Source organism: Pseudomonas sp. RIT-562, assembly GCF_026241895.1.
Lineage (GTDB): Bacteria > Pseudomonadota > Gammaproteobacteria > Pseudomonadales > Pseudomonadaceae > Aquipseudomonas > Aquipseudomonas mandelii_F.
The window spans coordinates 114,916-167,649 of sequence record NZ_JAPJIV010000014.1; the positions used below are offsets into that span (position 1 = coordinate 114,916).

Below are 52,734 nucleotides of genomic sequence, written 5' to 3' on the forward strand. Positions count from 1 at the left end.
CCGAACGCTCGCGGGCCAACACCTTTCTGATCCTCGGCAACCCGGTGACCATGCTGTGGATGTCGGTGGTTTCCGGCTATCTGGTGCAGCACTACAGCTGGCGCTGGATGTTCATTATCGAAGGTCTGCCGGCGGTGCTCTGGGCATTTATCTGGTGGAAATTGGCCGATGATCGTCCGGCCCAAGCGACATGGCTCAGCGATCAGGAGAAACAGGATCTGGAAAGCGCCCTGGCCGCCGAACAGGTCGGCATCAAGGCGGTGAAAAACTACGCCGAAGCCTTCCGCTCGCCGAAAGTGATCATCCTGGCCCTGCAGTTTTTCTGCTGGAGCATCGGCGTCTACGGCTTCGTGCTGTGGCTGCCATCGATCCTCAAGGCCGGCGCGCAGATGGACATGGTCGAAGCCGGTTGGCTGTCGGCGCTGCCTTATCTGGCGGCGGTGATCGGCATGCTGCTGGTGTCCTGGGGCTCGGACAAACTGCAAAAACGCAAGCGCTTCGTCTGGCCGCCACTGCTGATCGCCTCGTTCGCGTTCTACGGTTCCTACGCGTTGGGTGCCGAACACTTCTGGTGGTCCTACTCCTTGCTGGTAATTGCCGGCGCCTGCATGTACGCGCCGTACGGGCCGTTCTTCGCGATCATTCCGGAAATCCTCCCGGCCAACGTCGCCGGTGGCGCCATGGCGCTGATCAACAGCATGGGCGCCCTTGGTTCGTTCGGCGGCTCCTACCTGGTCGGTTACCTGAACAGTTCCACCGGTTCGCCCGGCGCGTCTTACTTGTTGATGAGCGGCGCGCTGATGCTCTCGGTGGTGTTGACGATTTTCCTCAAGCCCGGTGCCAGTGATCGGGAGCGCCCCACAGTCGCTGTGACCCGCACCGCCGCACATTCCTGATTGAGATGACGACATGAAAAAGCACATTGTTCTGTACAAGAAACTCTCGCCATCGCTAATGGCTCGTTTGCATGAGCAAGCGGAAGTGACGCTGATCGAAAGCCTCGATACCGAAGGCCTGGCCCAACTGCGCGATGCCCTGCCCCGCGCCCACGGCTTGCTCGGTGCCAGCCTGAAGCTGGATGCCGAACTGCTCGATCTGGCGCCCGACCTGGAAGCCATCGCCAGCGTCTCGGTGGGCGTCGACAACTACGACATCGACTACCTGACCGAGCGGCGCATCCTGCTCAGCAACACGCCGGACGTGCTCACCGAAACCACCGCCGATACCGGTTTTGCGTTGATTCTCGCGACTGCCCGACGCGTGGTGGAACTGGCGAACATGGTTCGCGCAGGCGAATGGCAACGTAACCTCGTCCCCGCGCATTTCGGCACCGACGTGCACGGCAAAACCCTGGGCATCATCGGCATGGGCCGCATCGGCGAGGCGCTCGCCCAGCGCGGACACTGCGGTTTCGGCATGCCGGTGATCTACCACAGCCACTCACCAAAACTGGCGGTAGAACAGCGTTTCGATGCGCAATACCGCAGCCTGAACGAGCTGTTGCAGCAGGCGGATTTCATCTGCCTGACCTTGCCATTGACCGCTGAAACCGAGCGACTGATCGGCGCCGAGGAATTCGCCCTGATGCGCCCGCAAAGCATCTTCATCAACATCTCCCGGGGCAAGGTGGTGGATGAAGCGGCGCTGATCGAGGCGCTGCGTACGGGGCAGATTCGCGCAGCGGGGCTGGATGTGTTTGAACGGGAGCCGTTGAACCACGACTCGCCGTTGTTGCAGATGGATAACGTGGTGGCGACACCGCACATGGGCTCGGCGACCCATGAGACTCGGGAGGCGATGGCGGCCTGTGCTGTCGATAATTTGCTGGCGGCGCTGACTGGAGAGCGGCCGGCCAACTTGGTGAATACACGGGCCTGGAGGGGCTGAAGATCAATAAATCGGCAGCCCTGACCAGGTTTTCCGCGCGTCACTGGCGATCAAGAGCAAATCCCGCCTTCCTTGATGGGCGGGTTTGCCGGAGCCCGCGGCACACGTTACTTTTGCGATAACAACTCAAGCAGCGTCGGAAACTTGACTAAAGGCAATGGCAGAATCAAATAGCCTTCAAACTTGCCAAATGGCCCACCGTCCACCACAGCGAAAATGAGCACGAATTGGTCAGTGGCGGTTGGCGCCATACGGTACAGGCCGCTGGCATCTATCGAACCCGGCCCTTTCAAAGGCAGGTTCCATTCGGCGGGCATCACTTTTTTATTGACGATGGCCTCCAGCTGAACCTCTCCTTTGGCAATATCCATATTTACGATGTTGATCGTAAGTCCAGGTTCTTGCATCAATGCCAGAACATGGACCGAGCGTTTGTCACCTGTCGGGGTACTGACCTCTATCTCGTCGAGGACATAGGTCTTTTCCTCCACCGGCCCTCCGTGATGATACGTGTGATCGCCCTCAGGTTTCTCACTCGGCCGCACTGTGCCGCTCTCGCCCGGCACTGGATTCTTGATCTCCCATTTCAACGTACCCGCATCCAGATGGCCCGCCGACAATTCGACAGTCGCGCCAATCTTGCAAGTCTGGATCAAAGGGTTGACGGTCAATTTATTGGCCACCACGGTCACCAATGCCGAACTGGAGTAACCCCCGCTGGGTGCACTGGCCGTAACCCGCACACGGGTGTAGCGGCCCTCGAACATTGTGGCTTCGGGCGCGACGTACTTGCCAGTATCTGGGTTAATCGTCCCTGGAAGACTGGTGCTGGTCACCAGGTTATCCACGCTCCACTTCACGCCAGGCACGGGAGGCTCGGTGGTGAACGTAAACTCTTCGCCGTGCAATAACAGCGGCTCCATCTGTTTGATGGCGAACGAAGTATGGGTGGGGTTGATTCGACCGAAAAAACCGATATCGGTAGGCGCATAGACTTCATTGCCCTGTATTGCCTGGCCAAAATTCAACTTGATGGTTTGCTCGATAAAATCGCGGATCAAAATATCAGCGCTGAATGCGGCCTTGAACGCGTCCTTTAAACGTCCACCGACGCCCTCTACCAAATAGCTTTTTTCTACGCGGTCGGTTATGTAACTTATAATAAATGAACTCCATCCCTCTCCCACTTCCACAGGGGACAAATCCACAAACCTAGCTGCACCCTTGCATTCAATAGACATTTGGCGCAGTGATACTTCGCCACCCGCACCCTCTACTACCTCATACTGTGCGCTCAGCTCAATGGTAGCGTGCAGCGTCGGTGAAATATCCGGAGCTCCCCCAACCTGGACTCAATACGGACAGATGACTTTGTGATTCGACCGATGTCGTCCAACGGATCGATAGCTTCCCAGCATCCAGCTCAACTGTGAAAACATTCGGATGCGTAGCCAAAAATTGAAACTGATCAATCTTTAAATCAACCTCGATCATCATATCGCTAAACCGTACCACCACGACTTCATCTACCGCTGGCGCGTGGAGCACACCTGACTTCGGTGTCGCCGACAAGAACTTTCCACTTTCGTCAAATAAATAATCGAAGTCATCGGTCTGAGAAATTTCGAAAAAATTTGCTACCTCAGCTATTAGCACGCTTGCCGCTACCCGGTTCTGATCAAACAGCACGGTTGCCGAGTAGTCCTTGCTCGCGTCATCAGGAATCAGATATTTATATCCACCCCCAGGGTAATTCCCGCCATTTCGAGCCATCATGCGAACCAGGGCAAGAATGGCGCCCTCTTGATCTGTCGCGCAGGCTTTGCGCGCTTGGGTTCGCAGCTCAAAGGACTGCGGGCGCATCAGCTTATTGGCTCCTGGCTGTATCCTGCCCAAGGTGTAGGTGCGCTCTTCAGCGGGCAAGGCCTTGAACAAGTCCTTGAAATAATCGCCGCCCAAGCGTTGCGCTTGGGCTGTCTGGCTGAAGGTCAGGTGGAAGTTATCGCTTTTGCTCAGGTCCAGCATGACGCGTCCATCTGCTTCTACGTCACCTGGCACTTGATTGAGCAGCAAGTCCAGGTACAACCTTGGACCTTGCAAGGGATCTATCTCTTCCACTCTATCGGCCTTCCAACCACCGCCCTCTTTTTTCAGTGAGAACTGGCGCCCCCCCATGATCGCCATGGTAAGCACTGCCTTGGAGTCATTCAGATCTGCGCTGCCAAAAGACAGTCGTGGAACATCCAGCACAAAATCATGGATGTATTCCATATGTTGATTTTCAACAATCGGAACTTCGCCCGTGACCCGAAAATAACTTCCAGTGCCGAAGCGCTGTATATACTCCTGAATAATCAATAGATTGGCCTTGCGTCGATCAAACGCGACTACAAGCCCCCAATTTAACAGGCGCGTATCTTCTTTCATCCACGCCAATAGACTGGATAAAGAGTTATCTGCCACGTTGCACACCTCACAGTAGTATTTATACACCTGTTAGCCATCAGGCCGCGTTGATAGGGTTTTACGCCTTGATCGACAGTTTGCCTACTATCAGAACTGATAGGGTCATCCGTACGGTTGTACAGGTACGGTGAGGGTTCCATTAAGGTTTATGCACAGTCGGTCATCCGCGAGTCTGAGGATTTTTTATTGGAGGTTGATGATATTTTTCAATAGGTTATGACGATTCGGACTGTCACCTGTCATTTGTGACAGGTTCCATGATTTTGTAATCGCGTTATAAATGGTTCGAACCTGAAAATCCCCAGCGCGCTCCGTTGCGGAGCAGGCGTTTCTTCACGCCCCAGTGATCATTGATGATAAATGGGAGACACCGATATGTACCCTGCCCATCCCACCCCGGTCAGCTCATCACCCGCCGCAGTTAACCGTGCGCCTCAGGAGCACCAACTCCCCTCGGCGATAACCCTGACTACCAGGGAAAAAGAGGTGCTGCAGTGGAGTGCCGCGGGTAAATCCTCTTGGGAAATCGGGCGGATTTTCAACTGCACCGAAGCGGGTGTGAATTACCACTTCAGTAATATTCGTCGCAAATTCGGTGTGAGTTCGCGCGGGGCGGCTGTGCTCAAGGCGCTGGCACTAGGTTTGATCAACCTTCCTTGAGATGTGTGGGCGAACCCACTGCCATGGATGTTGGAACTCATCCACGGCAGTGAGCAAATTGCTACAGCCTTTTGCCATCCCTAGCTCTTATATCTTTCATCTTCTGCTCGGCCAGTTTGGCGTTCTGCAGTCGTTGGGCCCTCTTTTCGGCATGGACGTCAGCCCTAGGGGCTTTGGCAGGGGTTTTTTTCATTGGCGCCTTCGGAACGCTCGTCTTGGGTGCTCGAACTTCATCGATCGTTTCATACACGTGATTTTCTATAGAGGCCCTCCTGGAAGCTTCAACGTCATCGAGAGAATCGAAACCCTTGAGTGCGCTTCTTACCGAGCCGGTGGTCGATGGTGCCTTTGAGCCAAACAATGCACTATCGAACGAATCGAGCGAATCACGCGCCCGCTGGTGACCCATCGAACTCCAGCTACTCCCTGGATCCGACGTACCCTGGGACGCCTGTGTACTCAATTTAAGGCGCTGACCATGGTACTTGGGTAGAGGTCTGAACCCAGCCTTGTGGTACTCGGGAACATAGCTTGACTTCATATGCCCCCCCATCTTTGGTGCGGGCTTGGTACGTGAAAATACCTTTGTGATTCTTGTAGCAAGCTTTGATATCCAACCAAAACCGTAGATTGTTCCCGTTGGATCCACGTAGTCGGCCGGGTTACCTACGATGCATTCGGGCGGACGGCAACCATCACCACCCACGACAGCGTCAGTACGCAAACAGTAGGCATTGAACTGACATACGACGAGTTTGATCGTGAAACCCTGCGCGCCTTTGACCTCAATGGGGTCAAGCAGACATTGAGCCAGGTGTACAACGATGTCGATGGCCTGAAACAGCGGACTTTAAAGGAGGGGGGCACCGTACTGCGTGACGAATTATATGATTATGACAAGCGCGGGCGACTGATCACCTACGAGTGCACCGGCACCCAACTACCGGTTGATCCCTATGGCAAGCCTATCCGTAAACAGATGTTCTCGTTCGATGCCCGGGACAACCTGACTATCGTAATGACGACATTCGGCACGGGCAGCAACCGGGCACGGTATTTCTACGACAACGTGGACAAGACGCAACTGAGCAAGGTCACTAACAATCATGCGGACTATCCGCCGCAGATTGATCTGCTGTACAACCCGGACGGTCACCTTATCCTCGACGAAGAACAGCGCACCCTCGAATACGACCCCCTCGGCCGGTTGATTGAAGTGAGAGGTGGGCCTGGTGGATCGACCCTGTCCTATGACTACACGGCGCTGAACGAGCTTGCCAGCCAGGATGACGGTGGGAAGAACGAGCACCGTTTTTACCAGGATGGCAACGTGGCGAACTTGATCAAGGGCAACGAAAGCAGCACTTTTTTTCGTGGTGATGGAGTCGTGCTCGCCGAGCACCAGGAAGGTGCTGACCCAAAGTCCCTGATGCTGGCCAGTGATCACAAGGACAGTGTCCTGTGTGAGCTGAGACAGTCTGGGCGCAAGGACATCGCCTATTCGGCATATGGGCATCGGGAGGATGAATCGTCGGTGAGCAGCGCTTTGGGCTTTAACGGTGAATTGTTGGAGAAGCGAACCGGTTACTATTTTCTAGGCAATGGTCATCGAGCTTATAGCCCGAGTTTGATGAGATTTTACAGTCCGGATGTTTTTAGTCCGTTCGAGGAAGGGGGAGTGAACGCGTATGCGTATTGTGGAGGGAAATGTCGAGGCAGTCGTGCCCAACTGTGTCTTGGTCAAGCGGCCCTGGCCGTCATACTCATAACCCTGCGTCTGACGCAGAACATCGGTGTACCCAAGCAAGCGTCCGAGCCGGCTGTACTGATAGTCCATGGTGTATTCGCCGTCAACCACGACTCGTTTCTCGCTCTTCAGCTCACCGGTGCTGTAGTAGGTGCGCGATAGCGCCAGCCCCTGCTCCTCGCAAAAAAGCAGGCGCGCATTTTTGCCATCGTATGTGTAGCGGGCATCGTCGAATTCACCTTGAACCCCGACGCGGGGCAGGCGACGCAAGATAGGCTCTTTGCCCAATTGAGGCTGGTAGTCGTACTCGATGACCTCCCCGCTGGGGGTGGTGACCGTGTTGGGTTCGCTTTGGCCCGGCTTAAACGTGAACACCTGCTTGCGCCCACCAGTGTCCGATTCGAACATGCGACCCAGCCCGTCGAACGTCTGGGTTCCAAGGACGATATTGTCGACGCTGATAACGGTTGGCAAGTCGTTATGCCCGAGCAGGCTCATCATTTCACTCAATAGAGCAGCGCCCGCCGTTCGCCTGCGATCAAACAGCACTGTTGCTGAATAATCCTTCCCGGCATCATCCGGAATCAAGTATTTGTAGTTACTCCCCGGAAAATTCCCGCCATTACGAGACATAGTACGAATCAAGGCAAGAATGGCACCTTCTTCATCATTTGCGAATGCTTTACGCAACTCGTACCAGACCGGCATTTTGTCATTGGGACCCTGGCTGCGGATCGTGTCCCAGTCGAGCCCGATCTCGATCGTTTCGCCCACGGTGTCGCTGGCGACATCAATGACATAGGGAGCGCCGATGGGTGTTCCGTTCCAGACCACTTGATAGGAATCACCGTCCGCCAGCGGTGCGACGAGTTCTATTTTTGCGTTGATTTCCTTGTCTTCATCGGTATCGATCAGCTCGTTAGCTGTGCCTGACTCGCCGACAATATCGACCCCTTTCAACTGATCGTTACCAGGTTCCGGATCGGGCAGCGGATTCACTGGCCCCGCGGCAGACAGGTTGACTTTGACTGTCCCAACTTCTGAGTCATAAGGTTCTACGCCGCGCAAGACCTGGTAGGTCAATGGGTGATCCACTACCCCTACGGTCGCACTACCATAGGCTGCCCAAATCCTGTCCCAGGATATGAAAATGTTGAGGCCGCTGGAAGGATTGCCCCCGACAGGCGTGCCGGGCGTAATCTCTTGATCTTTCCACTTCACAACCACCGTGTCAGTAGACTTGCCGTTGGTAACTTGGGGCACATTGACCAGTACCCCGCCATCAACAATATCGGAGCGCAGCAATTCACCGCCGGTGGCATCTGCCGCCGTGGGTGGGGCTAGAGGTATGAGCGGCAACGCTCCGAGCGCCACGGACATCAGTTCATACATAGACAACGCGCTGATATTGCCGGCCTTGTCGATGAGGACATAGCCGCCACAGCACAGCCCGTCACCTGCGTTGATGAACTTGTCTTTGGGAATTCGTACCGTCCCGCCTGGGGCAATTGGCTGCGGACCGATCAGGTCAATATCGGCAGGGTCCTCGGGTAGCTCTCCTTTCAACCAGCCAAAAGCGACATTAACGTCGAGGAGCTCGCCATTCCATAACGGAATCGTTGCTTCAAGATAATCATTCCCGGCAAACGATGCATCAGTGATGGGAGGCGTGACGGTAAACGCCATTTTTGCCGGAGGAAGCGCGCCATTGGGCGGGGTCTTGTCAATTTGAATGCGAACCCGATTCGAGTGGTCTGAGACTCCCCCCGCGTTTTCGTGTTCATACCTGAGGTCAAAGGGACCTTCATTGACCGTATCCAGGAAAAACGTTGAGGGAATAGTGAAGTCCAAAGGTACCCAGCCCCCCCCACCGGTAACGGTATGCTCTTGGAGATTCGTCCACTCCTGACTACCTCCACGCGCAACTTGTAATCTGAAAAATTCGTCCACCCCACCGGGAATCGTCGCGTCCCAAGTGGCAATCGTCGTCTTCTGATCTTCATTGAGCTTTGCTCTGGGGATCAACCCTACCGGATCCCCAGTCATCACAAAATGAGCGACGACCGGGTCCTGTACCGCCAGGGGCGCTGCAGCGTCAGATGCGGATTCGCGTGAAGCCAGCTTCTGCTGTTTTTTATCTGAACCAGCCATGTTATCTCTCTCCGTTTTCGCAACGTGCAACCATGGAACACCCCATGGCTTCCAGAATTGAAAAGCAGATCAATGACTACCGGGCACCACCGCCTGCATCCCGCCGTTCTGCGTTGAGGCAAAGTAAGCACTGTTTTCACAAATCGCGAAACTGTCAGAGTTGACAGGTGGGGATCTATACAGGATGGGTGTCGGGGAGGAATTCTGGTGAATGGCGCTGCGTGGCAGGGCTGAAAAACTTGGCGCGTGTGAATCAGTCTTCGCGAGCGAGCCCGCTCCCATAATGGATCGATGTCGTACAGCGATCATGTGCCTGACAATCGTCCAACTGAGGGAGTGAGCTTGCTCGCCATAGGGCCAGTACAAGTAACGCAAAACCTTCAGGCCCGCCGCGCCTCCAGCAAATCTGCCGCGCACAGCGCAATGCGTCGGCAGGCATCCGCGAGTTTGCTTTGGTCCACTACCAACCCCAGTCGAATATGCCCTGCGGCGCTTGGCCCGAATGCCTCCCCGGCCAGCACGGAGACGCCATAGCCCTCCAACAACCGTTCGGCGAAGTGCTGAGCAGACATCCCGGTCTTGCGGACGTCGACCATCACGAACATCCCGCCATCCGGCCGAATCGCCCGGATGCCAGGGCAGTGATTTAAACGGGCGCACACCAGGTCGCGACGCTGGCGATATTCCTCGCGCATCATCGCCACTTCCGGTAGATCTTCATCCAGCGCCAACTGCGCGGCGATCTGAATGAAATCCGGAATGCCGAACAGCATGCACAACGACAAGTGCACCAGGTGCTCGGCCAAGGACTTCGGCCCGATCACCCAGCCCACTCGCCAGCCACTCATGGCGTGGGATTTGGACAGGCTGTTGATCGTCGCGGTGCGTTCGGCCATGCCCGGCAAACCCGCCGGGCTGATGTGTTCGCCCTCGTACAACAGGTCGCTGTAGACCTCGTCGCTGATCAGCCACAGGTCGTGACGGACACACAGCGATGCCAGTTGTTGCCAGATCGCCAACGACAGACTGGCGCCGGATGGGTTGTTGGGGCTGTTGAGCAAAACGGCGCGGGTCTTCGAAGTGATCAAGGCCGCGACATCCGCGGGGTCGACCCGAAAGCCGTTCTCTGGGCGCACCGTCACCGGTATCACCTTGGCCCCGCAGGCACCAATCACGCCTTCATAAGTGACATACATCGGCTCGGCGACGATCACTTCATCGCCCGGGTCCAGCAGGCACTGCGCGACCGAATACACCGCGCATTGCGCGCCGGGCATCACGATCACATTGTCGGCATCCACCGCCTGGCCACTGCGTTGTCGGTGCCGACGGGCGATGCTAGCGCGCAGGCCTCTGCTGCCGCGCACTTCGGAATAGTGAGTGTCGCCAGCGAGCAAACTGGCGATAGCCGCCTGAACGATCGGTTGCGGCGTGTCGAAATCCGGGTCGCCGATCGACAGCAGCAATACATCGACACCCTGTTCGCGCAACTCCAACGCCCGATCGTGAATCTGCCAGGCCGCCGCTCCGTCACCGGCGATTCGATGGGTCAAGGCCGAATAGCGCATGTAGTTCTCCTGTCGCGCGTGTACTCCCAGCCTCAACCCTATCTGAAATCCTGAAACGCGCCAGCATCGCGTTGAAATCACGCCTCGAACTTGATCTGGGTTAAAAGAGATCGCAGCCTCGTTTCTTTCGACAGCAACAGATAACTTCGATCTTCGGAGTACCAGCCTCTGCGCAATGTTGTAAATATTGATCGCCCGGGCGATATTCAGCACAAAACCACGTATCCTCCGCCCCCCCCCGTTTTACGTTCAACCTCGCGAGGACAGCTTGTCAAAAGGTATCGCTTTATCGGTGTCAGCCTCGGTGCTGTTTGCCGTCATGTATTACTACACTTCGCTGCTCAAGCCTCTGAGCGGCGTGGAGATTTTCGGCTGGCGCATGCTGTTGACCGTGCCCTGCATGACCCTGTTCATGCTGGTGTCCGGGGAATGGCGACGGGTGCTCGACCTGCTGCGCAGGGTTGGTGCGCAACCGAAGCTGATCGGCGGCCTGGTACTGTCATCGGCGCTACTGGGCGTACAGCTCTGGCTGTTCATGTGGGCGCCGCTCAATGGCTACAGCCTCGATGTGTCCCTGGGCTACTTCCTGTTGCCGCTGGCCATGGTCCTGACAGGGCGCATTGCCTACGGTGAACGGCTGTCATACCTGCAAAAAGTCGCGGTGTTCTTCGCAAGCGTAGGCGTGGTCAACGAGCTGTATCAAGTCGGCGGATTTTCCTGGGCGACCCTGGTGGTGGTCGTGGGCTACCCGCTGTATTTCGTACTGCGTAAATGGCTGAAGACCGACAACCTTGGTGGGCTGTGGCTGGACATGACCCTGATGCTGCCGCTCGCGTATTGGTTCGTGCAGGGTGGCGAACAGGGTTTCGGGGTCTTCGATCTTTACCCGGCCTTGGCTTGGCTGATTCCCCTGCTGGGCTTGATCAGCGCTTCGGCGCTGGTGGTCTATATCATCGCCAGCCGCTTGCTGCCGTTCAGTCTGTTCGGGTTATTGAGCTACGTCGAGCCGGTGCTGTTGCTGGGGGTGGCGTTGTTGCTGGGGGAAAGTATCAAGCCCGGTGAATGGCTGACTTATATTCCGATCTGGATGGCGGTAGTGGTGTTGGTGTTTGAGGGGTTCAAGCATTTGATGCGGCATCGCAGACCTTAAGCGCACACAAAACAAATGTGGGAGCGGGCTTGCTCGCGAAAGGGCCGTATCAGTCAACTTTACTGGTGACTGACACAGCGCATTCGCGAGCAAGCCCGCTCCCACAGTTTTACAGCGCTAACCAATCAGTCAGTGGACAGCACGCCACGACGAACCTGATCCCGTTCGATCGATTCGAACAACGCCTTGAAGTTGCCTTCGCCAAATCCATCATCGCCCTTACGCTGGATGAATTCGAAGAACACCGGCCCCATCAGGGTTTCCGAGAAGATCTGCAGCAGCAGGCGCTTGTCGCCGGACTCGGAAGAACCATCGAGCAAAATCCCACGCATCTGCAGTTCGTTGACTGGTTCGCCATGGTTAGGCAAACGGCCTTCGAGCATCTCGTAGTAAGTTTCCGGTGGCGCGGTCATGAAGCGCATGCCGATCTTCTTCAGGCGGTCCCAGGTGTCGATGAGGTTGTCGCTGAGGAAGGCCACGTGCTGGATGCCTTCGCCGTTGAACTGCATCAGGAACTCTTCGATCTGACCGGCGCCCTTGGACGACTCTTCGTTCAGCGGGATGCGGATCATGCCGTCCGGTGCGGTCATGGCCTTGGAGGTCAGGCCGGTGTATTCGCCCTTGATGTCGAAGTAACGAATCTCGCGGAAGTTGAACAGCTTCTCGTAGAAATTCGCCCAGTACGCCATGCGTCCGCGATACACGTTGTGGGTCAGGTGGTCGATGATCTTCAGGCCCGCGCCTTCTGGATTGCGGTCCACGCCTTCGATGAACACGAAGTCGATGTCGTAGATCGAACTGCCCTCGCCAAAACGATCGATCAGGTACAGCGGCGCGCCGCCAATGCCCTTGATTGCCGGCAAGTGCAGCTCCATCGGGCCGGTCTCGATGTGGATCGGCTGGGCACCAAGTTCCAGGGCGCGCTTGTAAGCCTTCTGCGAATCCTTGACGCGGAACGCCATGCCGCACACCGAAGGGCCGTGTTCAGCGGCGAAGTACGAGGCAACACTGTTCGGCTCATTATTGAGGATCAGGTTGATCGCGCCCTGCCGATACAGGTGCACGTCCTTGGAGCGGTGGGTAGCCACCTTGGTGAAGCCCATGATCTCGAAGATCGGCTCCAGGGTGTTCGGGGTTGGCGATGCGAATTCGATGAACTCAAAGCCCATCAGGCCCATTGGGTTTTCGTATAAATCTGCCATGGTCGGCGCCTCATCATGCTTTTGGAATTAACAAGTGTTAGTTGCTGGCAATGTTGAGGTCGGCGGGCGGCGCGCAGGAAATACCTCTCACGCTGCGCGCGAGGAAGTCACCATAGATCAGTTGAAACCCAAATATCTTCATTGTCGACCCAAGGCTAAGACGGGCGAGGCTTCTGCTGCCAGAAGACGATTATTCTTGTATGCGTAACTCGATTCTACACAGCGTAAACATATTTGTCCGCCTTCTTCATGAAATCCCCATTCAACGCTCAGGCGCAAGCGGTTATTGACTTGGGCAGACTGGCAAAAGGCCAACTATCATGCCCGCTGTCATACTCTTTTTTGCAAGGCCTGTGGTGGTCCTGCCAGCCGTTGAGAGCCCTATCTCGTCACCCAGGTTTGCCAAATGCCATTGAGCGCCAACACTCGCCGTAAACGTAGCTCCCGGATAGTCGTCACCTTGCTCAGCGCACTGCTGCCGATCGTGCTGGGCGGTGGGATTCTGTACCTGCAGGCGCAACGCACTTTGGAACAGAGTTCGCGCCTGACCGCCGAGGAGGCCATCCGCCAGTTCGACCTGATGCTCGACAACACCGCCCAGGCCGCAGGCATATTGCTGCCGCTGGCGGGCCAACCGTGCATCGACGTCAATCTCGCCCTGCGCGAACAGGTCACCCGCCGACCGTTTGTGCGCTCGACCAACCTGTTGTGGGAAGACATCCTCTATTGCAGTTCGCTGTTCGGCGAGATCGAGGAAAAAATCGCGCCGGGTGATTATAACGAAGGCCAGTTGTTGCTAATGAAAGGCAATCCGGTGACGCCCGATACCGCTCTGCTGGTGTACCGGCTGAGCAAGGGCAAACAGGGGGCAATGAGCACCCTGGACGGTTATCACCTGAGCAACATTTTGCGCCTGATCGGCCGCAAGACCCTTCTGCTGTTGCAGGTCGGCCCCAACTGGCTGCGGGCTGATGGACAGTTCCATGAAGGTCCCCTACCCGACTTGCCTGTGGCGCAAACGACCCTGAGTTCGCAACACTACGCCTTTAACGTGAGGGCGGGTTTCCCCGAGGGCGAAACCTGGCGCTACATCAAGAGCGAATACCCGCCTCTGTTCAGCCTGCTGATATTTTTTGGCGTGATGTCCGGGTTGATCGGCCACGTTCTGCAGAAGCGCTCGACCTCGCCGAGTATCGAGATGCAACGGGCATTGGAAGCCAGGGAGTTTGTGCCGTACTTCCAGCCCGTGGTGTTGGGTGAGAGCAAACAATGGTCGGGCGCAGAAGTGTTGATGCGCTGGAACCATCCCAAGGAAGGCCTGGTGCGGCCCGACATGTTCATACCCTTTGCCGAGCACTCCGGGCTGATCGTGCCCATGACCCGCTCACTGATGCAACAGACCGCCGAACTGCTGGCGCCCGTCGCCAGCGCTTTCGAGCAACCCCTGCGCATCAGCGTCAACATCACCGCCAGTCATTGCAAAGACCTGCAGTTGATCAACGACTGCCGCGAATTCCTCAGCCATTTCACTCACGGCAAGGTGTGCCTGGTACTGGAGTTGACCGAGCGAGAACTGATCGAGCCGACAGACATCACCCACAGGCTGTTCGAACAACTGCATGAACTGGGGGTGAAAATCGCCATCGATGACTTCGGCACTGGTCATTCAAGCCTTGGCTACCTGCGTCAGTTCAACGTCGACTTCCTGAAAATCGATCAGAGTTTCGTCGCCATGATCGGCGCCGATGCGCTGTCCCGACACATTCTCGACAGCATCATCGAGCTCTCGGTGAAGCTCAACCTGGGCATCGTTGCAGAGGGAGTGGAAACTGAAGAGCAAAGCGAATACCTGACCGCGCGCGGAGTGGGGTTCCTGCAAGGTTATCTGTTCGCCCGACCGATGCCCGGCGAGCAGTTCATAAAAGCATTAACAGCGCATTAACTTATCAGCTCTACCGAGGCACTAATGTAGCTTCGACCAGCGACTGTTGTTACATGTAGAAAAAGTCATGATTTACTCTTTTTCGATTAACTACTACAATTTTTACTGCTCGCACCAAGATCATCTTGCGAGCCGCTAGCACTGATTCGTTTCAAAGCGCGTGGCTTATCGCTGTATTGGCGGTTGGCGTCAGCCCTATACACTATTGGAGTAAAAATATTGTCCAGACTCGCTGAATTTCGTGCAGCTGAAAAAGCCCTTCAGGAACAGCTCAAGCAGCTTGAAGCCTTGAAGAACGACGCCGGGCTCAAGAAAGAAATGGAATTCGAGGAGAAGCTCCAAGGGCTGATGAAAACCTATGGCAAGAGCTTGCGCGATGTCATCGCCATACTCGATCCAAATCCGGCGAAATCGGGCCTGCAGCCGGCGTCGCCACCGAAAACCCGGCGCGCCCGCGTGGTCAAGGTCTATCACAACCCGCACACCGGTGAACTGATTGAGACCAAGGGCGGCAACCACCGCGGCCTGAAATCCTGGAAGGAGCAGTACGGTGCGTCGACTGTTGAGTCCTGGTTGCGCGGCTAAATACTCACCGTCATAACAACAAGCCCTGCCGATGCAGGGCTTTTTAATACATGTTGCTACTAACTTTATGCTTAATTCGTTAGGGCAATATTATTCAACTCTTCAGCTCGCTACTAAAGTTTCAAACTGTTTCGAGCACCGGCTATCTCTTCCTGACCTGCCTTGTAAGCTTCGGCCTGCCCAGCATAAGAAAGTACGTAGGCTTTATCGGAGTCCACTGCCGCAACCAATGTCTGGGTGAGCACGTGCCGGCCGTTTTGGGTGATGGTGCAGGTTGTTTCCAGTGCCTTTAAATCACTCAAGCGGGCTTCGTGGATCTTGTTGCAAACACTCTGGTAGCCACTGCGGAAAAAGTCTTTTTGCAGCGACTTGCGCATCTCCAGTAACACCCCTTGCAAGTTGACCTGATGCCCGGGCTCCACCGGGGTCGTGGTCAGCTCCATTACCAACAAGGGGGTACCGCCCTCATCGTTTTTTACTGCGCGCTGGCGCGAGACTTTTGAGGCGGGGTCCGTCAGGGGAACGTCTTCCACTACCCAGCCGTCGGGCCAGGTGATCTGCGATGGTTCGGCGTGGGTGGCGGTGATCACCGACAGCAGGCCGATCAGTAAACAGAATCGAATCATTGCACAGTCGAACTCCAGGGATGAGCGACCAAGTCTGGCCCCGCCCCGCCTGTCAGGCAATAGCGGACGCTTTGGGTTTGGTGATGTCGGATCCCTTGCGTATCATTACCACCATTCGTTAGCCCCATTTATCGACCGGAGGGCCCATGAGCCTGCACGAATTGAACGCCTTTCCTGGCGTCACCGCACAACCTGACACCGCCACGGCGAAGTTTGTTTTCAACCACACCATGCTGCGGGTTAAAGACATCACCAAGTCGCTGGACTTTTACACGCGCATCCTCGGCTTTTCCCTGGTGGAAAAACGCGATTTTCCGGAAGCGGAGTTCAGCCTGTACTTCCTGGCATTGGTCGACAAAGACCAGATCCCGGCCGACGCCGCTGCTCGTACCGAGTGGATGAAGTCGATCCCAGGCATCCTGGAACTGACCCACAACCATGGCACCGAAAACGATGCGGACTTTGCCTACCACAACGGCAACACCGACCCGCGCGGTTTCGGTCATATCTGCATCTCGGTGCCGGACATCGTCGCAGCTTGCGAGCGCTTCGAGGCATTGGGCTGCGACTTCCAGAAGCGCCTGACCGATGGCCGCATGAAGAGCCTGGCCTTCATCAAGGACCCGGATGCCTACTGGGTCGAAATCATCCAACCCGCCCCGCTCTGAACCACGACGCCAGTCGTGTCGGAGTCTGGCTTGCCGGCGATGGCGCCCGCGAAATCGCCATCGCCGGCAAGCCGGGCTCCTACGGATTGTGCCGAGCTCAAATCCGGCGTACACCCGGCCGCAACGGGTTTGGCCCACCCACAAAAAACCCCATGATTGCTCATGGGGTTTGGTGTTGTTCGGCTTGTGGTGTTATGCCGGGGCCGACGTGCGGATCAGGTGGTCAAATGCGCTGAGGGATGCCTTGGCGCCCTCGCCTACCGCAATCACGATCTGCTTGTACGGCACCGTAGTCACGTCACCGGCAGCGAACACGCCAGGCATCGAAGTCTCGCCCCGCGCATCGACGATGATCTCGCCGCGTGGCGACAGCTCGATGGTGCCTTTGAGCCAATCGGTGTTAGGCAGCAGACCGATCTGCACGAAGATCCCTTCCAACTCGACCGTGCGCAGTTCGTCCGACTGCCGATCCTTGTAACGCAGGCCATTGACCTTTTGCCCGTCGCCAGTCACTTCGGTGGTTTGCGCACTGGTGATCACAGTCACGTTGGGCAGACTGTACAACTTGCGCTGCAAGACCGCATCGGCGCGCAGCTGGACATCGAACTCCAGCAGCGTCACGTGGGCTACGATCCCGGCCAGGTCGATGGCCGCTTCGACACCCGAGTTGCCGCCGCCAATCACCGCCACACGCTTGCCCTTGAACAACGGGCCGTCGCAGTGCGGGCAGTACGCCACACCTTTGTTGCGGTATTGCTGCTCGCCCGGGACGTTCATTTCCCGCCACCGCGCACCGGTCGCAAGGATCACGGTCTTGGCTTTCAGGGTCGCACCACTGACGAAGTGGACTTCGTGCAACTCGCCACTCTTGCCCGGCAGCAGCTTGTCGGCCCGCTGCAGGTTCATGATGTCGACGTCGTATTGCTTGACGTGCTCTTCCAGCGCGACAGCCAGTTTCGGCCCTTCGGTTTCCTGCACCGAGATAAAGTTCTCGATAGCCATAGTGTCCAGTACCTGGCCGCCAAAACGCTCAGCCGCGACACCGGTGCGAATACCTTTGCGAGCAGCGTAGATCGCCGCCGATGCGCCGGCCGGACCGCCGCCGACGACCAGTACGTCAAAGGCTTCCTTGGCACTGATCTTCTCGGCTTGACGCTCGATGCCGCTGGTATCGATCTTCGCGAGAATCTCTTCCAGGCCCATACGGCCCTGACCGAAGTTGACTCCGTTAAGGTAAATGCTCGGCACGGCCATGATCTGGCGCTCGTCGACCTCGGCCTGGAACAGCGCGCCGTCGATGGCCACGTGGCGAATGTTCGGATTCAATACCGCCATCAGGTTGAGCGCCTGGACCACGTCCGGGCAGTTCTGGCAGGACAGCGAGAAGTAAGTCTCGAAGCTGAACTCGCCTTTGATCGAGCGGATCTGTTCGATCACTTCAACACTGGCTTTCGAAGGGTGGCCGCCGACTTGCAGCAGGGCCAGCACCAACGAAGTAAATTCGTGGCCCATGGGGATGCCGGCAAAACGCAGGCTGATATCGGCACCCGGGCGATTGATCGAGAACGATGGTTTGCGTGCATCGTCACCGTTATCGAGCAAAGTAATGTGTGTGGAAAGACTGGCAACGTCTTTCAACAATTCGAGCATCTCCTGGGATTTCGCACCGTCGTCGAGGGACGCAACGATCTCGATCGGTTGGGTGACCCGTTCCAGGTATGACTTCAACTGGGTTTTAAGATTGGTGTCCAACATACGGGCGATTTCCTTTTTACTGATTCATATAAAGCAGGCATAAAAAAACGCCCGAGCGAATCTCGCCCGGGCGTTTTTATTGGGCGGTTGCAGCTTACTGAGGTGCGGAAAACCGCCCTGGTGAGGCTTTTGTCACTGACTTAGATCTTGCCGACCAGGTCCAGGGACGGAGCCAGAGTGGCCTCGCCTTCTTTCCACTTGGCAGGGCAAACCTGGCCTGGGTGAGCAGCGACGTATTGAGCCGCCTTGATTTTGCGCAGCAGCTCGGAAGCGTCGCGGCCAACGCCGCCATCGTTCAGTTCAACGATCTTGATCTGGCCTTCAGGGTTGATCACGAAGGTGCCACGGTCGGCCAGGCCAGCTTCTTCGATCAGCACGTCGAAGTTGCGGGAGATGGCGTGGGTTGGGTCGCCGATCATGGTGTACTGGATTTTGCCGATGGCTGGCGAAGTGTTGTGCCAGGCAGCGTGGGCAAAGTGGGTGTCGGTGGAAACGCTGTAGATCTCGACGCCCAGTTTCTGGAAGGCGTCATAGTTCTCGGCCAGGTCTTCCAGCTCGGTTGGGCACACGAAGGTGAAGTCGGCCGGGTAGAAGAATACAACCGACCATTTGCCTTTGAGGTCAGCGTCCGAGACTTTTACGAAATCGCCATTTTTGAAGGCGTCAGCTTTGAACGGTTTAACTTGGCTGTTGATGATAGGCATCGATGACTCTCCGTCAGGGGTTGAAAAGTTGATGAGATGAATCCTACCTATCCGATCCCTCGATGGCTCATTGGCAAACCTCATGCTGCTGATTGGTTTTCGCTATTAGCTGACAGTATTAATAGAAGAAAACGGAATCTAGGGCGTCAATGGCTTTTCAGAAAGGCGCGCCATGCCGGGAAATGGACTGGCTTCCACATAACGCATGGCTGACTTCATGTCCTTCCAGCCGACGTAACTCATCAACGATTTGAGATCCCAGCCGCTTTGATGGGCCCAGGTAGCAAAACCCCGGCGCAGGGAATGGCTGGTGTAGTGCTCGGCGGCGATGCCCGCACGCTGCAAGGCCTGGCGTAGTAGTGGAATCACGCTATTGGGGTGCAATCCCTCATCGCTCAAATGCCCCCAGCGGTCGATACCGCGAAACACTGGACCGCGCACCAGCGCTGCGGCGCTGATCCAGGCGATATACGCCTGGACCGGACACAGGCGCTGCAGCGCTGGCGTCTGGTAGGTTTTGCCGAGATTGTCACGATCGCTCTTGCTGCGCGGCAGATACAGGCTGATGCCGGCACCGGCGCTGGCCTGGACGTGCTCGATCTGCACCCGGCATAGCTCGTCGCTGCGGAAACCGCGCCAGAACCCAAGGAGAATCAGCGCCGTGTCGCGTCTGGCCCGCAACAGCCCCGGGTGGTCGTGTTCGGCCTGGGCGATCTGCGCCTCGCGCTCAAGCCAGGCGATCACCTGTTCCAGATGCTGCAGCTGCAACGGCTCAGCCTGTTTTTCCTGCGCCGGGTGCAGCGCACGGATGCCCTTGAATACCTTGCGCACCACCGGCGCCTTGGTGGGGTCAGCAAAACCCTGGCTGTTGTGCCATTGGGCCAGTGCCGACAGGCGCAGTTTCAGGGTGTTGATCGAAAGCACCCCGGCATGGGCCACCAGATAACGCGCAACGCTGTCCGCAGTTGCCGGCAAGAAACCACCCCAGCTGACTTCGAAGTGCTCGATGGCCGCGCGGTAGCTGCGCCGGGTGTTGTCGCGAGTGGCAGCGTTTAAATAACGATCCAAATCGCTCATGGAATTCTCTCTCGCTGTAGCCGGCGTGCTGGCGATGGTGTGCACGGGCTCCTACAGGGTTTTGTGTACGGAGTTGCGACCAAAAAAACGTCAAATTGCTTATCACGCGGGATAATACCTAATTATCCCGTATTAGTATCTCCGATTATTTGCTGATTGTTGAATCATGGTACAATCGTGTTTGTGTGGTATGTACCACAGTACGTAATCGTAGGAGAGCTCATGGCTCGCGGCGGCATCAACAAAGCAGTGGTTCAAACGGCACGCCTGGCAATTCTGGCCAGGGGCGAACACCCAAGCATCGACGCTGTGCGCATCGAAATGGGCAATACCGGCTCAAAGACCACTATTCACCGCTATTTGAAGGAGCTCGACGACGGAGCTGAGTCCACACAAGCAAGCGCCGAACCCATCGACGACGAGCTCGCGAGCCTGGTATCGCGCCTCGCGCAACGCCTCAAAGAGCAGGCTCAAGAACCCATCGAACAGGCGCGCGCGCAGTTCGATCAGCAGAAAAAGTCCCTGGATGCCCAGCTGGCGCACGCTCAGGAAGCCAACAGCGAACTGCAACAGCAATACGAAATACAGACCCTGGCCCTGACCCAGGAGTCCGATACCCTGCACAACACGCAGCAGCTATTGCAGGCGGAGCAGACTCGCAACGCCGGGTTGAACCAGGCGCTGGCGGATTTCGAATTGCGTTTGCAGGACAAGGACGAGCAGATTCGCTCCCTTGAAGAAAAACATCTGCACGCCCGTGATGCGCTGGAGCATTACCGTAACGCGGTCAAGGAACAGCGCGAACAGGACCAGCGTCGCCATGAAGGGCAGGTGCAACAGATTCAGATGGAATTGCGCCAGGCCCAGCAGAGTGCCCTGGTTCGCCAGGACGAAATCACCCAGCTGCACCGGGACAACGAACGCCTGCTGACAGAAAACCGTGGCACGCTACGGGAGCTGAGCCTGCTGCAGGAACAGCTCAAGCACACCCACAGTCGCCAGGATCAGTTGCTGGAACAGGTCAACCGCATCGACAGCGAGCGCACCCTCCTCCAGGAACGCCTGCGCGCAGCCCTGCTGGAGAGCCAGTCGCTTAAACAGAACGTTGAAGATCAGGCGCAGACAAACCAGGGATTGGAAATCGAATTGCTCAAGACCCGGGCGAGTCTTGACGAGAGCATGCGTCTGGCGGCTGCCGTTGCGGCAGCGCCAAACCCGGCGAAAGCCGATTAACCGCCGACAGGCGAGCGCATGGTGACGAACTCTTCGGCGGCCGTAGGATGGACGCCGATGGTTTCGTCGAAGTCGCGTTTGGTCGCACCGGCCTTCAGTGCGATAGCCAGGCCCTGAACGATTTCACCCGCGTCGGGGCCGACCATGTGGCACCCCAGAACCTTGTCGGACTTGCCGTCAACCACCAGCTTCATCAAGGTGCGCTCCTGGCACTCGGTCAACGTCAGCTTCATCGGCCGGAAACGGCTCTCGTAGATCACGACCTCGTGCCCGGCTTCCCGCGCCTCTTCTTCGGTCAGGCCAACGGTGCCGATATTCGGCAGGCTGAACACCGCTGTCGGGATCATCTTGTAATCCACCGGACGGTACTGCTCGGGCTTGAAAAGCCGACGCGCCACTGCCATACCTTCAGCCAGCGCCACCGGTGTCAGCTGCACTCGGCCGATCACATCGCCCAAGGCCAGGATCGACGGCTCGGCGGTCTGGTACTGCGCATCCACTTCGACAAAGCCTTTTTTGTCGAGCTTGACCCCAGTATTTTCCAGGCCAAGGTTGTCCAGCATCGGCCGGCGTCCCGTTGCATAGAAAATGCAGTCCGCTTCCAGCTCACGACCATCCTTGAGGGTGGCTTTGAGACTGCCATCGGCCTGCTTATCGATGCGTTCGATGTCGGCATTAAATTGCAGGTTCATGCCGCGCTTGCTCAGCTCTTCGTGCAAATGCTTGCGGACTGCGCCGTCAAAGCCGCGCAGGAACAGGTCACCGCGATATAACAAAGTGGTGTCGGCGCCCAGGCCATGGAAAATCCCGGCGAATTCGACGGCGATGTAGCCGCCACCCACTACCAATACGCGCTTGGGCAGCTCTTTCAGGAAGAACGCCTGGTTGGAGCTGATGGCGTGCTCGTGGCCGGGGATTTCCGGGATTTGTGGCCAGCCGCCCGTAGCGATCAGGATGTTCTTCGCACTATGGCGCTCACCATTGATCTCCACCGTATGCGGATCGACGATCTTGGCGTGCCCTTCGTGCAGGGTTACTCCGCTGTTGACCAGCAGGTTGCGGTAGATACCGTTGAGGCGATTGATCTCGCGGTCTTTGTTGGCAATCAGGGTCGCCCAGTCGAATTTTGCCTCGCCCAGTGTCCAGCCGAAACCGGACGACTGTTCGAAGTCCTCGGCGAAATGCGCCCCGTACACCAGCAACTTCTTCGGCACACAGCCAACGTTTACACAAGTGCCACCCAGGTAACGGCTCTCGGCCACAGCCACTTTCGCGCCAAAGCCAGCGGCAAACCGCGCAGCCCGCACTCCGCCGGAACCGGCACCAATCACATAAAGGTCAAAATCGTAGGCCATTTTCAATCTCCTCGGCAGGCCAACAGCATACCTGCAGACGCTTGTTGGGCAAGTACTGAACGCTATTTCTGAACAGCCCCCCCTTGGTGGCACTCCTACGGCGCACTTGTCCGGCGTAGCAGCTGTCGAGCCTGCGAGGCTGCGTTCGGCTGCGCAGCAGTCGTAAAACCTGCAACTCTGGCACCCCCTGACGCACCGCGGCGACTGATTTCGCGACTGCTGCGCAGCCGAACGCAGCCTCGCAGGCTCGGCAGCTGCTACAAGGATTTTGTTTCGCCATTCGAAGTCGACCGTTGCCCCTAGGATTTGTGCAGCTTTTACCCGGATTCGCGCCACTTGCGAGGTCACCAGCCGCAAACGAAAAAGCCACCCGAAGGTGGCTTTTCATACAAGTGGAACGAAGGCTATCAGTAAGCCTTGCCAGTCTTGTAGAAGTTCTCGAAGCAGAAGTTGGTTGCCTCGATGTAGCCTTCAGCGCCACCGCAGTCAAAACGCTTGCCTTTGAACTTGTAGGCAATCACGCAACCGTTTTTGGCCTGCTTCATCAGGGCGTCGGTGATTTGGATCTCGCCGCCTTTGCCTGGTTCGGTCTGCTTGATCAGGTCGAAAATATCCGGGGTCAGGATGTAGCGACCGATGATCGCCAGGTTCGACGGAGCGTCTTCCGGTGCTGGTTTTTCGACCATGTTGCGCACGCGGTACAAATCATCGGCGATCAGTTCGCCGGCGATCACGCCGTACTTGTTGGTTTCCTGCGGGTCCACTTCCTGGATCGCCACGATGGTGCAGCGATACTGCTCGTACAGCTTGACCATCTGGGTCAGGACGCCGTCGCCTTCGAGGTTGACGCACAAGTCGTCCGCCAGCACTACCGCGAACGGTTCGTCGCCGATCAGCGGGCGGCCGGTCAGAATGGCGTGGCCCAGGCCTTTCATTTCAGTCTGGCGAGTGTAGGAGAACGAGCACTCGTCCAGCAGTTTGCGGATACCAACCAGGTATTTTTCCTTGTCGGTGCCCTTGATCTGGTTTTCCAGCTCGTAGCTGATGTCAAAGTGGTCTTCCAGCGCGCGTTTGCCGCGGCCGGTCACGATGGAGATTTCGGTCAACCCAGCGTCCAGGGCTTCTTCAACGCCGTACTGGATCAGTGGCTTGTTTACCACCGGCAGCATTTCCTTGGGCATGGCTTTAGTCGCTGGCAGGAAGCGAGTACCGTAACCGGCTGCTGGGAACAAGCATTTCTTGATCATAAAAGTCCTTGTAAGGGCTGTGTGTACGAGTTTCGGCGCAGTCTAATCAGGCGGCGGGCACCTTACAATGCCCCGCGCTGGCTAACCGATGCCATCATAGAGAAATATTCTGTCGGATAGTTCCCCGGAACCGTCCGCCTTCTATAGATAGCAGATCACATCCCCGGCGCCCATCAACACCCGACGAAGGCATTTGGCGCTATCATTGCGCAATTGAACCAGCCAACGAGGCAGATAGATGTCGGAAGTAAAAATTGTCAACGGATACCAGATCAAGCAAATCAAGCCGGGCGAATGGCGAGTAGCCGGTGCCAACGGTGAAGATACCGGCGCGGGAACGTTTCCGACCGAAGCGATGGCGATCGAGGTGGCCTCGGTGCTGGAGCTGGAACACGCGAGCACTGGCAAACGCGGTAAAGACAAGCGCTGATAAGAGTTAGTCGCGCCAAGCCCTGCTTCACGCAGGGCTTTTTTACGAAAAGAACGTAATAGAGTGGCCTTTGGCTATAACCTTTTGATGCCAGCGCTGTCACAGGCTTAGCCCCATCATCCTGACGACGACAACGACATGAATAAATTTTTGCCACTGATTGCAGCATTGGCCCTGAGCGGCTGCGCCACCTCCGAAACCACCTACCTCAACAACGGGGAACAAGGGCTGGCCATCGATTGCTCCGGGGAAGCCAATTCCTGGGCGACCTGCTATGAGAAAGCCGATGCATCCTGCGCCGGTACCGGCTACCGCATCGTCGGCACCGACGGTACGCCGTCGTTGAAGGAAAGCGACAAGACCCTCGGGGTAGACGTCGGCAACTTCAAGAACCGCAGCGTCGTAGTGGTCTGCAAGTAAGGCGCCCTGCCCTACATGTGGATTTCCGCAAATTTGATCCCGAGGCCGCGCACGGTCTCGATCAGATCGTCCAGGCGACTGAAGGACTCGACTTCGTCATTGTCATCCACCAGGAAGTAACTGCGCCCGGCGCTCTTCTTGAAGAACACGATCCACTCCCCCGAATTCGCTGGATTCTGAATCACGTGGGTAGCCGAAATATGCCCTTCGGCGTGACGCTCCCGTACCTGCTCTCGCTTCATGCTCGACTCCAGAAATGACAATGCCGCCAAAGCGACGCTATGGCGGCATCAGTGCTGACAGGGCGGCATTCTATCAGCCGGAAATGCAGGCAGTCGCAGCATTGCGTACATCCCAGGGGCGCAACGGCACATTGGAGATGCGCTCGTGCAGCTTGATGCTGCTGCCAGTGGAACGATCTTCGATGTCAAACACCGCGGCCGGCCCAGAAGAAAACTTCTGCGGCACGATCACCCGCACGCCATCCTTCTGCGGCTCGACCTGCAGGGCGCCACGGCTGCTGGCGAGCTTCTCGGTCAGGCACTGCGCATACTCATGGGGCTTTTTGCCGGAGATCACGCTCATGGTCGGCAGCGTTTCATTAATCTCCGAGACACTCGCACAACCACTGACCACCAACGACAACGGCAGGAACCATACACCCCACTTCATACAAAACCTCCGATAAAGACCCTCCGACAGCACAAATGCTGTTTTTCTCCGAGGCTCACTGCGTTTATTGCTCATGGATGGCCAAATAACTGGTTTTAATTGGCAAAGTGCACCATGGCGACCGGATAATAACCTGTTCGGGCTGATAAACTGCGCCAATCGCCCAAGCTATCGTTTTGATTTAGTAGAAAAAGCCCTTCTGGAGGCGCCTCATGAAATTTATCCACCAGCGCGAGCACCTCAACGAAGACGACATCGTCGTCATTCAATGCTCGCAAACCTGCAACATCCGCCTGATGAACGACGCCAACTTCCGCAGCTTCAAGAATGGCGGTCGCCACACCTATCACGGCGGCGCCTTTGACACGTTCCCGGCGCGCATCACGGCACCGAGCACCGGTTTCTGGAACATCACCATCGACACGGTGAGCAACCGGGCGATCAGCGTGACCCGCAAGCCGAACCTCACGCACTCGATCAAGATCATCCGCCGCTCCAGCTCGAAACTGAGCTGAGTGGCATTTCCACTTACGAATTTGCAGGTATGAACGTGGCCCAGACGACCAAGTACGTCATCAAATACAAGCTCAACGGCGAACGCCGGTTCGAGTTCGCCCAGCTTGAAAACGGCACCGCCGAAGAAGCCAAGGCTGCGCTGGACGCGATCCACGGCCAGGGCGAAGATGTCATCAGCGAGATCAGCGTGAGCAAGGCGCTGTAACGCAGTTCATCGTCACGATGGGTTATGACCAATGAGCCCTTTGAATCTGGATCTGTTCGCCGATCACGAACCTGTGCAACCGCCCAAGCGCGAGCAGATCGCCGAACAATCGTGGGTGCTGCGCGGCTTTGTCCTGCCCTGGCTCGAGCGCCTGCTGCCGGAACTCGACGCAGTGCTCGCCGCCGCGCCGTTTCGGCAGATGGTCACCCCCGGTGGTTTTACCATGTCAGCCGCCCTGAGCAGCTGCGGCACCTGGGGTTGGACCACTGACCGCAGCGGCTATCGCTACACCCGTCATGACCCGGCGAACGGCAAACCCTGGCCGCCCATGCCCGATGGCTTTTTCCAGCTCGCCCAGGCCGCGGCACTGCAAGCAGGTTTTGCCGGCTTCGTCCCTGACTCCTGCCTGATCAATCGGTACGCCCCCGGGGCCAAGATGTCGCTGCACCAGGACAAGGACGAAACCTCCATGGCGGCGCCCATTGTCTCAGTGTCCCTCGGACTGCCGGCGGTGTTCCTGTTTGGCGGATTCGAACGAAGTGACAAGTGTCAGCGGGTGTCATTGCTGCATGGCGATGTCGTGGTGTGGGGCGGCGTCGATCGCTTGCGCTATCACGGAGTATTGCCAATCAAGCACGGCCACCATCCCCAGCTCGGGGAGCAGCGCATCAACTTCACCTTCCGCGCCGCCCGGTGAATCTTTCGAGTTCAACCGCAAGGCGCGGAGTGTTGTATCTCGCTCGACGTATTAGTCTGGATCAAACACTTCAATGCAGGTGAAGCCATGACCACTCCTTCGACTATCGCCATCGAGGACGATCCCCGCTGGGCTGCGGTGGTCGCACGGGATCCGCGCGCCGACGGGCAATTCGTCTATGCGGTGAAAACCACGGGCATCTATTGCCGCCCCAGCAGCCTGGCGCGTTTACCCAAACCGCAGAATGTGCTGTTCTTCGACACGGCCGAGCAAGCCCAGGCAGCCGGTTTTCGCCCAAGCAAAAGGGCCGCGAAAGACCAGAGTGAGCTCGCCGCGCAACATGCCGCGACGGTGGCTGCGGCCTGCCGCCAGATCGAAGCCGCTGAGGATTTGCCTGCGCTGGGTCAACTCGCCGCCGCCGCAGCCATGAGCAGTTTTCACTTCCATCGAGTGTTCAAGGCTGTCACCGGCCTGACTCCCAAGGGTTATGCAGCGGCGTATCGTGCGCGCAAGGTGCGTGAGCGCTTGGCCGATGGCGGCTCGGTGACGGACGCGCTGTATGACGCGGGGTTCAACTCCAATAGCCGCTTTTATGCTGCAGCAGACCAGGTACTGGGCATGAAGCCGGCCGATTACCGCGCCGCCGGACAGAACAATGACATCCGATTTGCCGTGGGCCAGTGTTCGCTGGGGGCGATTCTGGTGGCGCAGAGCGCGCGCGGAGTGTGCGCGATCCTCCTGGGTGACGATCCGCATCAGCTGGTGTGCGACCTGCAGGATCGGTTCCGGCAGGCCAATCTGCTGGGGGCTGATTTGGAATTTGAGCAGTTGATTGCCAAGGTCGTCGGTTTTATCGAGGCTCCCGCCCTGGGCCTGGATTTGCCCCTGGATGTGCGCGGTACGGCGTTTCAGGAACGGGTTTGGCAGGCGTTGCGGGAGATTCCGCTGGGCAGTACGGCCAGCTACGCCGAGATCGCCCAGCGCATCGGCGCCCCCAAAGCCTTTCGGGCGGTGGCCCAGGCTTGCGGCGCGAATCATCTGGCGGTGGCCATTCCTTGTCATCGAGTGGTGCGCAGTGATGGGGATCTTTCGGGGTACCGGTGGGGAGTGGAGCGTAAGCGCGATTTGCTGGAACGCGAGGCGCTTGCCGTTACACCGGTGGGACATCCAAGCGGCGGGATATGAAAACCTCTGGGAGCAAAAGGCGACTCGCTGGCTGGCCTTGGCCCAGCCATTGCTGGTACAAATTCCACCCGACCGTCCCTGCCCTGTTCACCTGCCGGAGAGCCCCTAAAATGAGTCAATGGCCCGACACCCGAATTCTTGACCTGCTTGGCATCGAACTGCCGATCATCCAGGCGCCCATGGCGGGCGCGACCGGTGCGGCCATGGTGATCGCCGCGAGTAACGCGGGAGGGCTGGGGTCGATGCCTGCCGCCATGTTGAGCACCGATCAACTGCGCGAAGAACTCAAGGCGATCCGCGCGCAAACCCAGCGCCCCATCAACGTGAATTTTTTCTGCCATCAGCCACCTGTGGCCGATGAACAGCGCGCCCGGGACTGGAAAAATCTGCTCGAACCCTACTACCGTGAACTGGGGTTGGACTTCGATGCGCCGACCCCGGTATCCAACCGCGCGCCGTTTGATAACGCCACCTGCGAAGTGGTCGAGGAACTGCGCCCGGAGGTGGTGAGTTTCCATTTTGGCCTGCCGGAACAATCCCTGCTCGACCGCGTCAAGGCCACTGGCGCCAAGGTGCTGTCGTCAGCCACGACTGTCGAAGAGGCGATCTGGCTGGAGCAGCATGGCTGCGACGCGATCATCGCCATGGGCAACGAAGCGGGTGGTCACCGCGGGATTTTTCTCAGCGATGACGTCAGCAGCCAGGTTGGCACATTCGCCCTGGTGCCGCAGATTGTCGATGCGGTGAAAGTCCCGGTGATCGCGGCAGGCGGCATCAGTGATGCTCGCGGCGTGGCAGCGGCGTTCATGCTGGGGGCCAGTGCGGTGCAGGTCGGCACGGCTTATCTGTTTACCCCGGAAGCCAAGGTCAGCGCGTCCCACCACAAGGCACTGCGCACGGCCAAGGAAAGCGAAACAGCGTTGACCAATATTTTCACCGGCCGCCCGGCTCGGGGCATCCTTAATCGAGTGATGCGCGAGCTGGGGCCGATGAGCGACAAGGCGCCCGCCTTTCCGCTCGCAGGCGGCGCGTTGATGCCATTGCGGGCGAAGGGTGAAGCGGATTTCAGCAACCTGTGGGCGGGTCAGGCGTTTACGCTGGGGGTGGAGATGAGCACCGCAGACCTGACGCGACAGCTGGCCGAGGAAGGCTTGGCGAAGCTGAAACGCTGACGCCCGGCTGGGGCTGCCAACGATATTGCGAGGATCATGTATACAATCGTGTTCCGTTTGCAGGCATTTCGCTATATATTTCGCTACATAGCGCTTAAGCCCCTCTGCCATACCTGCCCTCGGAGCCGTTCATGACACTTCGCGCCTCACGTTTCGCCTCTACCGCCCTAACCAGCCTGCTGGCCGTGTTCGCGTTGGGCTCGGCCCATGCCGACGAAGTGCAGGTCGCCGTCGCGGCCAATTTCACTGCGCCCGTCCAGGCGCTCGCTGCCGATTTCGAGAAAGATACCGGGCACAAGCTGGTCGCTGCCTATGGCGCAACCGGCCAGTTCTACGCCCAGATCAAGAATGGCGCGCCCTTCGAAGTGTTCCTGTCGGCCGATGACAGTACTCCGCAGAAACTTGAAGCAGAAGGCGATACCGTCAAGGGTTCGCGCTTCACCTACGCAATCGGCACCCTGGCGTTGTGGTCGGCCAAGGAAGGCTACGTCGACAGCAAGGGCGAGGTCCTGAGCAAAAACCAGTACCAACACCTTTCCATTGCCAACCCGAAAGCCGCCCCATACGGCCTGGCCGCCACTCAGGTGCTGGCCAAGCTGGGCCTGACCGATCAGGTCAAAGCCAAGCTGGTCGAAGGCCAGAACATCACCCAGGCCTACCAGTTCGTATCTACCGGCAACGCCGAACTCGGTTTCGTCGCGTTGTCGCAGATCTACAAGGACGGCAAAGTCACCGGCGGCTCGGCCTGGATCGTTCCGGCCGACATGCACGACCCGATCAAGCAGGACGCGGTGATCCTCAACAAAGGCAAGGACAATCCTGCCGCCAAGGCACTGGTTGAATACCTCAAGGGGCCAAAAGCCGCTGCCGTTATCAAATCCTACGGTTATCAACTTTAAATGAGCCTGACGAGTGCGGACTTTGCGGCGATCTGGCTGACGCTGAAACTGGCGTCGCTGACGACGCTGATCCTGCTGGTGATCGGCACTCCGATTGCGTTGTGGCTGTCGCGCACCACTTCCTGGCTGCGCGGGCCGGTCGGGGCGATCGTCGCCCTGCCCCTGGTCCTGCCGCCCACCGTCATCGGTTTCTACCTGTTGCTGGCGCTGGGCCCCCACGGCTTCGTCGGCCAATTCACCCAATCCCTCGGGCTGGGCACCCTCACCTTCAGTTTTGCAGGCCTGGTGATCGGCTCGGTGCTCTATTCCATGCCGTTCGTGGTGCAACCCCTGCAAAACACTTTTTCGGCGATCGGCACGCGCCCACTCGAAGTCGCGGCAACACTGCGGGCCAATCCCTGGGACACATTTTTCAGCGTGATCCTGCCCCTGGCACGCCCCGGTTTTATTACTGCGGCCATTCTCGGGTTTGCCCACACGGTCGGTGAGTTCGGTGTAGTGCTGATGATCGGGGGCAACATTCCTGACAAAACCCGAGTGGTCTCGGTGCAGATCTACGATCACGTCGAAGCCATGGAATATGCCCAGGCCCATTGGCTGGCCGGGGCGATGCTGGTCTTTTCGTTTGCCGTGTTGCTGGCGCTCTACTCCAGCCGCAAAACCCGTGCGGGCTGGAGCTGATCGATGATTGATATGCGCTTGAAACTGGACTACCCGGGGTTTGCCCTGGATGTCGACCTGCAACTGCCCGGCCGTGGAGTGACGGCGCTGTACGGTCACTCCGGCTCCGGCAAGACCACTTGCCTGCGTTGCATCGCTGGCCTCGAGAAGGCGCAGCAGGGTTTTATCCAGGTCAACGATGAAGTCTGGCAGGACAGCGCGAAAAAGATTTTCGTGCCCGCGCACAAACGCGCCCTGGGCTACGTGTTCCAGGAGGCGAGCCTGTTTCCTCATCTTTCGGTGCTGGCCAATCTGCAGTTCGGCCTCAAGCGCATTCCACTGTCGCAGCGTCGGGTCGATATGGCGCACGCCACTGAGTTGCTCGGCATCGGCCACCTGCTTGAGCGTCATCCACTCAACCTGTCGGGCGGTGAACGCCAGCGCGTTGGCATCGCCCGAGCACTGCTGACCAGCCCAAGGCTGTTGCTGATGGACGAGCCACTGGCGGCGCTCGACAGCCAGCGCAAGAACGAGATCCTGCCGTACCTGCAGCGCCTGCACGACGAACTGGAAATTCCGCTGCTCTACGTCAGCCACTCGCAGGATGAAGTAGCGCGCCTGGCCGATCATATCGTCCTGCTAAGCGACGGCAAGGCCCTGGCGAGCGGCCCGATCGGCGCCACCCTGGCGCGTCTCGACCTGCCGCTGGCGCTGGGTGACGACGCCGGCGTGGTGATCGAGGGCCATGTCAGCGCCTACGATGCCGACTACCAGTTGTTAACGCTGCAACTGCCCGCCAGTGAGATGAGCATTCGGGTGGCGCACGCGCCGATGACCCAGGGCCAGGCGCTGCGGTGCAAGGTGCAGGCCCGGGATGTCAGCCTGAGCCTGCACAGCGCCGAGCACAGCAGCATTCTCAATCGCCTGCCGGTCACGGTGATCAGTGAAATGCCGGCGGACAATGGCGCTCACGTGTTGATCCGCCTGGAAGCTGGCGGCACTGCACTGCTGGCGCGCATTACCCGCTATTCCCGGGACCAGCTGGGCGTGCACCCCGGCCAGCAACTGTGGGCGCAGATCAAGGCGGTGGCGGTGCTGGCTTAAATCCGCCGGCACCACTGCAACAGCGTGCGGTCAATGGCTTAACGGCCACTGATTCCCAGCCAGGATTACCGCCATGCCCGATACCGATCTGCCCGTTGTGCTGCCACCCGACCTGCATTATGTCGATGACACACAACCTGGAATCACCCGCAGGAAACTGCGGGGCAAGTTCAGCTACTTCGACCCGACTGGCCAGCGCATCACCGACCAGGACGAGGTCAAGCGCATCAATGCCCTCGCGGTGCCACCCGCCTACACCGACGTCTGGATCTGCGCCGATCCGCGCGGCCACCTGCAGGCCACCGGGCGTGATGCGCGCGGTCGCAAGCAATACCGCTACCACACGCGCTGGCGCGAAGTGCGCGACGCCGACAAATATTCGCGCCTGCGGGATTTCGGCCTGGCCTTGCCCAAGTTACGCAAACAACTTGAAGCCTTACTGGAGGCCCCGGGTTTCAGTCGCGACAAGGTTATGGCCACCGTCATCACCTTGCTTGACGCGACCCTCATCAGGGTCGGCAACACTCAATATGCCCGGGACAACCGCTCCTATGGCCTGACGACCCTGCGCAGCCGGCATGTTGAAGTCAATGGCAGCGCGATCCTGTTCCAGTTTCGCGGCAAGAGCGGCGTTGAGCATCAGATCACCGTAAAGGATCGGCGCCTGGCGCGGATCATCAAGCGCTGCCTGGAAATTCCGGGGCAGAACCTGTTTCAGTACCTGGACGAAAACGGTGAGCGCCACACGGTGAGTTCGTCCGACGTCAACGCCTACCTGCAGACACTGACGGGGGCCGACTTCACCGCCAAGGACTACCGCACCTGGGCCGGCAGCGCCCTGGCGTTATCGGTGCTGCGCGAGTTGCACTGGGAACCGGAATCGGACGCCAAGCGGCACGTGGTGGAAATGGTGAAGAACGTCGCCAAACAGCTGGGCAATACCCCGGCGGTGTGCCGCAAGTGCTACATCCATCCGGCGGTGCTGGAGGGTTTCCTGCTGGGCTCGCTGGCTCAACTGCCCAGGCCCAGAACACGCAAGGGCCTGCGAGCCGAGGAAGTCGGATTGGCGATGTTCCTCGACAAAATGGTCGAGGCGAGCCAAAGCGCCGAGCTGGGCAACCCGTAGGATTTTTTGCACGTTTGCAAATGGCTTCTATAGTTAATGTGAACAAGAATCTGCTGCGGTGGAGCCATGGAAGACATTTTTCTCGTCAAGCGTTGCAACAAGATCATCATCCATGGCCGCAGAGCCGGTGAAGTAAGCCATGCGCCGCCCGACGCCACAGTCTGGTTTCGCGTAGTGGACACCCGCACCCGCGGCTTCATCGGCGACGGATTTGATCACGAAGAAGACGCGCGTCGCGAGTGCCAGCGCCTCAACGACCGGTCCCGCGTGACAGCCCGCCAAGGCTGAAGTACGGGTCTATACTTGAATCGCTGACGCTGCGGCCAACCCCATCGGCAGACTGCTCGCCCTCGCGGGTTTCCGCCTGCCATTTGCCAGGTTTCTTGAACGGAGGTGTGTCATGTCCGAAAAAGAGTCCATCACCACCCTGCTTACTCTGCTGGATTCACGCCAGGCGCGACTGGCGGCTGCGTGCAAGGAAATTGCCGACTGGGTTGATCATCAAGGCGGGCATCCGACTGCCCTGCGCATCCGTGACCGACTCAACGATATTGAAAAGGACACCCCGCTGATTCGCAACACGCTGTCCTCGCTACGACCAGTTGACCGGCCGCTGCCGCGGTTCAGGTAAATCGATCTGCACACCTCGAGGCCGACGCTGGCCTGACCCAGGACGCATGAACGGCGACGCAATCGTCACCGGATGCGTCCCCGCGTTTTTTATCCTGGTTTTACCCAGGTTCTTTCACGCCCCTTTCACATCCGCTGCCCTACAGTGACCTCACTCCTTTTGATGTATCCCCTTGGCCCGCCCGCATGCGGGCCATTTTTTTGCCCTGCGTGAGGCAACCGGGCTCAATTAAACGGAACGAGCCAGATCATCGCGTTTCAAATTCCATAAGCCCTGGCTTCACCTTGGGGCTTCGCAGAGGAATTGCCGATGAACACCAGAATCCTGCTTCTGCTCGCCAGCCTCAGTCCAGGCCTGGCAATGGCCCAGGGATGTGACGTCACCACCCGATCCCAGAGCCCTTCAGTGCCGGTGGTCGAATCCCACACCTGCTACGAATACGAAGGCATGCCGGTCGACGCCATCGACTGGTCCTGCAGCAACGAAAGTCGGGAGATGCTCACCAGCACCAAGAAGAAGGTCGAACAGTGTGACGATCACTATCAGGCCACCTGCCGGGCGACCTTGACCCAGGAATCCCTGGCCAATGCGCAATCGACCAGCAAGGACAAGAACAGCCAGTCGATAAACATTCCTGATAATGCGCAAGTCACTACGTTTTATTACGGGGCCGAAAATTTGCGCCAGTCGAAGATCGATTGCGAGAGCGGTGGCGGCAGTTGGAAGGCCAAGTAACCGGTGCGGTTGAACCATACGCAATACAAAGGGCCGGATGAGCAACTTGGAGATAAGTGACGCCATTCGTCAAAAGTTGTCGCTCAACATTCAATGTGGCTACGTCAAAAATAAAAAATCTCCAACGTGGCGCGCAATCCTGTTGGAGGGCGATTCTCCAACCGAATCTGCCCACCCAGGCGTTCGGCTATCACCTGCACGATGTTCAACCCCAAGCCCGCCCCTTGATCGTTACCACGGCTGTAGAAACGCTCGAAAAGCCGATCGCGATCCGCCTCATTAATCCCCGGCCCTTCGTCTTCGACAGACAGCTCGTAGTGATCCGCTCGTTTACACAACCGCACTGTGATCATGCCGTTGCTGGGAGAAAAATTGGCGGCATTGGTCACCAGGTTGTTCAAGGCAATATCGATGGCGGCGGCGTCGACCCTGAGCGGGCCTATTTCGTCGCTGGCATCGAATGCCAGCTCCAGTCCCTTGTTCAACAGCCAGGGGGTCAGCTGGACCAGGCTGGCACGCACAGTCGCCACCAGATCGATGGCCGGGGACGCAGGTATCGCTGATCGCGGTTCGAGTCGTGCCATGGTCAGCAACTGATTGACCAGGCGGCTGGTACGGTCGACCCCGGCGATCAAATGTTCCAGGGACTCACGCCGATCCTCTTCACTGCCCGCCTCCATCAGGTTTTGTGCGTGAACCCTCAGCACCGCGAGCGGCGTACGCATTTCATGGGCCGCATCCGCAATAAAGCGTCGCTCGCGGCCCATGACTTCCTGGATTTGCGCGAGCATGCGGTTGAGCGCCGCCTGCATTGGTTCAAGCTCGCTGGGCAACGGGGTCAGTTGCAGCGGTTCCAGCGAGCCGCCGTGCCGAGCCCGCAGCGTCGCCGCCATATCGGCCAGGGGCTTGAGGCCCCAGCCAATGGCCAGCCACACCATCGCCGCCAGAATCAGGCTGCCCAGCACGTTGGGCAACAGGGTATGGCGCAGGATGCGGTCCACCAGATCCGAACGCACATCGTCCCGTTCACCCACCCAGATCCGCAGATCGGTTTCTTTGTCTTCCAGCATGAAGGCTCGCCAGTGGCGGTTGTTGAGGTCCACCACATCGCTGAACCCTGGCGTGCCCGGCGGTGTGGCAAAAGACGGCGCACTGGCGGTGTGCACGAGCACCTGGCCTTGGCGGTTCCAGACCTGGAAGGCAATCTTGCTTTCATAAGGGTGCCCATCGACCCTGGGCACCGCTTCGCCCAAGGCCTTGTTGAACGCCTGGTAAAGCTTTGCGTGTTCCTCGCTGGCCAGCGGCATGCGCATCACCCCCTGCAGCAACCGGGCGTTCTGCGCGAGTTGGGCGTCGTAGACTTCGGCAATTTCGTGGTTGCTGTCGTGCCAGTTGAACACGCTGATCACGGCGAGGCCGGCGAGCATCAGGCCGATGATCAGCGTCAGGGTACGGCGCCGAATGGACGTCATTGGCGCTCCTCGACCAGATAACCGACACCACGAATGGTGCGGATCAGCTCAGTGGAGAATTTCTTGCGCAGGTGATGGATGTGCACTTCCAGGGTGTTGCTTTCGGCCTCCTCGTTCCAGCCGTACAGCAGCTGCATCAGGTGATCGCGGGTCATGACCCGGCCCGGCGGAGACAGCAATTCGTGGAGCAGCTGATACTCCTTGGGCGTCAGCGCGACTGGTTCACCCAGATAGCTCACTTGCTGGGTGCCGGGATTGAGGCTGATGCCGGCGTGTTCGATGAGCATCTGCGCGCGACCGGCACTGCGCCGCAACAGCGCCCGCAGACGGGCCTTGAGCTCCGCCAGATCAAAGGGCTTGATCAGGTAGTCATCGGCCCCGGCATCGAGGCCGGCGATACGGTCCTCGGTGGCGTCGCGCGCCGTGAGGATCAGCACCGGCAGTTTGGAGCCGCTGTCACGCAGGCGGCGCAACACTTCCAGCCCGTCCATGCGCGGCAGTCCGAGGTCGAGCACTGCCAGGTCAAAGGATTCGCTGAGCAGGGCATGCAGGGCGCTGCTACCGTCCTGCAGCCAGTCGACGGTATACCCTTCGCGGCCCAGGGCCTGATGGATGCCCTCCCCCAGCGCCACGTCATCCTCAATCAGTAATAAGCGCACATGGACTCCTGTCAGTCGAGTTTCTTGTTCACGTCCACCAGCAACGCTTCGATCTCTTTGCGCCGCCCTGCATCAGCGAGTTCGCGTCCTGGCCTTGGGGCAGCCTGCAGGGCTTTTTGCAGCGCACCCCGGGCCTCGCTGTAGCGTTTTTGTCGGTAGAGGTGATCTCCCCAGAAGTACAGACTATCGATGCCGTTCGGGTTGAGTTGCAAGGCCTGTTTGAGTAACTGTTCGGCTTTGTCGGCGTCGCCGAAACCGATGGGCCAACCTGGCACGCGGTCGTACAGCGCGCCGAGGCTGGTGTAGGCCGAGCCTTGCAAGGCTTTTGGGTCCAGGGCCAGAGCCTTCTCCAGGTCGACTTTAGCCGCCTTGACCTTGCTCAGAGCCCCAAGCCCGCCCTGGGCGCCGGCCCAACTGCTGGTGACGATACCGGACCAGATCCAGGCTTCGGCCACTGACTGGCGCTCCCGAGTGAAGGCCGACGCCTGGCCGGCAAGCTGTTCAAAAGCCGCCGTGCGTTGGTCCGCGGGCACCTCGTATTGAATGTGCACCCAGCTTTGCTGGATGCCACTGAGGCGTAGTTGATCGGTGGCGTCCAGCGCCCAGACGTTTGCGCTCAAGGCGCCCAGCAGCACACCGGCAATGAATGTGTTCATGGCTTGAGGTTCTCGTTATCAGGCTTCTGACTCAGGCGACGGATCAGCGGCAATTGTTTGCGCAAGCCGCGATCCACCAGGTTGGGCAACAGGCTGTTGAGGCGCACAAAAAAGCGTTCTGGCCAGCCCAGGTACAGGTCGCGGTGTTCACCGGCAATAGCGTGAATCACCGCGCTAGCGACTGTCTGCGGGTCATCGACGTTGGCTTTGAGGGCATCGTTCAGGGCCTGCGCGGCGGCGCTGTTCATACTGGTGCGGGTGGCGCGCGGGGCGACGTATAAAACCCCAACCCGGGTGTCGGCCAGTTCCCGGCGCAGGGCTTCGGAAAACCCGCGCAGGGCAAACTTGCTGGCGCAATAGCTGGCGTACCCGGGATAACCGATGGAGCCGTAGGTCGAGCCAACGTTCACCACCATGGCGCTCTGCGCTTGCTTGAGCAGTGGCAGCAACAACTTGGTGAGACAGATCGGCGCGCTGATGTTTACCGCCAACATGGCGTTGACGTCGCTGTCTTCGAGCTGTTCAAGCATGGCGAAGTGATTGATTCCGGCGGCATTGATCAGCAGGTTGAGGCCGCTCATGGCATCGGCGGCGGCCAGTACCTTGCGGCGGTCGGCGAGGAACGTCAGGTCGGCGCCGACCCACGACAACTGCTGCGGATAGCGTTCGAGCAAAGGCGCCAAGGGTTCCCGATGGCGGGCCACGGCCAACACCTTGGCGCCACTGGCGCACAGGGCGGTGGCGATTGCCAGGCCGATGCCGCCACTGGCGCCGGTCAGCACCACCCGAGCTTCAGACAGACGCATGGGGAGCCTCCCCGTCGCGCGGCAAGCCGCGGAACATATCGGTGTACAGCGCGTACACCACCTTGGAGGCATGGATCACCGCGGCCTGGTCACAAGGATCATCGAGTGAGTTCATCAAGCGGCGATAGGTCTGCATGTGCTCGATGTCCAGCGAGCCATGGGAGCTGAGGTAGCTGAACGCGCTTTGCGGTAATTCCAGGCGTTCGCGGATGCTGTCGGCGGCATGGGTCGCCAGGGCGATGCTGGTACCTTCCAGCACATTGACCATGCCGAACAGGCCGACCGGATTGCCCCTGGCGATCAGGTCATAGAGGTAGCTGACCATTAATTCGATCGGCAACGACGGACAACCGTCGCGCACCACCAGCTTGTCGCCCCCGCAGGCTTCGATGTCGTTGAGTATCCATTGCTCGTGGCCGTATTCGTCTTCGATGTATTCGCACACTGCCTTGCGCAGCCACTCCAGCCGCGACGGCAGGCGTGCACCACAGGCCATCATCAGGGGCACGGTGTGGCGCACGTGGTAATAGGCCTGGGCGAGAAAGGCCCGGTAGCTTTCCACGCTGACCTTGCCCTGGAGGGCGTCGCGAATGACCGGTAGATTGAACAGCGTGTGGCGTTCGTGTTGTGTGGCTTCTTGCAGCGTGTCAAAAAAACTCATGACGCAGATTCCTCTGAAAAAGCCGCAGTCGACAGTTGCTCGCGATACTGCTCGACGATGGCGTCTCGGCGGGGTCGGCCGTTGGCAGTCAGCAAGCCATTGGCGGGGGTGAAGGGTTGGGTCAGGCGCGTCCAGTGGTGGACCTGGGCGTAATGGGGCAAGGCTTCATTGGCGCAGGCCACTGCGGCGGCCAGCTCTGCGTCTGTGCACTCCGGCCGATGCGGCCAAAGCAGCGCGTGATTGCTCGGCATGGCTTCGCCGTAGACAAAAGCCTGGGCGATATCCTGGCGTTGGGTCAGTTCGGCCTCGACCCATTCGGGGTTCACATTGCGGCCATAACTGGTGACGAACTGGTGTTTCTTGCGCCCCTTGAGGTAGAGGAAGCCCTCAGGGTCGAATTCACCGAGATCGCCGCTGGGCCACCACTCATCGGTGTGCGCAGGCTCGCCCAGGTATCCGAGCAGGGTCGAGCCCTTGATCAGCACTTCGCCGTCGTCCGCCAGACGGATTTGCACATGGGGCAACGGCCGCCCGACACTGCCCGCGCGACGCGCCTGCGGCCGGTTCAGGCATACCACTGATGCGCACTCCGAGAGCCCGTAGCCTTCGTAAACTGGCAGACCGGCCCGGCGTGCCCGGTGCAGCAACTCTTCACTGACCCGAGCCCCGCCCACCGCAGTAAAACGCAACGAGTAAGGGCTGAAGGCCCTTTGCTCGGCGGCGCTCACCAGTAACAACAGCAGCTGCGGCACCAAGATCACACTCTCGGGCGCACGGGCCGCCAGGCAGCCAAGCAGTCGCGGCACATCTACGCCGCTGGCCCCCTCGATACCCAGGGTTTTCTGGCTGGGTAGGCTCAGCTTCGCGCCGGCGTAGAGCGCCGCATAACAGCCGATGTTTTCCAGCAGGATGGCCAGTGGCAAGAGCGCCAGGTGATGCTGCGGATCAGTGGCCTCGCTGGCCTGATCCAGTTCCAGGGCGACCCGCAGGATACTCTCGGCACTCAGGCATACGCCTTTGGGGGTACCGGTGGTGCCCGAGGTGAAGGTCAGTTTGGCGGTGCCTTCGGGCATCCGGCTCGGACCGCTGAAGGTGCGCCGCCAGAATTCACCGTGCTTTTCGTAGCCGACCGCCTGTAATTCCGCTTCCAGCTCCGGCTCGGCAATGACCAGGGCCGCCTGACTTTGCGTCAGGCAATGCTGACGTTGAGCCGGGCTGAAAAAAGCTGGCAACATCAGGCAGGTCAAGCCCTCGAACAGCACGGCCAGATCCCAGAGCATGGCATCGACGCCATTGTCCAGGGCCAGTGCAACCACCTGGACGTTTTCATCCCGCACACGCTGCTGGCGGTACATCACTTCGGCGTAGAGCGTGGCGTAGTCCAGCTTCAGGTGGTCCCCCCAAATGGCGATGGCATTGGTCTTGCGTTCAGCATGGGAGCGTAGGGCCTGTTTAAAACGTTCTATTTCAGGCGACATGGCTGGACGCCTCCATGGACGCTGGCAACCCCAGGCGATTGAACATCCCGATGTTGCGCAAATGAATGAATCCGCTACGGATGTTGCCCACGTGCACCCAGGGCTTGCTCTCGTAGTAGCTGCCCCAACTGTGGCGATCGTCGCCCAACCGCGCAGGATCTGCAGCGCACAGGGTCACGGGCTTCAAACCCAGGCGGTGAAAGCTGTTGACGAGGCCGATATTGCCGGTGAACGCCACCCATTCCAGGCCGCCCATGGCCAGCAGGTAAGTGATGGCGATGATGCTCATGCGCGCACTGCCGGTGTCGCTGGCGGCCAGGTTGCCCACCTCGACGATGCCCCTGCGATCGACTGCACAAGCGGCCGCAGCACTGATCAGCGGATCAATCGGTTCGTCCAGGTAGCGCTCCAGGAACAGCGATTCACTGCTCGCCAGACGCACGCCGGCCACTGCACTCAGTTCACCTGAGGGGTTGTTCATGCCAAACAGCTGCGGCATGAACTGACGGATGTCGGCCCCATGGGCCTTGCGGAAACGTTGCTGGATAAAGGCTTCGAACACGGGACGCAGAGGTTCGCCCGGCAGCGCTCGGGCCAGGCTCATGGGCGGTGTTTCGGCCTGGCCGAAATGCAGGGGCAGAACGATGTTCCAGTCAAATTCGGGCATTGGAAGACGCCTCCCGGGTAAGTGTGGGAGGAGTATCCGAGGCATTTCTTAACGGAGTCTGAAGGTGACAAAAGGATCCGCAGGGCCGGTCTTCAGATAGCCTTAAGGCTGGTTGGGCACGCTGGCGCCGGTCGGTTCGCTGACCGTCAAAACCAGGCTGCGCGCATGAGTCCGCCGCCACAATAACGCTCCGGAGGCCCGTCATGACTGGCGATTTACTCGCTCACAACCGCTACGCAAAACTCTCAATCACCATGCACTGGCTGATGCTCGGGCTGTTTGTCGGGGTCTATGCCTGTATCGAAATCAGGGGCTGGCTTCCTCGTCAGCATCCATTAAAGGGTGTACTGCTGGGCACCCACGCCCTTTTTGGACTGGCGATTTTCACTTTGGTGTGGGTGCGGTTACTGGGTCGCTTGCAAAAACGCCCGCCCATCACGCCTCGCCCCCCTGCCTGGCAAAATGCGCTCGCCTACCTCACCCACCTGGCCTTGTATGGGCTGATGATCGTGCCGCCGCTGCTCGCCTGGCTGATGCTCAGTGCTGCCGGTAAACCGATCCCGTATTTCGCCTTTACTTTGCCCTCGCCCATCGCACTGAATCCCGATCTGGCCAAGCAATTAAAGGACTGGCATGAATGGTTGGGCAACGCCGGCTACTGGGTGATTGGCTTGCATGCCTGCGCCGGGATTTTTCATCACTACTGGATGCGCGATAACACCCTCACCCGAATCCTGCCCAAGCGCTTTGTGCCCAGCACCAAACTGCAGAGGCATTCCAAGTAGCCGACAAGTCCTGGGCATACAAGGCCGTCCAGTCATAGGCATGCAATAACTCAAGCCGGGCGTCACACACCCTCACGGCGTGATCGCCACCTTCATCACACCGTCCCGCTGGTGAGCAAATAACTCATAGGCCGCTTCAATGTCGTCGAGTTTGAAACGGTGAGTCACCAGTGGCGACAGGTCGACTCCGCCGCTATTCACCACCGCCATCAAGCGCCGCATGCGTTCCTTGCCTCCGGGGCACAGGGTGGTGACGATGCTGTAGTCCCCCAGTCCGGCGGCGAAGGAATCGAGTGGAATGCGCAGATCACTGGAGTAAACGCCGAGGCTGGACAACCGGCCGCCAGGACGCAAAACCCGCAATGCGGACTCGAAAGTCCCTTGAGTGCCCAGCGCCTCGATAGACACATCGACACCACGGCCATCGGTCAGGGCCATGATCTGCTCGACGACGTTGCCGTCCTTGAAATTGACCACATGGGTCGCGCCCAACTGCCGCGCAACGCTCATCCGCTCCGCCACGGCATCAACGCCAATGATGGTGGTCGCGCCCTTGAGACGTGCACCGGCGACTGCGCAGAGGCCGATTGGCCCGAGAGCAAACACGGCAACGGTATCGCCGATGCTCACCTCGCCGCGCTCCGCCCCGGAAAAGCCGGTGGACATGATGTCCGGGCACATCAGCACCTGCTCATCACTGAGGCCATCCGGGATTGGGCACAAGTTGGCAACTGCGTCTGGCACCAACACGTACTCGGCCTGGCAGCCATCAATGATGTTGCCGAACTTCCAGCCGCCCGTGGCACGAAAGCCATGACTTGTGTCGGGGCCATCCTGCGAGGCACAACCGCACAGGCACGCGTAACTTTGCCCGCTGGGCGTTATGGCGCCGGCAATGACCCGCTGCCCCTCGACAAAGCCGCGCACCTGAGACCCCAGCCGTTCGATCACGCCTACCGGCTCATGCCCCACAGTCAGCCCTTTGGCCACTGGATACTCGCCGCGCAAGATGTGCACGTCGGTACCACAAATGGTCGTGGTGGTGATACGGATCAGCGCATCCAGCAGCCCGACCTCGGGGACGGGTTTGTCCTTCAACACAATCCGGTTTTTTTCAACGAAAACTGCCGCTTTCATGGTCGCCATGGTGATCCCCGATTCGTTCTGCGTGCGTAATAGTTCAGCACGAAGCCAGGACTGCGCCGGCGCGACGGACGAAAGGTTGATTACTATGGACGGATTAGTCGCCAGCACGCTGGAACATCTACTCTACAAGATGCCATGCAGCTTCTGGGGGGGGTGGGCGGTAAGGCCAGAGTCGCTAAGACCCAAGTGACAGGGATGGAATTGGGGAGATGCAGCGGAGTTTGAAGTGGTGCCCCGAGCCGGAATCGAACCGGCACGCCCTGCGGCGGCAGATTTTAAGTCTGATGTGTCTACCAATTTCACCATCGGGGCATGGGAAATGCAAAAGCAGGCGCTGATTTAACCCTAAAATAAAACCAGAATCAATCACTTAGGACATTAGGCAACCTTTACGTGCATCAAAATGTTTTTACCAAGTCAGCATTGGACGACCTGGCTTGCCTGGGCGGTAAAGGCGGAATCAATCGCCTGGTCAGATAAAATACACTCCTGCATTCCTTTGCCTCGATCAGTTTGGCGAAAAACTGCTTTCAATCTCCGTTACGAACCTCAATAGCGCAGCGTTAATGGGGTCATGAAATCCGCCATCAACCGCCCCGCACTACCGCCCGTCCAATGAGGGCCAATCCGCACTATCGTTGAGGATTGCGCGTCTACGCTTCAATGGCTGTGCCACAACAACCTACGCCCCGCAGTTCTGAGCGTGCCCATCGAACTCGAACAGTTCCGAATGGAGCAAAGAGCTATGCGCCCCTTCAAGTTGATCGCTTTCCTTTGTGCTGCGATGGTCGGCGTCTTCCTGGGAGCGCCCGCCGTATTTGCCGAGCAAGTGACCGGCACGCTGGGTGCACCCAGTGCCACCATCAATATCAGCGGTACGCAACTGCCCCCACCCGATCCGAAATTTGGGGGCGTCATTCAGGAAGACGCCCTGCATTCAAAACCCTGGTGGTCGCCCCGCGTGGTTCCACCGAAAGGGGCGCCCAACGTGCTGTTGATCATCACCGACGACGCCGGCTTTGGCGTACCCAGCACCTTCGGTGGCGTTATTCCTACCCCGACAATGGATCGCATCGCACAGCAAGGCCTGCGCTTCAACCGGGTCTTCTCCACGGCGCTGTGCTCGCCAACCCGGGCCGCGCTGATCACTGGGCGCAATCACCACTCGGCGGGCTTCGGTGTGATCTCCGAGCAGTCGACCGGCTTCCCCGGCTACAACAGCATCATCGACCGGGACAAGGCAACTATCGGGCGCATCCTGCGTGACAACGGCTACTCCACCTCCTGGTTCGGTAAGGACCACAACACCCCCGTCTTCGCTGCCAGCCAGGCCGGGCCTTTCGATCAATGGCCAACCGGCATGGGCTTTGAGTACTTCTACGGCTTCGTCGGTGGCGATGCCAATCAATGGCAGCCCAACCTGTTCCGCAATACGACCCAAATCTATCCGTTCCTTGGCAAGCCGCCCGGCACCTGGAACCTGGTCACGGCGATGGCCGATGACGCGATCGACTGGATGACACGCATCCATCAGATCGACCCCAACAAACCGTTTTTCATCAAGTACGCGCCCGGCGCCACGCACGCGCCGCACCACCCCACCAAGGAGTGGGTAGACAAGATCAGCCAGATGAAACTCTTCGACGAGGGCTGGAACAAAGTGCGCGAGCGCATTTTCGAAAACCAGAAGCGTCTGGGGGTGGTGCCTAAAGATGCCAAGTTGCCCCCGTGGCCGAAAGATGTGCTTAAAGACTGGGACCAACTGACGGCCGAGGAGCAGAAACTCTTTATCCGCCAGGCCGAAGTCTTCGCCGCCTATGTCGCCTACAGCGACAGTGAGATCGGTCGCGTCGTCCAGGCGGTCGAGGACCTGGGCCAGCTCGACAATACGTTGGTCATCTATATCAACGGCGACAACGGCACCAGTGCCGAGGGTGGACCACTCGGCACACCCAACGAAGTCGCATTTTTCAACGGCGTGAGTGTGCCGGTCGCGCAGCAGATGAAGTTCTACGACGTGTGGGGCACCGAGCAAACCTACAACCATATGTCGGCCGGCTGGTCCTGGACCTTCGACACACCGTTTTCCTGGTTCAAGCAAAATGCCTCGCAGCTCGGCGGCATCAACCAGAACATGGTGGTGTCATGGCCGGCGCAGATCAAGGACAAGGACGGTCTGCGCGAGCAGTTCGTGCACGTGATCGATGTGGTGCCCACGATTCTCGAGGCGATCGGCATCCGAGCGCCCGATGCGGTGGACGGCATCCCGCAGAAACCGATCGAGGGGACGAGCTTTCTGTACACCTTCGATGCGAAAAATGCCAAGACGCCGTCCCAGCACACGACGCAATACTTTGAAATGATGGGCCAGTGGGCCCTCTACAAGGACGGCTGGTTTCTGAGCACGAAGGTCAATCGTGCGCCGTGGGAAGCTTTTGGTCCGGCCAATGCCGATCCGCTGAACAACCAGGAGCTTGAGCTCTTCAACCTGAACACCGACTTCAACCAGACCGACAACCTCGCTGCTGAGAACCAGGACAGGGTCAAAGAGATGAAGCAGATGTTCATCGCCGAGGCCAGGAAGTACCAGGTTCTGCCGCTGGACGCCTCGGTGGCTGCGCGGATCATTGCACCGCGCCCGAACATCACCGCCGGGCGCACGGAGTTCGTCTACAAGAAGCCGATGACCGGATTGCCGCAGGGCGACTCGCCACTGCTGCTAAACACCTCCTATACCATTAGCGCCGACATTGAAGTGCCGCAGGGTGGCGCCGAGGGCATGATCCTGACGTCCGGCGGACGGTTCGCCGGCTATGGTTTCTACCTGCTCAAGGGCAAACCCGTGTTCTTGTGGAACCTGATTGATATGCAACGCGTGAAATGGGAAGGCACTGAGGCGTTATCGCCGGGCCGGCACATGATCGAGTTTGACTTCAAGTACGACGGAACGGGTGTGGGCACACTCGAGTTCAACGACTTCAGCGGCCTCGCCCAGCCCGGCACTGGCACGCTCAAGGTGGATGACCAAGTAGTCGCCACACAACGCATGGAGCGCACGCTGCCGATGATCCTCCAGTGGGACGAAGCATTCGACATCGGATCCGACACACTGACCGGAGTGAACGATACGGACTACCAACCGCCCTTCCCGCTGACCGCCCAACTCAACCAGCTGACGATCAAGGTCGATCGCCCGCAACTGTCACCCGAGGACATCAAGAAGCTCCAGGCGGCAATGGACGCGAAGGCACAGCGCGATTGAACACAACCTGCAGAAACCAACGGGAGCGCAGATGCTTATCACGAAACAGCGGTTGGGGTTTGCTTTGGTTGCAGTCGCGGTAGTGTCGACCGGCCTGGCGTTTGCTGTGTACCAGAACGTTCGCGGGCCGGCGCCCTTGACACTCGGTGATGGGATAAATGGACCCGTGGGCATGGTCTGGCTGCCTGCGGGTGAGTTTTTGATGGGCAGCGATCATAAGCAAGCGCGACCTAATGAGGGACCGGCTCACAAGGTTCGACTCGATGGCTACTGGATCGACCGCTACGACGTCACCAATGCTGATTTCAGCCGTTTCGTCGCTGAAACGCATTACGTCACCACCGCCGAACGCAAACCCGAATGGGACGATCTGAAGGTACAGCTACCGCCAGGTACTCCAAAACCGGACGACAGTGTCCTGGTACCTGGGGCGTTGGTTTTCGTCGGCACGGACAGACCAGTCCCTCTGAATGACTTCAGTCAGTGGTGGGCGTTTGTCCCGAGGGCCGACTGGCGCCACCCGTTGGGCCCCGACAGTACGATCGAGGGCAAGGAAACCCATCCAGTTGTTCAGGTTTCACGCGAGGACGCACAGGCGTACGCAGAATGGGCGCATAAGCGGCTGCTGACCGAAGCTGAATGGGAATACGCCGCCAGAGGCGGACTGGAACAAGCGACCTATGCGTGGGGCATTGATTTCTCGCCCGGTGGAGAAAAGATGGCCAACACCTGGGATGAGGTGCAACCGTTTCCCGTGACCGGGGCCATTGAAAAATTCAAGATCGGCACCAAACCAGTAGGCAGTTACAGACCTAACGCCTACGGGCTCTACGACATGTCGGGCAACGTTTGGCAGTGGGTCGCCGATTGGTACCGTGCCGATGCGTTTAGCGTCGGCCATCAGCCGGCGGGTGCGGTGGCAGTGAACCCGATGGGGCCATCCGACAGCTACGACCCGGAACTCGGTGTAACGGCCAACGCCCCCCAACGAGTGATCCGAGGTGGTTCGTTTCTTTGCAGCGACAGCTACTGTACGAGCTTTCGAACCAGTGCCCGGCAGGGTGCCGACCCTATGAACTCCATGTCCCATCTCGGCTTTCGCTTAGCGATGAGCCGTGATCAGTGGGAAAAAGCACCGTTGAAAAAATAAATAGGCGGGTGCCATTCTCGCCGCCCCCATGGCGCAGCAACGCGGCTTCATGGTGAAGAGCACCTTACTTTTTTGCAGGCAAAAAAAACCCGTAACTCACTGAGTTACGGGTTTTTTAATAGTGGAGGCCGAGGTCGGAATCGAACCGGCGTAGGTGGATTTGCAATCCACTGCATAACCATTTTGCTACTCGGCCTCAAAACATTTGGTGTCGTGTAGCGCAACATCAAATGTGTACAAACTTGGAGCGGGAAACGAGACTCGAACTCGCGACCCCGACCTTGGCAAGGTCGTGCTCTACCAACTGAGCTATTCCCGCGTCTTGGTGTGGCGCATTCTATAGAATCCAGAAGCCCCGTCAACCCCTTGATTCAAAAAAGTTTTATTTCTTTTCAACCTCGGTCTTCAGATGCGGCCAGGCAGCCCGCAGGTACTGGACCATCGACCACAAAGTCAGGCCAGCCGATATCAGCAGCAGAGCGTACCCCACCAACACCCAGAAGGTGAAATCCGATGGGTTGGCCAACAGGATGACCAGTGCAAGCATTTGCGCGGCAGTTTTCCATTTGCCCAGGTTCGACACCGCTACGTGAGCACGGGCGCCGAGCTCGGCCATCCACTCGCGCAATGCAGACACGACAATTTCGCGCCCGATGATCACGGCGGCTGGCAGCGTGAGCCACAGGTTGCCATGTTCCTGCACCAGCAGCACCAGCGCGACGGCAACCATCAGCTTGTCGGCCACCGGATCGAGAAACGCCCCGAACGGAGTGCTCTGTTCCAGGCGGCGGGCCAGATACCCGTCCAGCCAGTCCGTCGCGGCGGCAAATGCGAAGACCGACGCGGAGGCCATATAGCTCCACTGGTAAGGCAGGTAGAACAGCAAAATAAAGATCGGGATGAGCAGGACGCGTAAAACGGTAATCAGATTAGGGATATTCATCGGCACAACTGGCTACGAGGTGAGGTGGCATTCTACTCGCTGTGTAGATTTGCATAAATCAACTCTGCGAGCTTTTTACTGATTCCGGGAGCTTTGGCGATCTCTTCGATGCTGGCACGAGACAGCTCCTGCAATCCACCAAAATGTTTCAACAAATCACGTCGACGGGTCGGCCCGACTCCGGCTACGCCTTCCAGCGTAGAGGTGCGACGGGTTTTACCACGCCGCGCACGGTGACCGGTAATGGCAAATCGGTGGGCTTCGTCCCGGATCTGCTGGATCAGGTGCAAGGCCGGTGAATCGCCGCGCAGGGTGAATTCATGGGCAGCATCGTTGAGGTACAGGGTTTCAAACCCGGCCTTGCGGGTTGCACCCTTGGCCACGCCCAACAGGATAAGGTCGGGCACCGCCAGCTCATTGAGCACGTCGCGGGCCATGGAGAGCTGACCCTTGCCCCCGTCCACCAGCAGAATGTCCGGCAACTTGCCCTCCCCCTCCTTCAGTTTGCTGAAGCGCCGGGTCAGGGCCTGGTGCATGGCGGCGTAGTCATCGCCTGCGGTAACTCCTTCGATGTTGTACCGTCGGTAGTCGGCCTTGATCGGTCCTTCGGGGCCGAACACCACGCAGGAGGCCACGGTGGCTTCGCCGCTGGAGTGACTGATGTCGTAGCACTCCAGGCGCTGCGGCGGCTCGTCGAGGTTCAACACTTCTGCCAGGGCTTCGAAACGTGCCGCAACATGTTGCCGGTTGGCCAGGCGCGCACCCAGGGCCTGTTCGGCATTGGTTACCGCCAATTGCTGCCAGCGTGCCCGGGTGCCACGCACCCGATGACTGATGGACAACTCCCGACCGCGCAGCTCTTCAATCGCCGCGATCAACGTCGGGAAGTCTTCATGCACCACGTTGACGATCAACTCGCTGGGCAAGTCGCGCTCGGGGCTGCTGATGAAGTAGTGACCGAGAAAAGCCGCCATGACCTCTGAAACGTCTTCGTCAATACCCACCTGCGGAAAGAAATTCTTGCTGCCAAGGACCCGGCCTCCGCGCACGCTGATCAGGTGCACGCAGGCACCGCCCGGGTTAACAAACGCGGCGATGACATCGACGTCGCCGGTCCCGCCTTCCATGCTCTGCTGATCCTGGACCCGGCGCAGCAGGGAGATCTGGTCGCGCAACTCGGCCGCCCGTTCGAACTCGAGATTGATCGCGGCTTCTTCCATGCCCGCAGACAATTCATCGGTCAGGGCGTTGCTGCGACCTTCGAGGAACATCACAGAGTGGCGGACGTCCTCGGCATATACCTCAGGCTCAACCAGACCTACGCAGGGCGCCTTGCAGCGCTTGATCTGGTACTGCAGGCACGGGCGCGTGCGGTTCTTGTAGTAGCTGTCTTCACACTGGCGAACAAAAAAAGTCTTCTGCAGCAGGCTCAGGCTTTCGCGAATGGCCCCCGCACTGGGATAGGGGCCGAAATACTTGCCCTTGGCCTTTTTGGCGCCACGATGAATGCTGAGCCTTGGGAACTGACCATCCGAAAGAAACACATACGGATAGGACTTATCGTCGCGCATCAGGATGTTGTAGGGCGGCCGCCATTCCTTGATCAACGTCTGCTCGAGCAACAATGCCTCGGTTTCGTTGGCCGTGATGGTCGTCTCGACCTGGGCGATACGCGCTACCAGCGCGGCCGTCTTGGGCGCGAGGCCGGACTTGCGAAAGTAGCTGGAGAGCCGACTCTTGAGGTTCTTGGCCTTGCCGACGTAGAGCAGGCGCGCATCGCTGTCGAACATGCGATACACACCAGGGCGCCCACTTACCGTGGACAGAAATGCGCTGGGATCGAAAGTTTCAGTCATTTCAGAGGCTGGCATCGACCATGCCGTGACGCACCGCCAACAACGTCAACTCGACGTCGCTGCTGATCGAAAGCTTTTCGAAAATGCGGTATCGGTAGGTGTTGACGGTTTTCGGTGACAAGCACAATTTATCGGAGATGATCTGCACCTTCTGGCAACCGACGATCATCAGCGCAATCTGGATCTCCCGCTCGGACAATGCGTCGAACGGTGAGTCGCTGGTGGGCTGGAATGACTTGATTGCCAGTTGCTGGGCGATTTGCGGGCTGATATAGCGCTGCCCGGCAAATACCAGGCGGATGGCCTGGACCATTTCCGGCAACCCGGCGCCCTTGGTCAGGTAACCCGCCGCCCCGGCCTGCAATAACCGGGTAGGGAACGGATCTTCTTCGCACACGGTCACCGCGACCACCTTGATATCGGGATGGCTGCGCAACAGCTTGCGGGTGGCTTCAAGTCCGCCGATGCCGGGCATCTTCACATCCATCAGAACCACGTCGGGTTTCAACTCGCGCGCCTTGAGCAGGGACTCTTCCCCTGACTCGGCCTGACCGACCACTTGCAGGCCATCGATGTCAGCCAGCATTCGTGTAATGCCTGTACGAACGAGATCATGGTCATCGACTACTAGCACCCTAATCAAGCAGACACCTCACGCAATGGTCTTTGTGGTTGCCGGACACCTTAGCAAAAAGCGCCTGCCAGACCTAGCGCCAAGCGCCATATTAAAAGTATCAATACGTTCTGTAAGGCTTGTTGCCTGCGCGTTCCAGGGAATTGTGCGGACAATGGCAATTTCTGATTGAATCCGTGCACCAGCCTCTAGTAAGCTCGATCCATCCATCGGAGACAGACCATGTTCAACACCCATCCACAGCTTCGTACCGCCAGCGCCCCGCGCTCGGTTGCGGCTGCGCGGGTGAATGGCGCCTGTGCTCCGGTCAGCTTTTATTTTGGGTATTGGTTTAGCCACTGGCGCGCCTGATACCCACACGGCGCCCACTGCAAACGGGTCGCCACCAGAGTTTTCTCAACCCCCGGTCGGCCTCCCGACCGGGGGTTTTGTTTTTTTCGGCTCCACACATTTTCAGCTTCACACCAGACACCTTGAGGATTATCCAATGAACTACGCCACTTATTACCGTTACGACACTTTTACCACCTGGCGATTTACCAGCCTCCGCTCGGGACAGCCTGCCGCCTCCGATCGGTCACCCACAGGTGGCAAGCACACACACGCAGCCAATCCGGCTAATTGTCGAACACCCCAGTAGGGCCGAGCGCGCGGGAACGCACCCGCCACTCGCCCAGGAAGCCTGAATATGAACTCGTCCGTCTCCGCTCTGCCGCTGTCCACCCTGAGCCCTGCCAACGAAGCGCTGACCCTGCGTCTGCCCAGCTCGTTGCAACTCAAGCAGCAATTGCCCCTCAGTAACGCCCTGATCCAGCAAGTCGCCACGCATCGCAACGCAGTCCGCGCGATCCTCAACGGTGAAGACTCCCGCCTGCTGATGATTGTCGGTCCCTGCTCGATTCATGACCCGCAGTCCGCCCTCGAATACGCCGCCAACCTTGCACGCCTGGCCGCTGAAGTCAGCGACGAAATGCTGCTGGTGATGCGCGCCTACGTCGAAAAACCGCGTACGACTGTTGGCTGGAAGGGTCTGGCGTACGATCCCCAGCTGGATGGCAGCGATGACATGGCTGGCGGCCTCACGCTGTCGCGGGAATTGATGCGCGAAATGCTGCGGCTCGGTTTGCCGATCGCCACCGAACTACTGCAACCGATGGCGGCAGGCTACTTCGATGACCTGCTGAGCTGGGTGGCCATAGGCGCGCGCACCACCGAATCGCAGATCCACCGGGAAATGGCCAGCGGCCTGGGCATGCCGGTCGGCTTCAAAAACGGCACCGATGGCGGCGTCGCCGTCGCCAGCGACGCGATGCGCTCGGCCGCACACCCGCACCGCCATTTCGGCGTCGACAGCCAGGGCCACCCGGCGATCATCCAGACCCCGGGCAACCCCGACACCCACCTGGTGTTGCGTGGCGGCCATCGCGGCCCGAACTTCGATCGCGCCAGCGTAGCCCAGGTAAACAGCGACTTGACCCGCCTGAAAATTCCGCCGCGAATCATGGTCGACTGCAGCCACGCCAACAGTGGCAAGGATCCGCTGCGGCAACCGGCGGTATTCAATGAGGTGCTTGAGCAACGCCTGCAGGGTGATCGCTCGCTGATTGGGATGATGATCGAAAGCCATTTGTTTGAAGGCTGCCAACCGTTGGGAGGGGCTTTGCAGTATGGCGTGTCGGTGACCGACGGTTGCCTGGGCTGGAGTGCTACGGAGCGGCTGTTGCGTGAGGCTGCACTGCGGATCAGGCGTTAACGTTGCTTGCATGAGAACGCTGGGTGGCGTTTTGACGATGGCGTATTCGGGCTGCACACGCAAACAAGCGCAGCGCGCCGGCTTGACGCCTTGGTCGGCCCGAAGGCCGCCACGGCACGGTTGTTGATCGCGGACGCCCCATTAACCACGCTGGCCGAACGCAGGTATTGCGCAGCGGGGAAACCGGCAAGGATGCCGGTTTAGCCGCGCTGGGCCAGGGACGGCCCATCGCGGCGACCCGCTGCGCAATGCCTGCGTTCGGGCACACCGAGCCTAGGCGAGGTGCCAAGTGGAGGGGCAAAAAGCGTTTGGTTACTTGGCGCTTTTCCAA

51 protein-coding genes, 3 tRNA genes and 1 pseudogene (1 of these 55 only partly in view) are annotated in these 52,734 nt (G+C 58.8%); 27 read left to right on the plus strand and 28 right to left on the minus strand.

Annotated elements, in window-relative coordinates; all coding sequences use genetic code 11:
• Both ORL50_RS17835 and ORL50_RS17840 read left to right on the plus strand, forming a co-directional pair.
• Positions 1–896: the 3' portion of an MFS transporter gene (locus ORL50_RS17835; RefSeq protein ID WP_266016891.1), read on the plus strand. The gene continues 400 nt to the left of window position 1, outside the view; only the last 896 of its 1,296 coding nucleotides appear in the window; its start codon lies off the left edge, out of view; it ends in the stop codon at positions 894–896.
• Between the two features lie 13 nt (positions 897–909).
• The gene (locus ORL50_RS17840) at positions 910–1,887 is read left to right on the plus strand and encodes a 2-hydroxyacid dehydrogenase (protein ID WP_266016893.1); all 978 of its coding nucleotides are present in this window, start codon (positions 910–912) and stop codon (positions 1,885–1,887) included.
• 107 nt (positions 1,888–1,994) lie between these two features.
• On the opposite strand, the gene ORL50_RS17845 is transcribed toward ORL50_RS17840, so the two are convergent.
• On the minus strand, positions 1,995–3,095 hold the full coding sequence (locus ORL50_RS17845) for a hypothetical protein (protein WP_266016894.1): 1,101 nt from the start codon (positions 3,093–3,095) through the stop codon (positions 1,995–1,997).
• 91 nt (positions 3,096–3,186) lie between these two features.
• Entirely contained in the window at positions 3,187–4,350 is a 1,164-nt protein-coding gene (locus ORL50_RS17850) for a hypothetical protein (RefSeq protein WP_266016896.1), read from the minus strand.
• A 363-nt stretch (positions 4,351–4,713) separates the two neighbouring features.
• Here ORL50_RS17850 and ORL50_RS17855 point away from each other — a divergent pair, with 363 nt between their 5' ends.
• On the plus strand, positions 4,714–5,013 hold the full coding sequence (locus ORL50_RS17855; RefSeq protein ID WP_266016897.1) for a helix-turn-helix transcriptional regulator: 300 nt from the start codon (positions 4,714–4,716) through the stop codon (positions 5,011–5,013).
• Between the two features lie 940 nt (positions 5,014–5,953).
• Here the strand turns inward: ORL50_RS17855 and ORL50_RS17860 are convergent.
• Positions 5,954–6,460, minus strand: a complete 507-nt coding sequence (locus ORL50_RS17860) for a hypothetical protein (RefSeq protein WP_266016978.1) — start codon at positions 6,458–6,460, stop codon at positions 5,954–5,956.
• Between ORL50_RS17860 and ORL50_RS17865 the strand changes: the two are divergent.
• Positions 6,443–6,658, plus strand: a pseudogene (locus tag ORL50_RS17865) (RHS repeat-associated core domain-containing protein); the annotation flags it as partial. The gene ORL50_RS17860 and the pseudogene ORL50_RS17865 overlap by 18 nt on opposite strands.
• On the opposite strand, the gene ORL50_RS17870 reads toward ORL50_RS17865, so the two are convergent.
• On the minus strand, positions 6,608–8,911 hold the full coding sequence (locus ORL50_RS17870; RefSeq protein WP_266016898.1) for an RHS repeat domain-containing protein: 2,304 nt from the start codon (positions 8,909–8,911) through the stop codon (positions 6,608–6,610). The pseudogene ORL50_RS17865 and the gene ORL50_RS17870 sit on opposite strands and share 51 nt — an antisense overlap.
• A gap of 380 nt (positions 8,912–9,291) precedes the next feature.
• Complete coding sequence (locus ORL50_RS17875) at positions 9,292–10,479, minus strand: pyridoxal phosphate-dependent aminotransferase (protein WP_266016900.1); 1,188 nt, start codon at positions 10,477–10,479, stop codon at positions 9,292–9,294.
• A 268-nt stretch (positions 10,480–10,747) separates the two neighbouring features.
• On the opposite strand from ORL50_RS17875, the gene rarD reads away from it, so the two are divergent.
• Complete coding sequence (gene rarD / locus ORL50_RS17880) at positions 10,748–11,629, plus strand: EamA family transporter RarD (RefSeq protein ID WP_266016902.1); 882 nt, start codon at positions 10,748–10,750, stop codon at positions 11,627–11,629.
• A gap of 125 nt (positions 11,630–11,754) precedes the next feature.
• On the opposite strand, the gene hppD is transcribed toward rarD, so the two are convergent.
• On the minus strand, positions 11,755–12,831 hold the full coding sequence (hppD, locus tag ORL50_RS17885) for a 4-hydroxyphenylpyruvate dioxygenase (RefSeq protein WP_122840599.1): 1,077 nt from the start codon (positions 12,829–12,831) through the stop codon (positions 11,755–11,757).
• Positions 12,832–13,237: 406 nt separating this feature from the next.
• Here hppD and ORL50_RS17890 point away from each other — a divergent pair, with 406 nt between their 5' ends.
• Both ORL50_RS17890 and ORL50_RS17895 read left to right on the plus strand, forming a co-directional pair.
• Complete coding sequence (locus ORL50_RS17890; protein ID WP_266016905.1) at positions 13,238–14,773, plus strand: EAL domain-containing protein; 1,536 nt, start codon at positions 13,238–13,240, stop codon at positions 14,771–14,773.
• 219 nt (positions 14,774–14,992) lie between these two features.
• A complete protein-coding gene (locus ORL50_RS17895) occupies positions 14,993–15,358 on the plus strand; it encodes a histone-like nucleoid-structuring protein, MvaT/MvaU family (RefSeq protein WP_266016907.1) in 366 nt (121 codons plus the stop codon).
• Positions 15,359–15,471: 113 nt separating this feature from the next.
• Here the strand turns inward: ORL50_RS17895 and ORL50_RS17900 are convergent, their stop codons facing one another.
• Positions 15,472–15,984 carry a DUF4946 domain-containing protein gene (locus ORL50_RS17900; RefSeq protein ID WP_266016908.1) on the minus strand — a complete coding sequence of 171 codons (513 nt, stop codon included), beginning with the start codon at positions 15,982–15,984 and terminating at the stop codon, positions 15,472–15,474.
• Positions 15,985–16,130: 146 nt separating this feature from the next.
• On the opposite strand from ORL50_RS17900, the gene gloA reads away from it, so the two are divergent.
• Positions 16,131–16,652, plus strand: coding sequence for a lactoylglutathione lyase (gene gloA / locus ORL50_RS17905; protein WP_266016910.1), 522 nt, complete (start codon positions 16,131–16,133; stop codon positions 16,650–16,652).
• Between the two features lie 192 nt (positions 16,653–16,844).
• Here the strand turns inward: gloA and ahpF are convergent, their stop codons facing one another.
• From ahpF to ORL50_RS17920, 3 genes are all read right to left on the minus strand, one after another.
• Positions 16,845–18,407 carry an alkyl hydroperoxide reductase subunit F gene (ahpF, locus tag ORL50_RS17910; RefSeq protein ID WP_266016912.1) on the minus strand — a complete coding sequence of 521 codons (1,563 nt, stop codon included), beginning with the start codon at positions 18,405–18,407 and terminating at the stop codon, positions 16,845–16,847.
• 140 nt (positions 18,408–18,547) lie between these two features.
• Entirely contained in the window at positions 18,548–19,111 is a 564-nt protein-coding gene (ahpC, locus tag ORL50_RS17915; RefSeq protein ID WP_149419245.1) for an alkyl hydroperoxide reductase subunit C, read from the minus strand.
• A 138-nt stretch (positions 19,112–19,249) separates the two neighbouring features.
• Positions 19,250–20,188, minus strand: coding sequence for a site-specific integrase (locus ORL50_RS17920; protein ID WP_266016915.1), 939 nt, complete (start codon positions 20,186–20,188; stop codon positions 19,250–19,252).
• Positions 20,189–20,410: 222 nt separating this feature from the next.
• Here ORL50_RS17920 and ORL50_RS17925 point away from each other — a divergent pair, with 222 nt between their 5' ends.
• Positions 20,411–21,421 (plus strand): DNA-binding protein, encoded by a 1,011-nt coding sequence (locus ORL50_RS17925; RefSeq protein ID WP_266016917.1) that lies wholly within the window; start codon positions 20,411–20,413, stop codon positions 21,419–21,421.
• Here ORL50_RS17925 and gorA read toward each other — a convergent pair.
• Both gorA and galU read right to left on the minus strand, forming a co-directional pair.
• Positions 21,418–22,776 (minus strand): glutathione-disulfide reductase, encoded by a 1,359-nt coding sequence (gene gorA / locus ORL50_RS17930; protein WP_266016919.1) that lies wholly within the window; start codon positions 22,774–22,776, stop codon positions 21,418–21,420. The genes ORL50_RS17925 and gorA overlap by 4 nt on opposite strands.
• Before the next feature lie 407 nt (positions 22,777–23,183).
• The gene (gene galU, locus ORL50_RS17935; RefSeq protein ID WP_028620038.1) at positions 23,184–24,023 is read right to left on the minus strand and encodes a UTP--glucose-1-phosphate uridylyltransferase GalU; all 840 of its coding nucleotides are present in this window, start codon (positions 24,021–24,023) and stop codon (positions 23,184–23,186) included.
• Positions 24,024–24,261: 238 nt separating this feature from the next.
• On the opposite strand from galU, the gene ORL50_RS17940 reads away from it, so the two are divergent.
• Together ORL50_RS17940 and ORL50_RS17945 are read left to right on the plus strand one after the other, a co-directional pair.
• Positions 24,262–24,453 carry a hypothetical protein gene (locus ORL50_RS17940; RefSeq protein WP_266016921.1) on the plus strand — a complete coding sequence of 64 codons (192 nt, stop codon included), beginning with the start codon at positions 24,262–24,264 and terminating at the stop codon, positions 24,451–24,453.
• Between the two features lie 138 nt (positions 24,454–24,591).
• Positions 24,592–24,873 (plus strand): hypothetical protein, encoded by a 282-nt coding sequence (locus tag ORL50_RS17945; RefSeq protein ID WP_266016923.1) that lies wholly within the window; start codon positions 24,592–24,594, stop codon positions 24,871–24,873.
• Positions 24,874–24,884: 11 nt separating this feature from the next.
• Here ORL50_RS17945 and ORL50_RS17950 read toward each other — a convergent pair whose 3' ends face one another.
• Together ORL50_RS17950 and ORL50_RS17955 are read right to left on the minus strand one after the other, a co-directional pair.
• Positions 24,885–25,115 (minus strand): hypothetical protein, encoded by a 231-nt coding sequence (locus tag ORL50_RS17950; protein WP_054050560.1) that lies wholly within the window; start codon positions 25,113–25,115, stop codon positions 24,885–24,887.
• A gap of 73 nt (positions 25,116–25,188) precedes the next feature.
• The gene (locus ORL50_RS17955) at positions 25,189–25,545 is read right to left on the minus strand and encodes a hypothetical protein (protein ID WP_266016924.1); all 357 of its coding nucleotides are present in this window, start codon (positions 25,543–25,545) and stop codon (positions 25,189–25,191) included.
• A gap of 212 nt (positions 25,546–25,757) precedes the next feature.
• Here ORL50_RS17955 and ORL50_RS17960 point away from each other — a divergent pair, with 212 nt between their 5' ends.
• From ORL50_RS17960 to ORL50_RS18015, 12 genes are all read left to right on the plus strand, one after another.
• Entirely contained in the window at positions 25,758–26,060 is a 303-nt protein-coding gene (locus tag ORL50_RS17960; RefSeq protein WP_266016926.1) for a DUF1883 domain-containing protein, read from the plus strand.
• A 35-nt stretch (positions 26,061–26,095) separates the two neighbouring features.
• Complete coding sequence (locus ORL50_RS17965) at positions 26,096–26,266, plus strand: hypothetical protein (RefSeq protein WP_266016980.1); 171 nt, start codon at positions 26,096–26,098, stop codon at positions 26,264–26,266.
• Between the two features lie 31 nt (positions 26,267–26,297).
• On the plus strand, positions 26,298–26,963 hold the full coding sequence (alkB, locus tag ORL50_RS17970; RefSeq protein ID WP_266016928.1) for a DNA oxidative demethylase AlkB: 666 nt from the start codon (positions 26,298–26,300) through the stop codon (positions 26,961–26,963).
• An 87-nt stretch (positions 26,964–27,050) separates the two neighbouring features.
• Entirely contained in the window at positions 27,051–28,148 is a 1,098-nt protein-coding gene (ada, locus tag ORL50_RS17975; RefSeq protein ID WP_266016930.1) for a bifunctional DNA-binding transcriptional regulator/O6-methylguanine-DNA methyltransferase Ada, read from the plus strand.
• Between the two features lie 110 nt (positions 28,149–28,258).
• Complete coding sequence (locus tag ORL50_RS17980) at positions 28,259–29,320, plus strand: NAD(P)H-dependent flavin oxidoreductase (RefSeq protein ID WP_266016932.1); 1,062 nt, start codon at positions 28,259–28,261, stop codon at positions 29,318–29,320.
• Between the two features lie 131 nt (positions 29,321–29,451).
• Positions 29,452–30,219 (plus strand): molybdate ABC transporter substrate-binding protein, encoded by a 768-nt coding sequence (gene modA / locus ORL50_RS17985; RefSeq protein ID WP_266016933.1) that lies wholly within the window; start codon positions 29,452–29,454, stop codon positions 30,217–30,219.
• Complete coding sequence (gene modB / locus ORL50_RS17990) at positions 30,220–30,900, plus strand: molybdate ABC transporter permease subunit (protein WP_266016935.1); 681 nt, start codon at positions 30,220–30,222, stop codon at positions 30,898–30,900. It abuts the gene before it with no gap.
• Positions 30,901–30,903: 3 nt separating this feature from the next.
• Positions 30,904–31,983, plus strand: coding sequence for a molybdenum ABC transporter ATP-binding protein (modC, locus tag ORL50_RS17995; protein ID WP_266016936.1), 1,080 nt, complete (start codon positions 30,904–30,906; stop codon positions 31,981–31,983).
• 73 nt (positions 31,984–32,056) lie between these two features.
• Positions 32,057–33,109: a DNA topoisomerase IB gene (locus ORL50_RS18000; RefSeq protein WP_266016938.1), complete on the plus strand. Its 1,053-nt coding sequence runs from the start codon at positions 32,057–32,059 to the stop codon at positions 33,107–33,109.
• A 66-nt stretch (positions 33,110–33,175) separates the two neighbouring features.
• The gene (locus ORL50_RS18005; RefSeq protein WP_266016939.1) at positions 33,176–33,397 is read left to right on the plus strand and encodes a hypothetical protein; all 222 of its coding nucleotides are present in this window, start codon (positions 33,176–33,178) and stop codon (positions 33,395–33,397) included.
• Between the two features lie 112 nt (positions 33,398–33,509).
• On the plus strand, positions 33,510–33,740 hold the full coding sequence (locus ORL50_RS18010) for a hypothetical protein (protein WP_045058296.1): 231 nt from the start codon (positions 33,510–33,512) through the stop codon (positions 33,738–33,740).
• Between the two features lie 309 nt (positions 33,741–34,049).
• Complete coding sequence (locus tag ORL50_RS18015) at positions 34,050–34,475, plus strand: hypothetical protein (protein WP_266016942.1); 426 nt, start codon at positions 34,050–34,052, stop codon at positions 34,473–34,475.
• A gap of 104 nt (positions 34,476–34,579) precedes the next feature.
• Here the strand turns inward: ORL50_RS18015 and ORL50_RS18020 are convergent, their stop codons facing one another.
• The 7 genes from ORL50_RS18020 to ORL50_RS18050 are packed head-to-tail and all read right to left on the minus strand — an operon-like array spanning position 34,580 to position 40,874.
• Positions 34,580–35,947, minus strand: a complete 1,368-nt coding sequence (locus ORL50_RS18020; RefSeq protein ID WP_266016944.1) for a sensor histidine kinase — start codon at positions 35,945–35,947, stop codon at positions 34,580–34,582.
• Positions 35,944–36,606, minus strand: coding sequence for a response regulator (locus tag ORL50_RS18025; RefSeq protein ID WP_266016946.1), 663 nt, complete (start codon positions 36,604–36,606; stop codon positions 35,944–35,946). Before ORL50_RS18025 ends, ORL50_RS18020 begins: the two co-directional genes overlap by 4 nt.
• An 11-nt stretch (positions 36,607–36,617) precedes the next feature.
• Positions 36,618–37,262: a tetratricopeptide repeat protein gene (locus ORL50_RS18030; RefSeq protein ID WP_266016948.1), complete on the minus strand. Its 645-nt coding sequence runs from the start codon at positions 37,260–37,262 to the stop codon at positions 36,618–36,620.
• Positions 37,259–38,068, minus strand: a complete 810-nt coding sequence (locus ORL50_RS18035; protein WP_266016950.1) for an SDR family oxidoreductase — start codon at positions 38,066–38,068, stop codon at positions 37,259–37,261. The genes ORL50_RS18030 and ORL50_RS18035 overlap by 4 nt, the downstream gene beginning before the upstream one ends.
• The gene (locus tag ORL50_RS18040; protein ID WP_266016952.1) at positions 38,055–38,729 is read right to left on the minus strand and encodes an iron-containing redox enzyme family protein; all 675 of its coding nucleotides are present in this window, start codon (positions 38,727–38,729) and stop codon (positions 38,055–38,057) included. The genes ORL50_RS18035 and ORL50_RS18040 overlap by 14 nt, the downstream gene beginning before the upstream one ends.
• Positions 38,726–40,207 (minus strand): AMP-binding protein, encoded by a 1,482-nt coding sequence (locus ORL50_RS18045; RefSeq protein ID WP_266016954.1) that lies wholly within the window; start codon positions 40,205–40,207, stop codon positions 38,726–38,728. The genes ORL50_RS18040 and ORL50_RS18045 overlap by 4 nt, the downstream gene beginning before the upstream one ends.
• The gene (locus ORL50_RS18050; RefSeq protein ID WP_266016956.1) at positions 40,197–40,874 is read right to left on the minus strand and encodes a thermostable hemolysin; all 678 of its coding nucleotides are present in this window, start codon (positions 40,872–40,874) and stop codon (positions 40,197–40,199) included. Before ORL50_RS18050 ends, ORL50_RS18045 begins: the two co-directional genes overlap by 11 nt.
• A 203-nt stretch (positions 40,875–41,077) precedes the next feature.
• Here ORL50_RS18050 and ORL50_RS18055 point away from each other — a divergent pair, with 203 nt between their 5' ends.
• On the plus strand, positions 41,078–41,659 hold the full coding sequence (locus ORL50_RS18055; RefSeq protein WP_266016957.1) for a cytochrome b: 582 nt from the start codon (positions 41,078–41,080) through the stop codon (positions 41,657–41,659).
• A gap of 72 nt (positions 41,660–41,731) precedes the next feature.
• Here the strand turns inward: ORL50_RS18055 and ORL50_RS18060 are convergent, their stop codons facing one another.
• On the minus strand, positions 41,732–42,805 hold the full coding sequence (locus ORL50_RS18060; RefSeq protein ID WP_266016958.1) for an NAD(P)-dependent alcohol dehydrogenase: 1,074 nt from the start codon (positions 42,803–42,805) through the stop codon (positions 41,732–41,734).
• 227 nt (positions 42,806–43,032) lie between these two features.
• Positions 43,033–43,117 (minus strand) — tRNA-Leu (locus tag ORL50_RS18065).
• A gap of 433 nt (positions 43,118–43,550) precedes the next feature.
• Between ORL50_RS18065 and ORL50_RS18070 the strand changes: the two genes are divergently transcribed.
• Both ORL50_RS18070 and ORL50_RS18075 read left to right on the plus strand, forming a co-directional pair.
• Positions 43,551–46,067 (plus strand): arylsulfatase, encoded by a 2,517-nt coding sequence (locus tag ORL50_RS18070; RefSeq protein ID WP_266016959.1) that lies wholly within the window; start codon positions 43,551–43,553, stop codon positions 46,065–46,067.
• A 31-nt stretch (positions 46,068–46,098) separates the two neighbouring features.
• Positions 46,099–47,217, plus strand: coding sequence for a formylglycine-generating enzyme family protein (locus ORL50_RS18075; protein ID WP_266016961.1), 1,119 nt, complete (start codon positions 46,099–46,101; stop codon positions 47,215–47,217).
• 122 nt (positions 47,218–47,339) lie between these two features.
• On the opposite strand, the gene ORL50_RS18080 is transcribed toward ORL50_RS18075, so the two are convergent.
• The 5 genes from ORL50_RS18080 to gacA form a co-directional block, all read right to left on the minus strand.
• Positions 47,340–47,413, minus strand: a tRNA-Cys gene (locus ORL50_RS18080).
• Positions 47,414–47,460: 47 nt separating this feature from the next.
• A tRNA-Gly gene (locus tag ORL50_RS18085) sits at positions 47,461–47,536 on the minus strand.
• Positions 47,537–47,599: 63 nt separating this feature from the next.
• Positions 47,600–48,160 carry a CDP-diacylglycerol--glycerol-3-phosphate 3-phosphatidyltransferase gene (pgsA, locus tag ORL50_RS18090; RefSeq protein ID WP_045058294.1) on the minus strand — a complete coding sequence of 187 codons (561 nt, stop codon included), beginning with the start codon at positions 48,158–48,160 and terminating at the stop codon, positions 47,600–47,602.
• 32 nt (positions 48,161–48,192) lie between these two features.
• Positions 48,193–50,016 (minus strand): excinuclease ABC subunit UvrC, encoded by a 1,824-nt coding sequence (gene uvrC, locus ORL50_RS18095; protein WP_266016976.1) that lies wholly within the window; start codon positions 50,014–50,016, stop codon positions 48,193–48,195.
• A gap of 1 nt (position 50,017) precedes the next feature.
• Positions 50,018–50,659: a response regulator transcription factor GacA gene (gene gacA, locus ORL50_RS18100; RefSeq protein WP_082069126.1), complete on the minus strand. Its 642-nt coding sequence runs from the start codon at positions 50,657–50,659 to the stop codon at positions 50,018–50,020.
• Positions 50,660–51,338: 679 nt separating this feature from the next.
• On the opposite strand from gacA, the gene ORL50_RS18105 reads away from it, so the two are divergent.
• The gene (locus ORL50_RS18105) at positions 51,339–52,403 is read left to right on the plus strand and encodes a 3-deoxy-7-phosphoheptulonate synthase (RefSeq protein WP_266016966.1); all 1,065 of its coding nucleotides are present in this window, start codon (positions 51,339–51,341) and stop codon (positions 52,401–52,403) included.
• The last annotated feature ends 331 nt before the right edge of the window (positions 52,404–52,734 follow it).

Excerpts from the sequence above, each read along its gene's own strand:
- ORL50_RS17840 (WP_266016893.1), top strand. The coding sequence starts at position 910 with ATGAAAAAGCACATTGTTCTGTACAAGAAACTCTCGCCATCGCTAATG.
- ORL50_RS17855 (WP_266016897.1), top strand. The coding sequence starts at position 4,714 with ATGGGAGACACCGATATGTACCCTGCCCATCCCACCCCGGTCAGCTCA.
- ORL50_RS17870 (WP_266016898.1), bottom strand. The coding sequence starts at position 8,911 with ATGGCTGGTTCAGATAAAAAACAGCAGAAGCTGGCTTCACGCGAATCC.
- ORL50_RS17875 (WP_266016900.1), bottom strand. The coding sequence starts at position 10,479 with ATGCGCTATTCGGCCTTGACCCATCGAATCGCCGGTGACGGAGCGGCG.
- hppD (WP_122840599.1), bottom strand. The coding sequence starts at position 12,831 with ATGGCAGATTTATACGAAAACCCAATGGGCCTGATGGGCTTTGAGTTC.
- ORL50_RS17890 (WP_266016905.1), top strand. The coding sequence starts at position 13,238 with ATGCCATTGAGCGCCAACACTCGCCGTAAACGTAGCTCCCGGATAGTC.
- ORL50_RS17900 (WP_266016908.1), bottom strand. The coding sequence starts at position 15,984 with ATGATTCGATTCTGTTTACTGATCGGCCTGCTGTCGGTGATCACCGCC.
- gloA (WP_266016910.1), top strand. The coding sequence starts at position 16,131 with ATGAGCCTGCACGAATTGAACGCCTTTCCTGGCGTCACCGCACAACCT.
- ahpF (WP_266016912.1), bottom strand. The coding sequence starts at position 18,407 with ATGTTGGACACCAATCTTAAAACCCAGTTGAAGTCATACCTGGAACGG.
- ahpC (WP_149419245.1), bottom strand. The coding sequence starts at position 19,111 with ATGCCTATCATCAACAGCCAAGTTAAACCGTTCAAAGCTGACGCCTTC.
- ORL50_RS17920 (WP_266016915.1), bottom strand. The coding sequence starts at position 20,188 with ATGAGCGATTTGGATCGTTATTTAAACGCTGCCACTCGCGACAACACC.
- ORL50_RS17925 (WP_266016917.1), top strand. The coding sequence starts at position 20,411 with ATGGCTCGCGGCGGCATCAACAAAGCAGTGGTTCAAACGGCACGCCTG.
- gorA (WP_266016919.1), bottom strand. The coding sequence starts at position 22,776 with ATGGCCTACGATTTTGACCTTTATGTGATTGGTGCCGGTTCCGGCGGA.
- galU (WP_028620038.1), bottom strand. The coding sequence starts at position 24,023 with ATGATCAAGAAATGCTTGTTCCCAGCAGCCGGTTACGGTACTCGCTTC.
- ORL50_RS17940 (WP_266016921.1), top strand. The coding sequence starts at position 24,262 with ATGTCGGAAGTAAAAATTGTCAACGGATACCAGATCAAGCAAATCAAG.
- ORL50_RS17945 (WP_266016923.1), top strand. The coding sequence starts at position 24,592 with ATGAATAAATTTTTGCCACTGATTGCAGCATTGGCCCTGAGCGGCTGC.
- ORL50_RS17950 (WP_054050560.1), bottom strand. The coding sequence starts at position 25,115 with ATGAAGCGAGAGCAGGTACGGGAGCGTCACGCCGAAGGGCATATTTCG.
- ORL50_RS17955 (WP_266016924.1), bottom strand. The coding sequence starts at position 25,545 with ATGAAGTGGGGTGTATGGTTCCTGCCGTTGTCGTTGGTGGTCAGTGGT.
- ORL50_RS17960 (WP_266016926.1), top strand. The coding sequence starts at position 25,758 with ATGAAATTTATCCACCAGCGCGAGCACCTCAACGAAGACGACATCGTC.
- alkB (WP_266016928.1), top strand. The coding sequence starts at position 26,298 with ATGAGCCCTTTGAATCTGGATCTGTTCGCCGATCACGAACCTGTGCAA.
- ada (WP_266016930.1), top strand. The coding sequence starts at position 27,051 with ATGACCACTCCTTCGACTATCGCCATCGAGGACGATCCCCGCTGGGCT.
- ORL50_RS17980 (WP_266016932.1), top strand. The coding sequence starts at position 28,259 with ATGAGTCAATGGCCCGACACCCGAATTCTTGACCTGCTTGGCATCGAA.
- modA (WP_266016933.1), top strand. The coding sequence starts at position 29,452 with ATGACACTTCGCGCCTCACGTTTCGCCTCTACCGCCCTAACCAGCCTG.
- modB (WP_266016935.1), top strand. The coding sequence starts at position 30,220 with ATGAGCCTGACGAGTGCGGACTTTGCGGCGATCTGGCTGACGCTGAAA.
- modC (WP_266016936.1), top strand. The coding sequence starts at position 30,904 with ATGATTGATATGCGCTTGAAACTGGACTACCCGGGGTTTGCCCTGGAT.
- ORL50_RS18000 (WP_266016938.1), top strand. The coding sequence starts at position 32,057 with ATGCCCGATACCGATCTGCCCGTTGTGCTGCCACCCGACCTGCATTAT.
- ORL50_RS18005 (WP_266016939.1), top strand. The coding sequence starts at position 33,176 with ATGGAAGACATTTTTCTCGTCAAGCGTTGCAACAAGATCATCATCCAT.
- ORL50_RS18010 (WP_045058296.1), top strand. The coding sequence starts at position 33,510 with ATGTCCGAAAAAGAGTCCATCACCACCCTGCTTACTCTGCTGGATTCA.
- ORL50_RS18015 (WP_266016942.1), top strand. The coding sequence starts at position 34,050 with ATGAACACCAGAATCCTGCTTCTGCTCGCCAGCCTCAGTCCAGGCCTG.
- ORL50_RS18020 (WP_266016944.1), bottom strand. The coding sequence starts at position 35,947 with ATGACGTCCATTCGGCGCCGTACCCTGACGCTGATCATCGGCCTGATG.
- ORL50_RS18030 (WP_266016948.1), bottom strand. The coding sequence starts at position 37,262 with ATGAACACATTCATTGCCGGTGTGCTGCTGGGCGCCTTGAGCGCAAAC.
- ORL50_RS18035 (WP_266016950.1), bottom strand. The coding sequence starts at position 38,068 with ATGCGTCTGTCTGAAGCTCGGGTGGTGCTGACCGGCGCCAGTGGCGGC.
- ORL50_RS18040 (WP_266016952.1), bottom strand. The coding sequence starts at position 38,729 with ATGAGTTTTTTTGACACGCTGCAAGAAGCCACACAACACGAACGCCAC.
- ORL50_RS18045 (WP_266016954.1), bottom strand. The coding sequence starts at position 40,207 with ATGTCGCCTGAAATAGAACGTTTTAAACAGGCCCTACGCTCCCATGCT.
- ORL50_RS18050 (WP_266016956.1), bottom strand. The coding sequence starts at position 40,874 with ATGCCCGAATTTGACTGGAACATCGTTCTGCCCCTGCATTTCGGCCAG.
- ORL50_RS18055 (WP_266016957.1), top strand. The coding sequence starts at position 41,078 with ATGACTGGCGATTTACTCGCTCACAACCGCTACGCAAAACTCTCAATC.
- ORL50_RS18060 (WP_266016958.1), bottom strand. The coding sequence starts at position 42,805 with ATGGCGACCATGAAAGCGGCAGTTTTCGTTGAAAAAAACCGGATTGTG.
- ORL50_RS18070 (WP_266016959.1), top strand. The coding sequence starts at position 43,551 with ATGCGCCCCTTCAAGTTGATCGCTTTCCTTTGTGCTGCGATGGTCGGC.
- ORL50_RS18075 (WP_266016961.1), top strand. The coding sequence starts at position 46,099 with ATGCTTATCACGAAACAGCGGTTGGGGTTTGCTTTGGTTGCAGTCGCG.
- pgsA (WP_045058294.1), bottom strand. The coding sequence starts at position 48,160 with ATGAATATCCCTAATCTGATTACCGTTTTACGCGTCCTGCTCATCCCG.
- uvrC (WP_266016976.1), bottom strand. The coding sequence starts at position 50,016 with ATGACTGAAACTTTCGATCCCAGCGCATTTCTGTCCACGGTAAGTGGG.
- ORL50_RS18105 (WP_266016966.1), top strand. The coding sequence starts at position 51,339 with ATGAACTCGTCCGTCTCCGCTCTGCCGCTGTCCACCCTGAGCCCTGCC.